The sequence below is a fragment of the Paraburkholderia xenovorans LB400 genome (genome assembly GCF_000013645.1).
GTDB lineage: Bacteria > Pseudomonadota > Gammaproteobacteria > Burkholderiales > Burkholderiaceae > Paraburkholderia > Paraburkholderia xenovorans.
Window position 1 is genome coordinate 3,330,347 of record NC_007951.1, and the last position, 57,290, is coordinate 3,387,636.

Consider the following 57,290-nt stretch of genomic DNA (forward strand, 5'->3'; position numbering starts at 1 on the left):
TAGGTCTGCTGCTGCGCGCTTCCGTCTGAAACACCCGAAGCACCGCTCAATTCCCCAGTAACTGACCCAGCCCCGGTTTCCGACCGGCGGCCCAGTTATGTCTTTTCGTCGTCCGGTCGACTCCCAGCTATCTGGTCTCACCCAAGGATGATGAAAATGTTGAAGAACCCCGCTACCAAATACCGCTCGTTCAAGCCTATCGACTTGACGGATCGCCAGTGGCCATCGCGCACCATCACGCGCCCGCCGATCTGGATGAGCACCGACCTGCGCGACGGCAACCAGTCGCTCTTCGAGCCGATGGACGCGCAGCGCAAGATGCGCATGTTCAAGACGCTGGTGCAGATCGGCTTCAAGGAAATCGAAGTCGCGTTTCCGTCCGCTTCGCAGACCGACTTCAATTTCGTGCGTGAACTGATCGAAGGCGGCCATATCCCCGACGACGTCACGATCGAAGTGCTGACCCAGGCGCGCGACGATCTGATCGAGCGCACCTTCGAATCGTTGCGTGGCGTGCCGCGCGCCATCGTCCATCTGTACAACGCAACCGCGCCGGAATTCCGCAAGATCGTCTTCAATCTGGAGAAGAGCGGCGTGAAGGAACTCGCGCAAAACGCCGCGCGCACGATGAAGCGTATTGCCGCCACCATGCCGGAAACGCAGTTCACGTTCCAGTACAGCCCGGAAGTGTTCAGCGGCACCGAAATCGAGTTCGCCAAGGAAGTCTGCGACGCCGTGTTCGACATCTGGGAACCGACACCGGAACACAAGGCGATCGTCAACCTGCCGGCCACCGTCGAAATGTCCACGCCGAACATCTACGCGGACCAGATCGAGTGGATGCACCGCAATCTCAAGCGCCGCGATTCGCTGGTTATCTCCGTGCATCCGCATAACGATCGCGGCACTGCGGTGGCCGCGGCCGAACTCGCGGTGATGGCCGGCGCGGATCGTATCGAAGGCTGTCTGTTCGGCAACGGCGAGCGCACCGGCAACGTCGATCTCGTCACGCTCGCATTGAACCTGTACACGCAGGGCGTGGATCCTGGCCTCGACTTCTCGAACATCAACGAAGTCGCGCGTACCGCGGAAGAATGCACGCAATTGCCGATCCATCCGCGTCATCCGTATGTCGGCGATCTGGTGTTCACCGCCTTTTCGGGTTCGCATCAGGACGCAATCAAGAAGGGCTTTGCGGTGCAGAAACCGGATGCAATGTGGGAAGTGCCCTATATGCCGATCGATCCGGCCGATCTGGGCCGCACCTACGATTCGGTGATTCGCGTGAACAGCCAGTCGGGCAAGGGCGGCATTGCCTATCTGCTCGAACAGGGTTACGGCGTGGTGTTGCCGCGCCGCCTGCAAGTGGATTTCAGCTCGGCCGTGCAGCGCTTCACCGACGATAGCGGCCAGGAAGTCACGTCCGCGCAGATCTGGGAATTGTTCCAGCAGGAATATGTGCAGAACGCCACGCCGGTTCATTACGTCGGCCATAGCCTGTCCGAGCGCGACGGACGTGAGCACATCAAGCTCACGGTCGACATCAACGGCACGCGGCGTGTGCTGAACGGCGCAGGTAACGGTCCGCTCGACGCGTTGATGCACGCGATCGGCGTACCGGTGCGCATTCAGCATTATGAAGAGCGCGCGTTGACCCAAGGTGCCGATGCGCGCGCGGTGGCGGTTGCCGAAATGGCCGGCGCCGATGTGACCGGCAGCGCGTTTGGCGTGGGTATCGATGCCAATCTGGTGACGGCTTCGATTCGCGCGGTGATCAGCGGTGTGAATCGCGCTTACGCACGTGTCAATGCGCAGGCGAAGGAACGCTTCTTCGAGGCCGCCATGAACGATGCCACGGAAAGCGTGGGCGTTTAAGCTTTGATGAGCGCGGCTGCGATTGCGTAGCGCGCATGTTCAAAAGGGGGCGTTTTTCAACGCCCCCTTTTTTTGACCTGCTGCGCTGCTGTATCGCTGAATTACTGCATGGTTACCGCTTTGGTGCTTCGCAGGTCAGTTCGACGCAGTCCACTCATCCGGCAGACTGTGTGTCAGCGTCGACACGAAACGCCCGGTTTCCTGCGCACGCGGCTGCATGAAAATCTGGCGCGACGGCCCCGCCTCCACCACCACGCCGTTATTCAGAAACACCACGTCGCGCGCGATCGTCGCGGCAAGCCGCAAGTCGTGCGTGGCCATCAGCATGGTCATGCCTTCGGTGGCGAGTTGCTTGAGCACCTCCACCACTTCCGCGGCAAGACCGGGATCGAGCGCCGAGGTCGGCTCGTCGCACAGCAACACTTCCGGCGACGGCGCCAACGCCCGCGCAATCGCCACACGCTGCTGCTGACCGCCGGACAGCGTGGAGGGCCACGCATCCGCCTTCTGCGCGATGCCGACCTTCTCCAGCAATTCGTCGGCACGAACCCGCGCCTTGTCCTTGTCCCACTTCAGCACGGTCAGCAAACCTTCCATCACGTTCTGCCGCACCGTCAGATGCGGAAACAGTTGGAAGTTCTGAAACACCATGCCCGTGCGGCGGCGAATCGTCAGTACCGTTTCGCGCGAGGGTTTGTGCTCGCGGCTGAATTCCAGCCGCTGGTCGCCGAGTTCGAGCGAACCGGACTCGGGAATCTCGAGCAGATTCACGCAACGCAGCAGCGTGCTTTTACCGCTGCCTGACGGACCGATCAAGGCGGTGACATTACCCGAGGCAAGTTGAAGATCGACCGAGTTCAGTACCCGTTGGCCGCCGAAGTACTTGTCGATTTTTTCCAGTCGGATCATCAGTTGCCTGCATGGAAAAGTGCGTGGCGGCCGAATTTGCGCTCGAGCCTGACCTGCGCCGACGACAACACCGAACTGAAGACCAGATAAACCAGGGCCGCCTCGGTGTACAGGATCAGCGGCTCGTAAGTCACCGACGCGATCCGCTGCGCCGCCTGAAACACTTCAGGCACGGTCAGCACCGCGGCGAGCGAGGTGTCTTTCACCAGAGCGATAAACGAATTCGACAACGGCGGCAGCGCAACGCGCGCCGCTTGCGGCAGGATCGCGCGACGCAAGGCCTGCTCGCGCGTCATACCCATCGAATACGCCGCTTCCCACTGTCCTTTCGGGATCGACTCGATCACACCGCGTATCACTTCGGAGTTATACGCGCCGACATTCAGCGAAAAGCCGATGATCGCCGCCGTCAACGGATCGAGCACGATGCCCACGTTCGGCAATCCGTAGAAGATCACGAATAGTTGCACGAGCAACGGTGAGCCGCGAAACAGCCACACGTAGAAGCGCACGATCGCGACGGCCCACTTCGGTCCGAACAGACGCACCAGCGCGACGAGGAACGCGAGCGCCAGCCCGATCGCAAACGATATCAGCGTGAGCGGCACGGTGAACACGAGCCCCGCATACAGCAGGGGCCACAGCGACTGCGCCATCAGATGCAACCATGCCGGCATGATTCAGACTCGCGGAAAGGCGTTTACTGGGAGACGTCCTTGCCGAAATACTTCTGCGAAATCTTCGCGTAGGTGCCGTCTTTCCTGATGTCGGCGAGCGCCTTGTTGATCGCCGCCTGCAAATCAGGGTTGCCCTTCCTGATCAGCACGGCGGATTTGTCGCTGCTGTCGCTCGACGTATCGAGCGCGGCGATCTTCACCTTTGCGTCCGGCTTGTGCTTCTTGAAGTCGAGGAACGACAGCGAGTCGTTGACGGTGGCATCCACGCGGCCCGAGGTCAGCAGGTCGATCGATTCATTGAAGCCCTGCACGGGAATCACTTCCGCGCCGTGCGCGGCCGCGATCTTGCCGAAGTTGCTGGTCAGCGTGTTGGCCGACTTCTTGCCCTTCAGGTCGTCGAAATTCCTGATCGTGGTGTTGTTCGACTGCACGATCAACGCGGCGTGCGAAGTGATGTACGGGTCGGAGAAATCGTATTTGACCTTGCGTGCGTCCGTGATGGCCACTTCGTTGATCACCGCGTCGTAACGGTTCACGTCGAGACCGGCGATCAGACCGTCCCATTTGCCTTCGACGAATTGCGGCTTGACGCCGAGACGCTGCGCGATCGCCGTGCCGATTTCCACGTCGAAGCCGGTCAGCTTGCCGGATTCGTCGTGATACGTGAACGGCGCATAGGTGCCTTCGGTGCCGATCCTGAACACGCCGGCGGATTTGATCTGCGCGAGTTCATCGGCGGCGAATGCGGAGCTCACGGCCACCGCCTGGAACAACGCGATCAGCAGAATGGAACGAATCGATTTCATCAGGCGGCTCCGTCAAATAGGCCACGTCGGTGGCTTGGTCTTGTGTTGGACAGTCCCCGCCGGCGTTTGAGCCCGGCTGAGTGGGCGGACTGTAGCAAATGGCCTGGGTTTTTACAAAGGATCAGGTTTTCGATCCATATGCGCTTGCGTGCTAAGCGAACAGCCATGACCTCTGACATGACGTGGATTTCAACTCTACAGCAGATAGAGCAGGCGCGGCATGCATCGCAACATGGAACGTGTGTTGCGCGCCATCGGGGAAAACGCGAGAGGAGTGCTGCCGGAGCGAACGCCCGGCATGGAAAAACGGGTGGCGCCGCATGCGATGGCGGCGCCACCCGTGGGACTGCCAGTAGCCTACCGCTCCACCGGATGCGGCTCCTTGCGCCTGTTGGCGACCCGGATCGCGTCGAAGTAAGCGCCGTTGGGCGGGCGCTTCAGATAACGGCCCGCACCTCGCACCGCGCGCAACTCGCCGTCGGTCCACGCGAGCGCGCCGCGCGTGAGCGTGTGCATCGCCACGCCTTGCACCGTCATGCCTTCGAACACGTTGAAGTCCACTTTCTGATGATGCGTCTTCACCGAAATCGTCCTGCTCGCGTTCGGGTCCCACACTACCAGGTCGGCATCCGCGCCAACCCGCACCGCGCCTTTGCGGGGATACAGGTTGAAAATCTGCGCGGCGTTCGTCGAAGTGATACGCACGAACTCGTTCGGCGTGAGACGCCCGGAATTCACGCCGTGATGCCAGAGCACCGCCATCCGGTCTTCCACGCCGCCGCAGCCGTTCGGGATCTTCGTGAAGTCCTCGCGGCCCATCGCCTTTTGCGACGCGCAGAAGACGCAGTGATCGGTCGCCGTGGTATGCAGCTGGCCGGCTTGCAAACCGCGCCACAACGCCTCGCGATGCTCGGCCGAGCGGAACGGCGGGCTCATTACGTGGGCCGCCGCGCGGGTCCAGTCGGGATCGCGATACACCGCTTCGTCGATCACCAGATGGCCCGGCAGCACCTCGCCGAATACGCGCAGACCTTCGCTGCGCGCGCGCGCAATGGCATCCACCGCGTCTTTTGCGGACACGTGCACGATATACACCGGCACGCCCAGCACCTGCGCGATCCGGATCGCGCGATTGGCCGCTTCGCCCTCCACTTCGGGCGGCCGCGACAGCGGATGCGCCTCCGGACCGGTAAAGCCTTTCGCCAGCAACTGACGCTGCAACTGGAACACCAGCTCACCGTTTTCCGCATGCACGGTGGGCAGCGCGCCGAGTTCGAGCGAACGGGAGAAGCTGTTCACCAGTACTTCGTCGTCGGCCATGATCGCGTTTTTATAGGCCATGAAGTGCTTGAAACTCGACACGCCGTGTTCGTGCACCAGCGTGCCCATGTCGCGATAGACCGAATCGTCCCACCACGTCACCGCGACATGAAAGCCGTAGTCCGAAGACGCTTTCCCGGCCCAGCCGCGCCATTCCTCGAAGGCCTCCATCAGCGGCTGCTTCGGGCTCGGAATCACGAAGTCGATGATGCTCGTGGTGCCGCCCGATAAACCCGCGGCCGTACCGGTGTAGAAATCGTCGCTCGCCGTGGTGCCCATGAACGGCAATTCCATATGCGTGTGCGGGTCGATGCCGCCGGGCATCACATACTGCCCGCCCGCGTCGACGATCGTGGCACCCGCCGGCGCCTCCAGATCCTCGCCGATCTGCAGGATCGTGCCGCCGTCCTGCGGGTCCGCACACAACACGTCCGCACGATAGGTGTTCTCCGCGTCGATAATCGTGCCGCCGCGAATCAGGGTCGTCATGTTGCCGCCTCCTTATGAACTGCTGGTTTCGGTACTACGTACTTCGTTCCTGCTCATGCACTCGCCACGCGCGCGCTGGGTCCCTTGCTCAGCTTCATCCACGCGCTGTATACGATCGACGCCAACGCCAATCCGACAAACCACGCATACGTATAGAGCGTATTGAAGATCGCCGGCACGTTCGGGAACGACGCCGGAAACGCCGTGTGCAAAAAGCCCGGCAGATTCGGCAGCACGCCGATCACGAGCGCGACCACCGCGCCGATATTCCAGCCGCCGGTATAGCTGTACTCGCCGTGTTCGTCGAACAGTTCACGCGTATCGAGGCGCGTGCCGCGAATCAGGAAATAGTCGACCATCAGAATACCGGCCACCGGCCCGAGCAAGGCCGAATAGCCGACCAGCCACGTAAAGATATAGCCTTGCGTGGTGGCGAGAATCTTCCACGGCATCATCACGATTGCGATGGTCGCGGTGATCATGCCGCCCACGCGATACGAAATACCTTTGGGCCACAGGCTCGAAAAATCATAGGCCGGGCCGACGAGATTTGCCGCGAGATTGCAGCACATGGTGTCGAGTGTGAGGATGATCAGCGCGACGCCCACGCCGATGCCGGTCATGCGGCTCGTCAGGTCGATCGGATCCCAGATCGCCTTGCCGTAAATCACCACGGTGGCCGACGTGACCACCACCGAGATCACCGAGAGCAACGCCATCGGCACCGGCAAGCCGACTGACTGGCCGATGATCTGATCACGCTGGGTTCTGGCAAAACGCGTGAAGTCGGGAATATTCAATGCGAGGGTGGCCCAGAATCCGACCATTGCGGTAAGGCCGGGCCAGAAGGTAATCCAGAACATGCCCTCTTTCTTGCCGCCCGGCACGAATTGCGACGGCGCCGACAGCATCGAGCCCAGACCGCCCGCTTTGGATGTCGCCCACCATACGAGCGCAATGCACATCACGATCTTGATCGGCGCGGACCAGCTTTCGAGCCAGCGGATCGAATCGGTGCCATGCACGATGAAGTAGATCTGCAGCGCCCAGAACACGAGGAAACAGGCCAGTTGCGCAAGCGAGATGTCGAGGAACGGCAAAGCCGCGCCGTGCAGCGCGTTGCCGGTGAGAATGTTCAGCAGCGTATAGATCGCGCTGCCGCCGAGCCACGTCTGAATCCCGTACCAGCCACAGGCGACGATCGCGCGCAGCATCGCCGGCAGTTTGGCGCCCTGCGTGCCGAACGAGGAGCGCACCAGCACCGCGTACGGAATGCCGTGCTTCGCGCCCGCATGGCCGATCAGCAGCATCGGCACCAGCACGATCAGGTTGCCGAGCAGCACGGTCATCACCGCTTGCCACGGCGACATGCCCTCTTCCGTCAAACCAGCGGCGAGCATGTAGGACGCGATGTTCATCACCATCCCTACCCAGAGCGCCGCGAAGTGATACCACTTCCATGTGCGCTGCGCGATACCGGTCGGCGCCAGGTCGTCGTTGTAAAGACTGCTGCCCTGCACGCCGGTTGCGAACTGCGGCTCGGCGGGTTGCGCTGTCTGCTTCATCTAGGGATCTCCACTCGATCGTTGCGGCCCGCGCGGCTCTCACGGCGCGTCGGGCCTTGGGGAATGACAGGTTCAGTACTAGCGCTGCGTTTGCTGCCAACAACCCATGTTTCAGGCGGCTTTGGCCGCGTGGGCATGCGCGGGCTCGGCGGTTTCAGCGGCGTCCGCCGTGGCGCTTTGTCCGGCCCCCACTCGCGCCGGGTTGTTCGGATGCGTGGTCCAGTTCGCGTACTCGCCGTTGTCCACGCGTTCCATCGTGATGCACTGCTCGACCGGACACACATGCATGCACAGATTGCAGCCGACACATTCGGAGTCCATCACTTCAAAATGCCGGACGCCATCTTTTTCTTTCATGATGGCCTGGTGAGCCGTGTCTTCGCAGGCGATATGGCACAGGCCGCACTGAATGCACTTGTCCTGGTCGATGCGCGCCTTGATGTCGTATTTGAGGTTCAGGTATTTCCAGTCGGTCACGTTCGGCACGGCGCGGCCGCGAATGTCGTCGAGCGTCGCGTAGCCTTTTTCGTCCATCCAGTTGGAGAGGCCGTCGGCGAGATCGGAAACGATACGGAATCCGTAGTGCATCGCCGCCGTGCAGACCTGCACGCTGCCCGCGCCGAGCACCATGAATTCGGCGGCGTCGCGCCATGAGGAGATTCCGCCGATGCCGGAAATCGGCAGGTTCGGCGTTTCCGCGTCGCGCGCGATTTCCGCGACCATGTTCAGCGCGATCGGCTTCACGGCCGGGCCGCAGTAGCCGCCGTGCGTGCCTTTGCCGTCGACCATCGGCAACGGCGACATTGCGTCGAGATCGACCGCCACGATCGAGTTGATCGTGTTGATCAGCGACACGCCGTCCGCGCCGCCTTTATAGGCCGCGCGCGAACCCAGACGAATGTCGCTGATGTTCGGCGTCAGTTTGACGAGGCACGGCAGTTTCGTGCCCTCCTTGACCCAGCGCGTGACCATCTCCACGTACTCGGGCACCTGGCCCACCGCCGCGCCCATGCCGCGTTCGCTCATGCCATGCGGGCAGCCGAAATTCAGTTCGACCGCATCCGCGCCGGTGTCTTCGACAAGCGGCAGAATCCATTTCCAGTCGCGTTCGTTGCACGGCACCATCAGCGAGACGATCATCGCGCGGTCTGGCCAGTCGCGTTTGACTTGCGCGATTTCCTTCAGATTGACGTCGAGCGGACGGTCGGTGATCAGCTCGATATTGTTCAGGCCCGCGATACGCTGGCCGTTCCATTGCACCGCGCCGTAGCGCGAGCTGACGTTCACCACGTGCGGGTCGAGGCCGAGCGTCTTCCACACCACGCCGCCCCAGCCCGCCTCGAAGGCGCGGTTCACGTTATAGGCTTTGTCGGTCGGCGGCGCGGAGGCGAGCCAGAAGGGATTCGGCGAAGTGATGCCGGCAATCGTACAGCGCAGATCGGCCATGTTCGGCTCCTTGGGGACTGCTGTTTTTTGTCTGTTTTCGTTACGTGATTTGGCTCGATTCGCTTTCGGCTCCTTGGGGACTGCTGTTTTTTGTCTGTTTTCGTTACGTGATTTGGCTCGATTCGCTTCAGGCGGCTTTCGCCGCCGTGCGGGCAAACTGCGCATCGATAGCGGCAGCGGCGACCTTGCCGTCCTGAACCGCCTGCACCGTGAGATCGATGCCACCAGTGGCCGCGCAATCGCCGCCGGCCCATACGTTTGCCAGCGAGGTCTGGCCGTTCGCGTCGACGGCGATACGGCTACCGTCCAAGGTCAGCAACTCGCGCCCGATGCCGACCGGCACCAGCGTTTGACCGATCGCCTTGAGCACCATGTCGGCTTCGACTACGAAGCGCTCCTCGCCGCCATCATTCGACGCACGTGCGAATTCGACACCCGTGACCACGCCGTTGTCGCCAATCAACCGCATCGGCGTGGCATGCGTGATGAGCGTCACGCCACTGGTCTGAGCGAAGTCGCGCTCGGCCCAGGTGGCGCTCATTGCTTCGACGCCGCGCCGGTACACCATCGTCACCGACGCCGCGCCGAGCTTGCGGCTTTGCACGGCAGCATCCACCGCCGTATTGCCGCCGCCGATCACGACGACGCGCCGGCCCACCGGCACCGTGCCGAGGTCGCTCGCGCTGCGCACCTGTTCGATGAAGTCCACCGCGTTCATCACACCGCCAAGGTCTTCGCCTTCCATCGCGAGCGCCCGCACGCCGCCGAGGCCGATAGCGAGGAACACCGCGTCGTGCTGCTTGCGCAGCGTGTCGAGCTCGATATCGCGACCAAGCGCCACGCCATGTTTGATTTCGATACCGCCAACGGAGCACAGCCACGCCACTTCACGCTGCGCAAAATCATCGACGGTTTTGTAGGCGGCAATGCCGTATTCGTTCAGGCCGCCGGCTTTTTCGTGAGCGTCGTAGATCGTCACGGTGTGGCCGGCAAGCGCAAGCCGATGCGCGCAGGCGAGTCCCGCCGGACCCGCGCCGACCACCGCGACGTGCCGTCCGGTTTCCGCCGCGCGCTTGAACAGCACTTCGCCGCGCGCCATCGCCCAGTCCGTCGCATGACGTTGCAGCGCGCCGATCGCCACTGGTTTCGCATCCTGATGGTTGCGCACGCAAGCGCCTTCACAAAGAATTTCCGTGGGGCAGACGCGTGCGCACATGCCGCCCATCGGGTTGGCCGACAGAATGTCCACGGCCGCGCCCTTCAGATTGCCGTTGCTGATCTTGCGGATGAAACTGGGAATGTCGATCTGCGTGGGGCACGCGTTCACGCACGGCGCGTCGTAACAGTAATGACAGCGGCTCGCCGCCGCGGCCGCGGCGCTCGCGTCGAGCAGCGGTGCGATGTCGGAGAACTCGCACGAGAGCTGCTCGGGCGACAGGCGCTGAGCGGCAATGTCGCCGGTTTGCTTGATGGCCATACTCGTTCCTTCTTCGATGTGAGGACGCAGCCGCTCCCGCCGGCCGCGCTTCGAGCGCAGCCGGGACGGCTTGTTTTATGGGCACTACGGTAAAGCGGGTGAAACGACCGCAACCGCCGGATCGCTACGACGTCGTCATGAAACCGGCTCGCATGCACGCTCCAGCATGGCGTGCAGCAGCACGTTGGCGCCCGCCTCGATCCACTCGAAGGTGGCGTCTTCGATCTCGTTGTGACTGATGCCGTCCACGCATGGCACGAACACCATCGAAGTCGGCGCGACCTGGGACAGATAACAGGCATCGTGACCCGCACCGGACACCATGTTGCGATGCGGATAACCGAAGCGTTCCGCAGCCGCGCGTACGGACTTAATGCAGGCTTCGTCGAACGCGACGGGCGCGTAATAAAAGATCTGCTCCAACTCGGTTTCAAGACCAATACCGTTTGCGATATCCGCGACGCCCTGGCGCAACGCGGCATCCATTTTCGCGAGCACCGCATCGTCCGGATGGCGGAAATCGACGGTGAAAAACACGCGGCCCGGAATCACGTTGCGCGAGTTCGGATAGACCTGCATCATGCCGACCGTCGCGCAACCGAACGGCGCGTTGTCCAGACCAATGCGATTGACCAGATCGACCACGCGCGCGGCGCCGAGCAAGGCGTCGCGGCGGCGCGGCATGGGCGTCGGCCCCGCGTGCGCCTCCTGTCCCGTCAGCGTGATTTCGTACCAGCGCTGGCCTTGCGCGTCGGTCACCACGCCGATGGTTTTCTGTTCGGCTTCGAGAATCGGTCCCTGTTCGATATGCAATTCGAACGCCGCGTGCAGCGGACGCCCGCCGCACGGCAGATCGCCTGCATAGCCGATACGCTTGAGTTCCTCGCCGATGGTCTTGCCATCCACGTCCTTGCGCGAAAGGCCGTAGTCGAGTGTGAACACGCCGGCGAACACGCCCGAGGCCACCATTGCCGGCGCGAAGCGCGAGCCTTCCTCGTTGGTCCAGATCACCACTTCGACGGGATGCTCCGTCTCGATGCCGTGATCGTTCAGACTTCGAATCACTTCGAGGCCGCCCAGCACACCGTAGATGCCGTCAAAGCGGCCGCCGGTCGGCTGCGAGTCAGCGTGCGAACCGGTCACGACCGGCAGCGCGGCGGGATTGCGCCCGGCGCGGCGCATGAACACGTTGCCCATCTGATCGACACTGACCGCGCAACCGGCTTGCTTCGCCCAACTGACTATCAGGTCGCGCCCTTCCTTGTCGAGGTCGGTCAGCGCGAGGCGGCAAACGCCGCCTTTGGGCGTTGCGCCGATCTTCGCCATCGTCATCAGGCTGTCCCATAACCGCTTGCCGTCGACCTTGATCGACGTAGCGGGTTCGGCGTGTTTCAGCGCTTCGGATACCGCGTTCATTCGTCTCGCTCCTTTCGGTGGACCGACATAAAACTGGTGCATCGGTGGCGGGTTTTGGGGCGTATCCGCACGGCGCCGGTGCACGCGTGATGCCTTTGATCCTCTCTTATACAGAGGGCAAACCCTGGGGTATCGGCCGCTCTTCCAATCCTGTCCAGTTGGACAGGTTGTAGACGATTAAACTCGCCAAATCAACACTTTTTGTTCGGTGAGAAACATAGCGAGAAGCGTGCCATTGCATTGCAGCATGTGTTTGCCGCAGGTGGCGAATGCGCGTGTGGGTACTGGCCCAAACGACTAGAATGAAGCGCGACGCGGCACATATGCCGTCAAGGGCGAACATGAGAGAAGACGACGTGGCAGCCGAGATCACCGAAAACGAAGAAACACGCGTACCTTTGCGGCGGCGCAAGGCACACATTCGCGAATCGAATGAAGCGCATCTTCTGGCGTGCGCCGAGGCGGTTTTCGCCGAGCGCGGACTCGACGGCACCAGCACGGCGATGATCGCGGAGCGCGCAGGCTTGCCGAAAGCCAACCTGCATTACTACTTCCCGACAAAGCTCGCGCTATATCGCCGCGTGCTGGAAGATCTGTTTGAAGACTGGTATCGCGCGGCCGACACGTTCGAGTGCAGCGACGATCCGGTCGAAGCGATTGGCGGCTATGTGCGCGCGAAAATGGAATTGTCGCGTCGCCGGCCGCTCGGCTCGAAAGTGTGGGCGAGCGAGATCATTCACGGCGCGGAACACATGGAGGACATTCTCACGGAGCGCGTGAAGCCGTGGCTGGATAGCCGCGTGAAAGTGATCGACGACTGGATTGCGCGCGGGTTGCTTGCGCCGTTGAATGCGCAAACGCTGATGTACATGATCTGGGCGACGACCCAGCACTATGCCGACTTCGACGCGCAGATCCGCGCGCTCAAAGGCAAGCGTGCGTTGACGCAGAAAGCGTTCGAGGCAACGACAGAGGAAGTCGTGCAGTTGGTGATTCGGGCGTGTGGTGCGGTGTCGCCGGAGAAGTCGGACCTGTTGGGGCAGAGCACCTGAGCGGCTTACCTAAGCGGCGCATCCAGGGGGCAGAATTACGGCTTTAAACAGATGACTATCGAGAAAATCATGCAACGGAATCTGGTATCGAAGTCCGGGTTCAAAACCAGAGCGCTCGAGTTCTTTCGGCAAGTGGAATTTTCCGGCGAAAGCCTGATCGTGACGGACCACGGCAAACCCGTGCTTGAAGTGCGGCCCTACCGTCGAGCGGAACGGTGCCCGCTCGACGCGCTGCGCGGCACGGTTGTTAAATACGACAATCTCACCGCGTCTGCCGGTGAAGACGATTGTGAGGCGGCACGGTGAGTTCCGGTGTCAATACGTCTCCAGATGCAGCCTCCCCTCCCGCTTGAGCCTCGCCCACAGCCCATCCCAATCCAGCTGATGCTGCTCGCCGATCTCCTTCAGCGCCTGTAGCACGCCGTCTTCCATACCCTTCAACCCGCACACGTAGATATGCGTATTCTCATCCCTGAGCATATGCGCCACGTCGACCGCGCGCTCGCGCATGGCGTCCTGAACATAGCGCTTTGGTTGGCCCGGCGTGCGCGAAAACGCCAGATTGGTATCGATGAAATCCTTCGGCAGATTCGTAAGGGGCCCGAAGTACGGCAACTCTTCTTTGGTCCGCGCGCCGAAGAACAACATCAGCTTGCCCGTTGCGCCCTTCAGACGGCGCCGGCGACGATACTCGGTCATCGCGCGCATCGGCGCTGAACCCGTACCCGTGCAGATCATCAGCAGATGCGAGTTCGGATGATTCGGCATCAGGAAGGTTCCGCCGAACGGGCCGATCACATTGACCACGTCGCCCTTCTTCAGATCGCACAGATAGTTCGAACATACGCCATCAGTCGAATCGCCGTGCTGCTGCGATACTCGTTTGACCGTCAGCGAGATGTTGTTATAACCGGGCCGCTCGCCGTCGCGCGGGCTCGCGATCGAATACTGGCGCGCGTGATGCGCGCGGCCGTCGGCAGTCGAGCCAGGCGGCAAAATGCCGATCGACTGTCCTTCCAGCACCGGAAACGGCATAGCGCCGAAATCCAGCACGATATGATGAATGTCGCTGTCGGTCGAACCATCGGTCAACCGGTAATTGCCGACCACCGTTGCGGTAGTCGGCGCCTTGTGCGTGTAGAGATTCACATAGGGCTTAGCGGCCGACCACGGCGGCACGACCGAACCCCGCACGGTATCCACTTCGATGCCGCTCGCGTCCGCTGGCGTATCGCCCGACGCGCCCGCGCCCGACAGTTCGTCCGCGGCGGCCACGGCCATCGTGTTCTGTTCCGGCAGCACGTCCCACGTGAACTGCTCGTCGATCGGGTACGCGTCGGCTTTCAGCACCGTGCGCCAGTTGTCGATCGCGCCGGTCGGACACGGCGGCACACACGCCATGCAGCCGTTGCAGATATCCGCCTTGACCACGTAGTTGTTGTCGTCGTGCGTGATCGCATCGACCGGGCAAGTCTCTTCGCACGTATTGCAGCGAATGCAGATTTCCGGATCGATCAGATGCTGCCTGAGAACTTCGATCGATACTGGGCCGTTCATGACTTCCTCCACCTGGATATGCAGCGCAAGCGTGCCGCGCGCCGCCCGCGCGTTCAGTTGAAGCGCACGTATTCGAAATCGACCGGCTGACGGTTCACACCCATTGCCGGCGGCGCGATCCAGTTGGCGAACTTGCCGGCTTCCGTGACGCGTCCCATCAACGACGCGACGTACGCGCGGTCTTCCGGCGTGGCGAGCCATTTCGCTTCGTTGGCGGCCCATTCGGTTTCGCTGACCACGCGACCGTCGGGCGATACGCGCGTGCCGGCGAACGTGCCGATCTGACGATTGAACGCCTTATGCGGCACCGTCATGCGGAAATCGATGCCGGCCTTTTCGAGCACCTTGTTCCAGCGCGCCACGCCCGCCACCGAATCCTTGATGTAATCGTCGCGCAGCACTTCGTTCATCGCATTGAGCATCGGCACTTCGCGCTCGACCAGCTTGCCGTCCTGCACGTCGAGCAGCTTGTAACTCTGGCCGTTCAGTTGATGATCGTCCTCGCGCCTGTTTTCTTCATAGCGCCCCTTCAGGCCCGAGCTATAGAACGTGGCCGCGTTGGAAGAATGATCCGCGCCGAACAGATCGATAGTGACCGAGTAGTGGAAGTTCAGATAACGCTGAATGGTCGGCAGATCGATCACGCCGGCCGCGCGAATCTTCGTGACGTCGTCCGTGCCCAGTTCGTTCATCACCTTGGCGGTGCGCTGGATGACCCGCGAAACACCCGACTCGCCGACGAACATGTGGTGCGCTTCTTCAGTGAGCATGAACTTCGTGGTGCGCGCGAGCGGATCGAAGCCCGACTCGGCCAGCGCCGACAACTGGAATTTGCCGTCGCGATCGGTAAAGTACGTGAACATGAAGAACGCGAGCCAGTCCGGCGTTTTCTCATTGAACGCGCCCAGAATGCGCGGGTTGTCGTCATCGCCTGAACGGCGGCCGAGCAATGCTTCGGCTTCCTCACGGCCGTCGCGGCCGAAATAGCGATGCAACAGATACACCATCGCCCACAGGTGGCGCCCCTCTTCCACATTCACCTGGAACAGGTTGCGCAAGTCGTAAATGGAGGGCGCCGTCAGACCAAGGTGGCGTTGCTGCTCGACCGACGCCGGTTCCGTATCGCCTTGCGTCACGATAATGCGCCGCAAATTGGCGCGATGCTCGCCGGGCACGTCCTGCCAGGCCGCTTCGCCCTTGTGTTCGCCGAAGTGAATCTTGCGGTCCTGCTCGCCGGGCGTCAGGAAAATGCCCCAGCGGTAGTCCGGCATCTTCACATGGTCGAAATGCGCCCAGCCGCCGGCGTCCACGCTCACTGCAGTGCGCAGATACACATCGTAGCCGTGCGAGCCTTCCGGGCCCATGTCGCCCCACCAGGCCAGAAAATTCGGCTGCCATTGTTCGAGCGCGCGTTGCAGCGTGCGGTCGTCGGCGAGGTTGACGTTGTTCGGAATCTTTTCGCTGTAGTTGATCGTGGACATAGTCGGTTCCTGGTTCGGAAACTGCAGTGACGATGAGAGGCGCGTGTCGGGCAAGTGGCGCTCCGGCTCGCGCTCGCTGCGTCGATGGCGTCGATGGCGTCGATGGCGTTGCAATGTGCATCAGGCGCGCATCAAATGTGAATCACACGCGCGAGACGTCGAATTGCGCCTTGCTGCCCTTGCCGTACACCTTGAGCGCGCCCTTCTCGCCCACTGCGTTCGGCCGGTTGAAGATCCAGTTCTGCCACGCGGTAAGACGGCCGAAAATGCGCGTCTCCATTGTTTCCGGACCGTTGAAGCGCAGATTCGCTTCGAGTCCGGTCAAGGCATCCGGCGACATGGCCGCGCGTTCTTCGAGCGCAATGCGGATTTCGTCGGCCCAGTCAATGTCGTCGGGGGACGCCGTGACGAGGCCGAGGCGTTCGGCTTCGACCGGCTTGATCGCCTGGCCGATCCGGGAGCGCACGGCATCGAGCGGTTCCGTTTCTTCATAGAAACGCCGGGCCAGACGTGATTGATGCGTAACCATCGGATAGAGGCCGAAGTTGACCTCCGAAAGCGTGATGGCCGGCTCTTCGTCTTCATTGGCCGGCAGCGCCGCCATATAAGTGCGGTCGGCGGCGAACGCGAGTTCCGCGAAGGTGCCGGCAAAGCACGAGCCTGGCTCGATCAGCGCGAACAGCGAACGCGACGAGACGTCGATACGCGCCAGCGTGCGGCGCAACAGGCCGATCGTCTCGCGCACGAACCAGTGGTCTTTGTGCTGCATCAGCGAGGCGTCCGCGGCGAGCAGATGGCGGGCGTCGCCTTCGGTCCTGAAGACCCACGTGCCGACCGCAAGCTCGTTGGTGCGCATGGACAGGATCGCGTCGTCGAATTCGCGGGCGAATTTCAACGGCCACCAGTTCGCGCCGGCTGCGACGATGGCGTCGATACTCGCGGGCGGTTCGGTTTGCGGAGCCTTGGCCGTGAACGTTGCAATGCGCTTCGCACGATCGATCGTCACGTCGAGCGTTTTATAAGTGAGGCCGTCTTCGCGATCGGTGCGTTCGATCCGCGTGAGCGGCACGCCTTGCGCGTGCGCGGGACGATCGCTCTGCGCGGCGAGTTCGAGCGCGCGCGCCTGGATCGCCTGGTCGAACTGGTTCGGCTTCACGACTTCATCCACGAGGCGCCATGCCTTTGCGCGCTCGCCGCGCACGCCTTCCACCACCGTGCAGAAGATGTCGGCGCGATCGTGACGCACCTTGCGCTTGTCGGTCACGCGCGTCAGGCCGCCGGTGCCCGGCAACACGCCGAGCAGCGGCACTTCCGGCAGCGATACCGACGACGAACGGTCATCCACCAGATAGATCTCGTCGCAGGCGAGCGCGAGTTCGTAGCCGCCGCCCGCGCAGGCGCCGTTGACCGCCGCGAGAAACTTCAGACCCGAATGGCGCGATGAATCTTCCAGGCCATTGCGCGTTTCGTTGGTGAACTTGCAGAAGTTGACCTTCCACGCATGGGTGGAAAGACCGAGCATGAAGATGTTCGCGCCCGAGCAGAACACGCGATCCTTCAGGCTCGTCAGCACCACGGTTCTGACTTCCGGATGCTCGAAGCGGATGCGCTGTATTGCGTCGTGCAGTTCGATGTCGACGCCGAGATCGTAGGAATTCAGCTTCAGCTTGTAGCCGTCACGGATACCGCCGTCCTCGGCGATATCGATGCCGAGTGTCGCGACGGGACCGTTGAAGCTCAGCTTCCAATGCTTGTACTGCGAGGGATCGGTGCGGTAGTCGACCGGCGCGACGGCGGTTTCTGCTGTGGACATGGGGGCGTCTCCTGACTGGACGATGCAAATTGTTTTTTGAACAATAGTGCATCGTTCAACCCATGTAAAGCACTTTAGTGCATGTTTGCTAGTAAACCCTGATGCAGGAATGCATGTCAGCCCACACGCGCTTCATCCGGCGATTCGGCGGCCAGCCTTGCGGCGAGACGGTCGCGCAGTTGCAGATAGGCGTCGGCCAGGGTTTTCTCGCTGGTGTCGAAGCTCATGTCGGCGCGGCCATACAGCTCGCTGCGTCCCGCCAGGATGCGCTTCAGGTCGTCCATCGCCTCCTTGTTGCCCGACATCGGCCGCAGGTCGCCCTGCGCGACGACGCGGCGCATATGTTCCTCCGGCGCTGCTTGCAGCCACACCGTGTAGCAGTGCGACAGCAGCGTATTGAACGTGCCCGACTCGGACACGAGGCCGCCCGGCGACGCAATCACCGCATGCTCGTGCTCCTGAATCACGGCCTCGAGCGCCCGGTGTTCATAACGCCGGTAAGCGGCCGCCCCGTACAGCGAGTGGATCTCCGACGGCGGGCAGCCGGCCAGTTGCTCGATCACGCGCGTGAGCTCGACGAACGGCACCTTGCGCTCCTGTGCCAGCATGCGCCCGAGCGTGGATTTGCCGGCGCCGCGCAGGCCGATCAACGCAATCCGGTCCTTGCGATGCGGGTCGCGCGGCGCCTGCGCGAACATTTCGGCAAGCGCCATGCGGGCGCGCTGCAACGCCGCCTGATCGCGTCCGTGCAGCAGTTCACGGATCAGCAGCCATTCGGCGGAAGCGGTGGTTTCGTCGCCGATCACCTCGGCGAGCGAACAGTTCAAAGTGGCCGCAATCTGCCGCAGCACCAGCACGGACGCATTGCCCACGCCCGACTCCAGATTCGCAAGATGCCGCTCCGACAACCCGGTTTCCGTGGCGAGCGTCTTGCGGGTCATGCCGCGGCGCGCACGCAGCAGGCGCACGCGTTCGCCCATCGCCGTCAGGAAGGGATCGCGTTCCTCGCGTTCGCCGCCGCGCTCCGTGGCCCGTTCCGCGCGGCCGGCATCCTCGTCGGCGGAATCGTCCAATGACGCAGGAGAGTAATTTTGGTTCATGTTTTGGCGCCCTTTAACTGCGATATATGTACTATAGTGCTTGACACACACGTGGTGAACGGTTAATTTTCGCCAAATATTGATCCAATAACAAACGCTGTCGAGATTTTCCGGCGGCGTCACGGAGAGTGCGCAACGGCTCGCATGCATTAACGTGCGTGCGCTGGCCGAACGCGCCGACCTGGAGGCTCGCATGTCCCCACATGAATTCCAGCGCCTGATTGCGGGCGTCACGGAGCAACTCGCCGGCCGGCCGCTGGACGGCAAGCTGGCGGTCTGGTTGAACGACACGTATCCCGCCGGCGGCGACACGTTCCGCGAGCTTGCCGCCGCGTGCCGGAGCGGCGTCGCCGAAGGCTGGCTATGCCAGCGCGAAGGCGGCGGCATCCGCTATGGCCGCGTCTTCAAGGCACTGCCCGACACCCACGGCTTTTCGGTCGACGTCGTCGATATGAAGGATATTGCCGGTCCGCACCATATTCATCCCAATGGCGAAATCGATCTGATCATGCCGCTGACCGAAGGCGCCACTTTCGACGGCCACCCGGCCGGCTGGTGCGTGTACGGCCCCGGCTCCGCGCATCGTCCGACGGTAGCGAACGGCGAGGCGCTGGTGCTATATCTGCTGCCGCAAGGCGCGATCGAATTCACTCCTGCCTGAGCGCCGCCATGACCGAACTATTGAAGAACCATGTAGCCGGCCAGTGGATCGCGGGCACGGGTGCAGGCATCACGCTCACCGATCCGGTAACGGGCGTGGCGCTCGTGCGCGTATCGAGCGAGGGCCTCGACCTCGCTCGCGCATTCAGCTTTGCCCGCGAAGACGGCGGCGCCGCATTGCGGGCGCTGACCTACGCGCAACGCGCCGCCCGCCTCGCCGATATCGTCAAGCTGCTGCAGGCGAAACGCGGCGATTACTACGCGATCGCCACCGCGAACTCCGGCACCACGCGCAACGACTCGGCGGTCGATATCGACGGCGGCATTTTCACGCTGTCCTACTACGCGAAACTCGGCGCATCGCTCGGTGAAGTGCATGCACTGCGCGACGGCAGCGCCGAGTCGCTGAGCAAGGATCGATCGTTCAGCGCGCAGCATGTGCTGAGCCCGACACGCGGCGTCGCGCTCTTTATCAACGCGTTCAATTTCCCTTCGTGGGGTTTGTGGGAAAAGGCCGCGCCCGCGTTGCTATCCGGCGTGCCCGTCATCGTGAAGCCCGCCACGGCGACGGCCTGGCTCACCCAACGCATGGTTGCCGATGTGGTCGACGCAGGCATCCTGCCGCCCGGCGCGCTCTCCATCATTTGCGGCAGTTCGGCGGGCCTGCTCGATCAGATCCGGTCGTTCGATGTGGTGTCGTTCACCGGCTCGGCCGACACCGCCGCGACGCTGCGCGCGCATCCGGCTTTCGTGCAGCGCGGCGCACGCCTGAACGTCGAAGCCGACAGTCTGAACAGCGCGATTCTATGCGCCGACGCTACGCCCGACACACCCGCCTTCGACCTGTTCATCAAGGAAGTGGTGCGCGAAATGACGGTGAAATCCGGCCAGAAATGCACGGCGATCCGTCGTGCTTTCGTACCGGAAGCAGCACTCGAACCCGTACTCGAAGCACTCAAGGCGAAGCTCGCGAAAATCACCGTCGGCAATCCGCGCAACGACGCGGTGCGCATGGGTTCACTCGTGAGCCGCGAGCAATACGAAAACGTGCTGGCCGGTATCGCGGCGCTGCGTGAGGAAGCGGTGCTCGCCTACGACAGCTCCGCTGTGCCGCTCATCGACGCCGACGCAAACATCGCGGCTTGCGTCGCGCCGCATCTGTTCGTGGTCAACGATCCGGATAACGCGACGCTGCTGCACGATGTCGAAGTATTCGGACCGGTGGCGAGCGTGGCGCCCTATCGCGTCACCACCGACACCAACGCACTGCCCGAAGCGCACGCGGTCGCTCTCGCGCGACGCGGCCAGGGATCGCTCGTCGCCTCGATCTATTCGAACGACGACGCGCATCTCGGCCGCCTCGCGCTGGAACTCGCGGATTCGCACGGCCGCGTGCATGCTATTTCGCCCTCGGTGCAGCACAGTCAAACCGGCCACGGCAACGTGATGCCGATGTCCCTGCACGGCGGCCCGGGCCGCGCGGGCGGCGGCGAAGAACTCGGCGGCTTGCGCGCGCTGGCTTTCTATCACCGGCGCTCGGCAATCCAGGCTGCGAGCGCGGCAATCGGGACGCTGACGCAAGCGACGCATTGGCCCGCGGCCTGACCCGCCGCGCACGAACCAGGCAATCAGGACCGGGCACGTCAACGAGCGTGCAGGCATCGAGCGGATCATGAGCACAGAACAGCCGGACCGCGCCCACCCGATGGAGGAGACATATGGAAGCTCTGCTGGAAAAAGCGGCGAATCCGCCCGCCGCGACGGTCGAAGCGCCGCCCGCGCTATTCAATTTCGCGGCCTATCTGTTTCGACTGAACGAAACGCGCGCCGGCAAGACCGCCTATATCGACGACACCGGCAGCACCACCTACGGCGAACTCGAAGAACGCGCGCGGCGTTTCGCCAGCGCGCTGCGTACGCTCGGCGTGCATCCCGAAGAGCGAATTCTGCTCGTGATGCTCGACACCGTTGCGCTGCCGGTCGCCTTTCTCGGCGCACTCTATGCGGGCGTCGTGCCGGTCGTCGCGAATACGCTGCTCACACCTGCCGACTACGTGTACATGCTCACGCACAGCCACGCGCGCGCCGTGATCGCCTCCGGTGCGCTAGTGCAGAACGTGACGCAGGCGCTGGAGTCAGCCGAACATGACGGCTGTCAGCTGATCGTCTCACAGCCCCGCGAAAGCGAGCCGCGCCTCGCGCCTTTGTTCGAAGAACTGATCGATGCCGCCGCACCCGCCGCCAAAGCCGCCGCAACCGGATGTGACGATATCGCCTTCTGGCTGTATTCGTCGGGTTCGACCGGCAAGCCGAAGGGCACCGTCCACACGCATGCGAATCTGTACTGGACCGCCGAACTGTATGCGAAGCCGATTCTCGGCATCGCCGAAAACGACGTGGTGTTCTCCGCGGCCAAGCTGTTCTTCGCGTACGGTCTCGGCAATGGACTGACGTTCCCGCTCTCGGTCGGCGCGACTGCGATCCTGATGGCCGAGCGCCCCACCGCCGACGCGATTTTCGCGCGCCTCGTCGAACATCGGCCCACTGTGTTCTACGGCGTGCCCACGCTCTACGCGAACATGCTCGTGTCGCCCAACCTGCCCGCGCGCGCCGATGTCGCGATACGCATCTGCACGTCGGCGGGAGAGGCGTTGCCGCGTGAAATCGGCGAGCGCTTCACCGCGCACTTCGGCTGCGAGATTCTCGACGGCATCGGCTCGACGGAAATGCTGCATATCTTCCTGTCGAATCGCGCGGGCGCGGTCGAATACGGCACCACCGGCCGACCGGTACCCGGCTACGAAATCGAATTGCGCGACGAAGCCGGCCATGCGGTGCCCGACGGCGAAGTCGGCGACCTGTATATCAAGGGACCCAGCGCCGCCGTGATGTACTGGAATAACCGTGAGAAGTCGCGCGCCACCTTTCTCGGCGAATGGATCCGCAGCGGCGACAAGTACTGCCGGCTGCCCAACGGCTGCTATGTCTATGCGGGCCGCAGCGACGACATGCTGAAAGTCAGCGGCCAGTATGTCTCGCCTGTCGAAGTGGAAATGGTGCTGGTGCAGCACGACGCGGTGCTCGAAGCGGCAGTGGTCGGCGTCGATCATGGCGGCCTCGTCAAGACGCGCGCGTTCGTGGTTTTGAAGCGTGAATTCGCGCCGTCTGAGATACTCGCGGAGGAGTTGAAGGCATTCGTGAAAGACCGCCTCGCGCCGCATAAATATCCGCGCGATATCGTATTCGTCGACGATCTGCCGAAAACCGCCACCGGCAAAATTCAACGCTTCAAACTGCGCGAACAGTCATAACAAGGTGATTTATGCAGAACCCTGCCATTGGCAACGTTGCCGACACGACCGCCAGCGATTTCGCCGAGTTGCCCGCTACCGCGTCGCATGGACCGTTGCGCATCGAGTATCGCTGGGTGAATGCAGCAGCAGGCAACGCGCCGATCGCCGTCTTCCTGCATGAAGGGCTCGGTTCGGTCACGATGTGGCGCGACTGGCCGCAGGCGTTGTGCGAACGGCTCGGCATGCGGGGGCTCGTCTATTCGCGGCCCGGCTACGGGCTTTCCACACCGCGTCCGCATGACGTGAAGTGGCCGGCTGATTTCATGACGGCCCAGGCGCGCGATATTCTGCCCGCCTTGCTCGATGCACTCTGTATCGATATGCGCGAACGCCGGCGCATGTGGGTGATCGGCCATAGCGACGGCGGCTCGATTACGCTGCTGTACGCGGCGCTCTATCCCGAAGAGCTGGCCGGCGCGGTGGCGATTGCGCCGCATGTCTTTGTCGAAGATATTTCGGTGGAAAGTATCGCGCAGACCCGCCAACTGTACGAAACCACCGACCTGCGCAGCAAACTCGGCCGCTATCATGCCGACGTCGATTCCGCCTTCTACGGCTGGAACGATATCTGGTTGAATCCGGCATTCAGGCAGTGGTCCATTGCCGGAGAGTTGACGTCTATCCGCAAGCCGTTGCTCGCCGTGCAAGGCCATGACGACAACTACGGCACGATGGCGCAGATCGATACGATCGCCGCGCACGTACCGCATGCGCAACTGGTCAAGCTCGACGCCTGCGGGCACTCGCCGCATCGCGACGCGCCGCAGCCTTTGAACAAAGCCATCGCGGCGTTCGTTTTGAAAGACGGCGTGGCTTAGGTATCGAGCACGGTAGCGCCGGGTACCTTCACAACGCCCCGCGCTACCGCGTGGAAACTACGCTCAGATCACCGTCGAAAGACCCAGCGTCAACAGCAACGCCGTTACCGAAATGATCGTTTCGCAAACCGTCCACGTCTTGAAGGTTTGCGGCACCGTCATGCCGAAGTACTCCTTCACCAGCCAGAAGCCGCCGTCGTTCACGTGCGAGAGAATCAGCGAACCGGCGCCGGCCGCCAGCACCAGCGAGATACCCGCGGTCGGCGTGGGCTCGCTGCCGGGCAATATTACCGTCGAGATCGAGGCGATCGCGATCCACGATTGACGGCACCTCAATTCTCAACAAATACTCATATTTCCACATCTTCACAAAAGTTACACAGGTAAGCGGCTATTCTTGCGCATCGCTGACCTGGGCACATCGATGCCCTGGCGCAACCTCCCCGTGCCGGAGACATTGCCATGTCCGTTGTGTCGAAGCCGTCTAAAACCTTGCATTGCAAACGTTTGGCGGGCGCACTGGCCGCCGTGTCGCTTTGTACGCTGATCGGTGCTTGCGGCAACGACGACGAAAAAACGCCGGACCCGAGCGCGGTTAGTTCTACCGAACGCCCCGCCGGCGACAGCAGCAGCGCCACGGTCCTCCCGGCGAATCCGTCTTCCGCTTCACCCGCACCCGCCGCACTGACGATTCAAACCCCTGCACTACCTGCATCAAGCGCCGATCCGGCATTGTCCGCTGCCGCTTCGACGCCGCTCGCCACACCCGTCATCCACACCGTGGACTGAGTTTCGCGCCCCCACGCGACGCGCGGGCGAGGCTCGCACGCCGCGTGCATCGTTCCTCCACCGAAGATCGAAAGCCAATACCATGACCTCAAGAAATCGCCGTGATTTTCTGCGCTCCGCCGCGCATGCAGCCGGTTCCGCCACCGCATTGAGCATGCTGCCTCTGGGCATTCGCAATGCGCTCGCCATTCCCGCCAACAACAAGACCGGCACGATTCGCGACGTCGAGCACATCGTCGTGCTGATGCAGGAAAACCGTTCGTTCGACCACTACTTCGGCACGCTCAAAGGCGTGCGCGGTTTTGGCGACACGCGCGCCATCAATCTGCCGAACGGCAAGCCCGTGTGGTATCAGCCGCTCGCGGCGGATATCGGCTACGTGCTGCCGTTCCGCCCCAGCGCGCCCAACCTGGGGCTGCAATTCCTGCAAGATCTCGCGCACGACTGGACCAGCACGCACGCGGCATGGAACGGCGGCCGCTACGATCAATGGGTGCCCGCGAAAAGCGCCACGACAATGGCCTACCTCACGCGCGAGGACATTCCGTTTCACTATCAACTCGCCGACGCCTTCACGATCTGCGACGCGTATCACTGCTCGCTGATGGGACCGACGGACCCGAATCGCTACTACATGTGGAGCGGCTGGGTAGGCAATGACGGCAGCGGCGGCGGTCCGGTGATCGACAACTCCGAACTCGGCTACGGCTGGTCCACGTATCCCGAAGTGCTACAGAGCGCGGGCATTTCGTGGAAGATCTATCAAGACATCGGCACGGGTCTCGACGCGAATGGTTCGTGGGGCTGGACGCAGAATCCGTATATCGGCAATTACGGCGATAACTCGCTGCTCTACTTCAACCAGTACCGCAACGCCCAGCCCGGCAACCCGCTCTACGACAACGCCCGCACCGGCACGAACGCGGCGAAAGGCGACGGCTACTTCGACATCCTCAAGCGCGACGTACAGAACAACGCGCTGCCGCAGGTGTCGTGGATCGTCGCGCCCGAAGCCTATTCCGAGCACCCGAACTGGCCGGCGAACTACGGCGCGTGGTACATCGACCAGGTCCTGCAGATTCTCACGTCCAATCCCGAGGTGTGGAGCAAGACGGTGCTTCTGGTGAACTACGACGAGAACGACGGCTTCTTCGACCACATGGCGCCGCCCTTCGCGCCGTCGTCGAGCGCGAACGGTCTGTCCACCGTCGACACCACCAACGAAATCTATACGGGCGACGCGAAGACTCCCTCCGGCCCGTATGGACTCGGACCGCGCGTGCCGATGCTGGTGGTTTCGCCGTGGTCGAAAGGCGGCTATGTGTGTTCGGAACTGTTCGACCATACGTCGGTGATCCGCTTTATCGAAAAGCGCTTCGGCCACGACCACAATCTCGGCGAATCGAACATCACGCCGTGGCGCCGTGCGGTGTGTGGCGATCTGATGTCCGCCTTCAACTTCAGCAATCCGAACGACGCCATCCCGGCGCTGCCGAGCACGAGCGGCTACGTTCCGGCGGATCAGAACCGCCACCCGGACTACGTGCCGCTGCCGCCGGCCTTGCAGGCCGTGCCGAAACAGGAGCCCGGCGTGCGCCCCGCCCGTGCGCTGCCCTATGAACTGTTCGTGCGCGTGCACGGCGAAGGCGCGGCCAACACACTCACCATGCGCTTCGTCAACACGGGCCGCGCCGGCGCGGTGTTTCTCGTCTACGCCGCTCACAGTCTCGACGCACCGCGCACCTATACGGTGGAAGCCGGCAAGCGGCTGCAGGACCCGCTGCCGTTGAATGCCGACGGCAGCTACGACTACACCGTGTACGGCCCGAACGGCTTTCTGCGCCGCTTCGCGGGCAAGCCGGTGTCGCGCAGCTGGTGGCATGGCTCGGACATCGCGCGCCCTGAAGTTGCAGAAGGCTACGACGTTTCGAACGGCAACCTGCAATTGCGGCTGGAGAACGTGGGCAGCGCGCGTTGCCAGTTCACGATCGTCAACGCATACGATCCGGGCAATGCGATCAAGCATTCGGTGCGCGGCGGCGATACCGAACAGCTCTATCTGGATCTGCGCAATGCACATGGCTGGTATGACCTGGCCATCACGGTCGATACCGATCCGCTGTTCGCGCGGCGCTTTGCCGGACACGTGGAAACCGGCAAGAGCAGCATGAGCGATCCTGCGCTGGGCGCCTGAACCCAAGCTTGGACTTAAGCTCGAGTTCAGCTTCGGCCAAACGTTCCGGCTGAATACAACGGCCGCTGCCATGAAAAACGCAGCGGCCGTTTTTTACGCGGCTACCCGAGCGCCTGGGTGCGGCTACGTCATGCAGCCACCGCAGCCGCCAACGACGCGCGCTCCCGCGCCTTCTCGCGAATCGCATCCACGATAAACTCCGCATCGCGCGCGATGCCGGAAAAACGCCCCGAGCCCCACGTATGCAGCCACGGCAAGCCGACGAAATACAAACCGTCGATCGGCGTAATGCCGCGCGTATGCGCCGGATAACCGCGACCGTTGAACACGGGCGCATCCAGCCAGCTGAAGTCCGGCGTAAAACCGATGCACCAGATGATCGCAGCAATGCCGCTCCCGTCCAGATCGAGCGTAGTGCGCTCCTGTTGCGGACGCCAGACCGGTTCGTACACGCCGCCCGCCGGCGCGTCGATGCCGTGCTTTGCGATGAAGCCGTCGATGCTCGCGTTGATCCGGTTATACGTATCGTCGGCGGCATCGAGATTTGCCGCCAGCGTGGGCGCAAAATGGAACTGCCCGTCGCGCAGATCGTCGAGCCGGCCATACAGCTCCATGCCCTCGGCGGCGAACTTGCGCAGGTCGATATCGCGTCCGCCGTCGCGGCCCGTCACATAGTGGTTGGTGTTGTCGCGCACCCCTTCGCGCAACGGATGCTTTTCGACCGGCATATCGTAGTACTGCATGTCGGCGAGCCAGTCGACCACGTCGCGGCCCCGATAGAAGCGCGCGCAACGCGGCGCCTCGCCCACGGCGAGCACCACCTTGCGGCCGGCCAGATGCAGATCTTCCGCGATCTGCGCGCCGGATTGCCCGGTGCCCACCACCATCACCGCGCCTTCAGGCAGCGCCTGCGGGTTCCGATATGCCGACGACTGCAGTTGCACGATCCGCGCGGGCAAGCGCTCCGCGAGGCGCGGCACGATCGGCGTGTGGTAGCCGCCCGAGGCCACCACCACCTGGTCCGCGGTGAAATCGCCCTGCGTCGTCGTGATGGCGTAGACGCCGTCGTCGCGCTGCTTCACGCGTTTGACTTCCGTGTGCTCCATCATCGGCGCATCGACCTGCGCGATGAAGCCGTCGAGGTACGCAATGATCTCGTCCTTCTTCATGAAGCCGTGCGGGTCGTCGCCGCGATACGGATAACCGGGCAGCGCGCATTGCCAGTTCGGCGTGACCAGACAGAACGCGTCCCAGCGCTGCTCGCGCCACGTATGCGTCACCGTGTTCTTCTCGACGACGAGATGGTCGATGCCTGCCTGCTTGAGGTAATAGCTGACCGACAGACCCGCCTGCCCGCCGCCGATGACGAGCACGCTGTAATGGCCCTCGGCGCGCGCGTGATGTGTTGGATTCGACATGATGCGTCCTCTGAAAGAATAAGCGCCTAGCTGAATTCGATAACCTTGACGGTCGCGTCGGGCCGGTCGCGAAAGCGCGCCGCGTCGCGCTCGATCTGCGCAAGCTGGTCCAGCGCCGCCGAGCACGCAAAGCCGTATTTCGCGCGCACCCGCTCGGACGCAATGCCGAGCGCCTGCCGCGAACGCTCGACGAAATCCTCCAGCGCGTAAGCGTGGCCCGGCGTGAAAAAATCGCCGATCACGAGCGAAGGCGAATAACAGTTCGCTTCGTCGCCATCGGGCCATTGAATGCGAAAGTGCATGACAGGCATCGTTGATCCTCAAATCAATGGGTAAGCAGAGCGCGCTTCGCGGCGAAACGGCGGTAGGCGTCCATATGACGCCGTGCGCTCGCCGCCCAGCTGAAGCGCGCGAGCAATGCGGGCACCGCATGCTCGAAGTCGATACCGCTCTCATTCAGCGCACGCACGAGGGCCGCGGCGATCGAATCCGCGTCGAGAGGATCGGCCCAGCAGCAGGTGGCGTCGTCGAGATACTCGGTGAACGGCGCAATCGAAGACACCACCACCGGCGTGCCGCTCGCGAGCGCCTCCAGCACGACGAGACCAAAGCCCTCGCGCAAGGACACCATCGACAGAACATCGGCGCTTCGAAACAGCGCGGGCATGACGGCGTCTTCGAGCGGGCCGGTCACCACCACGCTTTCATGCGGTCCGATGGAGAGGCCCAACTCGCTCGCCCGTTGCAGCAGCCGCCGGCTATAGGCGTCGTGGTCGAGCAGGCTCGCGCCGCCGGCAATGACGAGTTGTGCTTGCGGCAAACCACTGCGCACGACGGCAAACGCTTCGAGCAGCGCCAGCGTGTTCTTGCGCGCTTCGATTCCGCCCACCGCCAGCACGATCGGGCCGCCGTCCAGGCCGAAGCGCTGGCGAACCTGCGCGTCGTGTCGATCAGTCCGGGAAGAAAACCGCTGCACGTCCACGCCGTTCGGTACGGTGAACGCATCAATGCGGTACTCCGCCTGCATTTCACGTGTCCACCTATCGCTCACACACAGCACCTCGTCCGCGTCCTGATACGCGCGGCGCTGCCAGGCCATCAGCCTCGGATCGTCGAAATGATCCAGATGGTGCACCGTGCGCATGAAACCGTGAACGAGACCTTGCGCTTTCAACTCGGCGAGCGCGTTGCCGCTGATACTGTCCTGCGCGTGCAGCACGTCGAACGCGGCGGCGCCATGCCCGGTCAGCGCGCGCCGGAAGGCATCGATCCGCGCTTCGACCATTGCAACCGTGTCGCCCTGCGCGAGAACGACAGGCGCATACACCACACGGCAAGGCGGCAGACGAAACAACGTCTCGCCGCGCGCGGCCGGCACGAACACCGTCACGTCGTGGCCGAGCGCGGTCAACGCCGACGCCAGTTCGAGCGTGTGCACCACACCGCCGCGCGGATTGACCGAATGCGTGAGCAAGGCGATACGCAGCGTGCTCATTTCACCTCATCCTTTCCGATAATGAACGGCTCCCGCTGGAAATCCCATAACGTTGCGGCGTCATCCTGCCGATGCAGGACCACCTGGCTCGTTGCGTCGACGGAACCGATCACCGAGCACGCAAGCGAGCGGGCGCTGAACTTCGCCCGTACGGTCTCCACGTGCTCGGGCCGCACGGACAGCAGATAACCGAAACTCGGAAACGCGCTCACCCATCGTTCGAGCGGCACACCCTCAGGCTTCGGAATACACGCGAGATCGATCCGCGCCCCCACCTGCGAACATTCGAGCAGCATCAGCGCGGTGCCGAGTGTGCCCGCCATGCTGATATCCTTCGCGGCATCGCATAGACCGTTTTCGGCCAGTTGCGGCAGCAGTTCGAGGTCGGCGCGCAGACGCTCGGGCGGCGCATCCACCGAAGCATTCCAGAACGGATATGGCTCTTCGAAGCGGCCGCGCAGATCGACCGCCATCATCAGGCTGTCGCCCGGTTTCGCATTGAAGCTCGACAGCAGCGCCCTGGCGCGGCCGATAATCGACACCGCCAGTTGCGCCGCTTCGCTGCGCGTATTCGTGTGCCCGCCGACAATCGGCACGCCATACGCCACCGAAGCCGCCGCCATACCCGCCAGCACTTCCTCCGCAGCGCCAATGCCCTGGCTCCACAGCGCGTCCACCACCGCCAGCGGACGTCCGCCCATTGCATAGATATCGCTGACGTTCACCATCACGCTGCTATAGCCGGCGAACCACGGCATCGCGCTCACGAAGTCGCTGACCATGCCTTCGATCGCGAAGAGCAGATAGCCGTCGCCGTCGGCGAGCGCGGCGCAGTCGTCGCCAAGCGCGACGGCCTGCGCGAGATCGCGCTTGCCGCGCGGCAAGCGCTTCGCCAGCGAGCCGACGACATCCACGATATCGGTCTTGTGGCGGAACCCGCGGCTTTCGCGCAAGCCGGCGACCAGATCGGCGACCGTCATGCCGCACTCCGCTCACGCTCGCGACGGCGCGCGGACGGCTGCGACTGCGTGACAAAGCCGCCATAAGGCGTCGCGCACGGCGGATACCGGTCCAGCTGCGCCTGCATCAGATGATGCGGTCTGCCGAGCAGGGTTTCCTCCGCGAGCACGTCCCAATACATCGCGCGAAAGAGCGGCACGTTCTGACTCTGCACGTGAGCGAGGAACGTCTCGCAGCCGAGCGCATGCGCGCTGCTCACCGCGAGACGAATCAGCGTCGCGCCGATCTTTCCATGCCGGCGAAACGCCGCATGCACGGCGAGCCGCGAACCGAACCACACGTTGTCGTGATCGCGATGAATGCGCACGGTGCCCACCACCTGTTCCGGCATGCCGCCGAGGCAACTCACCGCCACCAGTTGCTGCGCGTGCTGATCGATCCCGTCGCGATCATCGCCGATGAAAATGCCCTGCTCGATGCAGAAAACCGCGCGCCGCAACCTGAACGCCTCTTCGGCTTCCCAATTCAACGTGGTCCACTTGATACGGAATTCACTCGGCGCATACGGCGCGAAACCCATGTCGCCGTCCAGCGCCTCGCCTGCGATCGCTTCACCGAACATGATCACGCCTCGTACGATGAGAGTGACGAACACGCGCCGCATTTGCCGCAGCCCGCCTTGATATCGCTCGAACGCATGGCCGCGGCATTGAGCATGCCGCCCAGCGGCTGTAAAACCGACTTCATGAATTCGGGTGTGGGCGCCGGATGATCTTCGAGCGGCGTGCCGCTGATCGGCACGAACGGCACGACGAACGGATAGACGCCGAGTTCGATCAACTCGCGCGACATCGTCAGAATCGCCTCGGCGCTGTCGCCCAGCCCCGCGAGAATATAGGTGCTGACCTGGCCGCGTCCGAACACGGCCACCGCGGACCTGAACGCTTCCATGTAGCGCGACAGCGGCACGCTCGCCTTGCCCGGCATGATGCGTTCGCGCAATTCAGGCGTCACGACTTCGAGATGCATGCCGAGTGTGTCGATGCCGCTCGCTTTCATGCGCGCGAACCAGCGGTCGTCGTCGGGCGGCTCGCATTGTGCCTGGATCGGCAGATCGACCGCGGCCTTGATTGCAAACGCACTCTCGCACAGAATCTGCGCGCCGCGATCCGGCGTGGGTGGCGTGCCGGTGGTCAGCACCATATGCTTCACGCCGTCGAGCAGCACGGCCGCGCGCGCCACTTCCGCGAGCTGCTCGGGCGTCTTGCGCGCAATCGTGCGGCCTGCCGCGAGCGACTGCCCGATCGCGCAGAACTTGCAGCTCTTGCGCCGGCTCTCATAGCGAATACAGGTTTGCAATACGGTAGTCGCCAGTACGTCCGCACCGTGCAACGTGGCGATATGCGAGTACGGTACGCCGTCGAGCGTCTGCATGCCGTAAAAACGCGGCGCCTTCGGAAAACTGATACTGGCAATCGGAATCGTGCCGCGCAGCAGCGCACTCGAACCACTGGCATCCGGTGTTTGCGCCACGAACGGCGAGTGCCATGCAGTGCTCGTATGCACGGGCACCATGATCGTCACGCCATCCACCGTCACCGCCTTGTGGTCCGACGGACCCGCGCCGCCGCGCCGGCTCGCCGCGCCCGAATCCGGCGAGACGAGCCGCAAACCGGCGGACTGCAATTCAGTCATCAATTGCCGGCTCTCTGCCGACAGCGGTTCGCTGGCGTTCATCGCATCCTCCTTCGGTTGAATTGAAATCGGCGCCCGGGACAGCCGGCCACGCCTGCATCGGCGCCACGGTTTCCGCGGGCCGCCGGTTGATGGCGAGGCTCAGCAGTTCGGGGCGCGCGTAATGGCCGACCGAATCCATCATGCGTTTGCGCTTGGTGATCAAGGCCATGTCGAGATCGGCGATCACCATGCCCTCGCCCTCGCGCAACGGTTCGGCAAGATGCTGGCCTTCCGGAGAGACGATCGCGGTATTGCAGCCGCCGCGCAGCGCCCTCTGCAGATTCGTATCCGGAGTCACGGACGCAATCTGCGCTTCGCTCAGCCATCCCGTTGCATTGACGACGAAACATCCCGATTCCAGCGCGTGATGGCGGATCGTCACCTCGATCTGATCGGCGAAGATCGGCCCCACCAGCGAGCCGGGAAACTGGCTGCAATGAATCTCTTCGTGCTGCGTCATCAACGCATAACGCGCGAGCGGGTTGTAATGCTCCCAGCAGGCGAGCGCGCCCACGCGTGCCACCGCGGTGCGCGCCACCGTCAGCCCGGCCGCGTCGCCTTGGCCCCAGATCATCCGTTCATGAAACGTCGGGGTGATCTTGCGGCGCTTGAGCACGATCTGGCCGTCCACGTCGAAGATCAGTTGCGTGTTGTAGAGGCTGCCGTGATCGCGCTCGTTGACGCCGAGCACCACCACCATCCGGTGCAAACGCGCCTGCTCGGCCACCGCCTGCGTCACGGGACCCGGCACCACCACGGCCTCTTCGTAGAGTTTCATGTGATCGGCGCCGGAGGCCACGGGCGGCCGCACGAAAGAGAAGTACGGGTAATACGGCACGAAGGTTTCGGGAAATACGATCAGTTGCACGCCTTCGCGCGCCGCCTGTTCGATGGCCTCGCAAACCTTTTCGAGCGTGCCGCCGCTGCGCTCGAAGTCCGGTGCGATCTGGACCGCCGCGGCGCGCACGATGCGCTTGCCGGTCGATTTGTCGGACATGGTGGTCACTCGCCTTTCGTCAAACCGTCCAGGTGTGGATGACCAGCGCGTTGTCCTTGCGGTGGAGCAACTGGATGTCGAGCACGTCGAGCGGGCTGATTGGACGAATCCCTTCGATCAGCGAGGCTTCGCCGTGTCCGTACAGCGCCTGCAATGCGAAGCGGCATGCGTAGACCTTGCCGCCTTCTTCCATGAACTTCGTCAGTTGCTTGTTGAAGTTCAGATGGCCGGGGAACGCTTCGTCGCCAAGCGTCGGAAAGCCGCGTTGCAGACCGAGCGTCACGCCCGGCCCGTAGAGCAATACCGATGTTTCGAAGCCCTTGCGTTGCAGGCGCGTGGCCTGCAGCAGATTGACGAAGCCGATCGAGCCTTCGAAGGCAACCGTATGGAACGTGACGAGCGCCTTCTCGCCCGGTTCGGCTTTCACGTCTTCAAAGACTTTCTCCTCATAGTCGACAAGGTAATCGCCTTTCTGATGCAGCGGTTTGTTGACGGCTGGCATGACACTCTCCGATCAGGTTTGCTAAGTAAAAGAAGGTGCGCGTTCAGGTACTGCGCGCTTCTTCCAATGCAACGGCCGTGCCATTGATCGGCCATGCCAATGCGATCAATCAGCAATCAATTCCGTCTCGATTCGAAATGCGACGTGAAAATTTTTTGGCGCGAAGGTTGCATACAGTCCGGTCATCCCGCGCAAACGCCTTTGGTGCGGCTTTACCGCACCAGCCATGTGCGATTTGCGCAGCCGAACGTGTCGGCGTGGTGCAGTCATTCACCACAGTCGATCAATCCGGTCATTGATCGCATTCCAATGCGATCAACTTTTTTTCAACACGAATAGAGACCCGAAGGCAATGAGCAGCCCGACACATCACTGGATCAAACGTCTTGCCGACATTCGCAAACCCGCCTACCTCGCGATTCCCGATCTGATCGAAGAAGATCTCGCCACCGGGCGGCTGCGTCCACGCGACCGCCTGCCGGGCCTGCGCGATCTCGCCGAAGAACTCGCGCTGAACTACACGACGGTGGCACGCGCCTACGCCGAAGCGCGCAAGCGCGGCCTGCTCGATTCACGCGCCGGCAGCGGCACTTTCGTGCGCGGACGTACGGCCACCTTGCCGCTCGCGGGCGGCAGCAGCATCGAAATGTCGATGAACACGCCGCCCGAGCCGCCCGATTACGCCATGCGTCTGCGCGATTCCGCCGCGCGCCGGATGGCCGAGAGCGATCCTTATCAGTTGCTGCGTTATCAGGACTTCGGCGGCTCGGCGGCCGACAAGGATGCGGGCGCCGAATGGCTGAGGCGCCGCGTGCCGCATTGCGACGCACAGAACGTGCTGGTGTGCCCCGGCATCCACAGCGCGCTGGTGGCGCTCGTCTCGCAGCTCGCGCGGCCCGGCGCCACCATCTGCCTCGATTCGCTCGCCTACCCCGGCATCAAGGCAATCGCCGCGCAACTCGGCGTGCGTCTGCAAGCGCTGCCGCGCGACGACGAAGGGCCGCTCGCTCACGCGTTCGAAGCGCTCTGCAAGACCGACAAGCCGAGCGCGTTCTATTGCAATCCGACGCTGCAGAATCCGAGCACGCTCACGCTCACGCACAAACGGCGCGAGGCGCTCGCCGACGTGGCGCTGCGCTACAGCGTGCCGATCATCGAAGACGACGCCTATGCAATGCTCCCGCAGAGCGCCCCCGACGCGCTCGCGAGCCTCGCACCCGAACTGACGTATTACGTGACGGGTCTGTCGAAATGCTTCGGCGCCGGTTTGCGCGTCGCCCATCTGCATGCGCCGACGCCGCGCCAGACACAGCGGCTGGCCGGCGCGTTGCGCGCGACCACGGTGATGGCGAGTTCGTACACGGTCATGCTCGCCACGCAATGGATCGCGGATGGCACTGCGGCGGACATGCTCACCGCGATCCGCAACGAGTCGCGCGCGCGCCAGGCCATTGCCGCGCGCATGCTCGAAGCGTGGCCTTACGAAGCGCATCAGGACGGTTTTCATTTGTGGCTGCCGGTGCCGGTGGAAAGCGGCTGGAGTGCATCGGAACTCGCCTTGCAACTGCGCAATCAGGGCATTGCCGCCGTGGCGGGCGCCGCGTTCTCCACCGACGGCAATCCGCCCAATGCCATGCGCGTATGCCTCGGCGGATCGAAGACGCGTGACGAATGCACCGAAGCGCTGCGCATCGTGGCGGAAACGCTGGACCATCCGCATCATCTGCATTCGCCGGTCATGTAAGGCGCAAGCCGCCGCCTGTATTCAGCGCGGCGTTATCGTCGTACGAATACAACGCCTCACGACCCATCTTGCCGCCCCGCGGCACTGCGCCACACGCTGCGCCCACGGCGTTTTGTCAGCAATTGAAAGAATTTGCCGCTCAAGTCTCGCCTGTTCAGGCCGTATACCGCAGGTGAGGCCCCCGCCTCACCGAATCCGGTTCACCGCTCACTCCGAAAGACTCCCGACATGTTCACCTCCATTCGCGCGCGCATCGTTGCCCTATGCGTCGCTATCGTCGTGGTGGCGCTTGCCGCCAACGCGGTTCTCAACTATGTCGTCGCCAACTCGTATAACGCCGATGCCATCAATAGCAGCCTGACCGCGGTCGAAAGCGGACACGCGGCCGGCATCAGCGATTGGGTCGCCAGCAACAGCCAGATGATCAACTCACTGCAGGACGCGGTGCTGCAACCCGATCCTTCCGCCGCGCTGAAGCAGATCGCCGCGGCCGGCAAGTTCACCAACGTGTATGTCGGCTACGCGGACAAGACGGCGAAGTTCTCCGACCCGACCGGCATTCCGGCCGACTATGATCCGACCGGCCGCCCCTGGTATAAGCAGGCCGCCACGGCGGGCAAGCCGGTGGTGACGCCGCCCTACGTGGACGTGGGCACGGGCAAACTGGTGGTGGCCTTCGCGGTGCCGGTGGTACGCGACGGCGCGGTGAAAGGCGTGGTGTCGGGCGACGTCGCGATGGACAGCGTGATCGCCAACGTCAAGGCGATCCATCCCACGCCCGCAAGCTTCGGCATGCTGATCGATGCGAGCGGCCACATCGTCGCGCATCCGGATCCGAAGCTGACCTTGAAGCCGGTCTCCGATGTCGCGGCCGGCCTGAGCGGCGACAAGCTCGCCGCTCTTTTTAGCGCAGACCGTCCGCTCGAAATGGACGTAAACGGCAGCACCAAGCTGATGCGCGCGCAAGCGATTCCGGGCACCGACTGGTACGCGGTCGTCGCACTCGACAAAGCCGAAGCGACTGCCGGCATGCGTTCGCTGCTGACCGCTTCGGTGATCGCGCTGATCGTGATCGCCGGCATCGCCGCCGCGGTCGTGGCTGCGGTCACCGCGGTGTCGTTCCAGCGTCTGTCGAAAGTGCGCGATGCGATGGACGCCATCGGTTCCGGCGAAGGCGATCTGACGCAACGCCTGCCGGCTGTGGGCAACGACGAAGTCGCGCAGATCGCGCGCTCGTTCAACACCTTCATCGACAAACTCAGCCGCGTGATGCGCCAGATTCGCGATGCCAGCGAATCGGTGCGCGTGGCCGCGAATGAAATCGCCGCGGGCAACGTCGATCTGTCGGGCCGCACGGAATCCGCTGCCGCGAGCCTGCAGCAGACCGCCGCGTCGATGGAAGAAATCACCTCGACGGTCACGCAATCGGCCAGCTCCGCCAAACAGGCCGACGATAGCGCCGTCTCCGCTTCGCAGGTCGCCTCGCGCGGCGGCGTGGTGATCTCCGAAGTGATTGCGACGATGGGCGAGATCCAGCACGCGTCGGTAAAAATCGCCGACATCATCGGCGTGATCGACGGCATTGCGTTCCAGACCAACATCCTCGCGCTGAACGCCGCGGTGGAAGCCGCCCGCGCGGGCGAACAGGGCCGCGGTTTCGCGGTGGTGGCCGGCGAAGTGCGCAGCCTCGCGCAACGCAGCGCGCAGGCGGCGAAGGAAATCAAGGCGCTGATCGAATCGACCGTGGCCAGCGTCTCATCCGGTTCGGGCCAGGTGCGCCAGGCCGGCGAGACGATGACGGAGATCGTCAGCAACGTCGCCAACGTGACGACCATCATTTCCGAAATCACGCAGGCCGCCAACGAACAGACGCGCGGCATTCAGGAAGTCAACCGCGCGGTCAGCCAGCTCGACGAGATGGTTCAGCAGAATGCCGCGCTGGTCGAAGAGTCGACGGCGGCGGCCGCCGCACTGCAAAGCCAGGCCGTGAGCCTTGCCGGCGCGGTGACGCAATTCAAACTCGATTAAACGCTACGGTTGGGACATTGCAGTGACGTTCTATAGAAATCTGAAGATCGCCGTCAAGTTGGCACTGCTCGGCGCGGTCTTGCTGGCCGCGACGATGATCGTAGGTCTGGAAGGCTGGCATGCATTGTCCCGCACGCATGCGCTGCAAATCGAGTCCGCCCGGTCGCTCAGCCAGTATGCGCAAGCCGCCGATACAGCGCGCGTCGCGCAGGTCGAGTTCAAGAAGCAGGTGCAGGAATGGAAGGATCTGCTGTTGCGCGGCGCCGATCCGGCCGCCTTCGCGAAATACCGTGATGCCTTCAACAAGGAAAGCGGCACGACGCACGCCGCCCTGCTGCGCCTGAAAGACCAGCTGAGCGCAGTGGGCGCGAACGTGGACGGTGTCGACAAGGCGCTCGCCACGCATGCCGCGTTGCAGGACAGCTACCTCGCCGCGCTCAGGCACTACGACGCCGCCGATCCGAACACCGCGCACGTGGTCGACGCTCTCGTGAAGGGCATCGACCGCGCGCCGACCGCCGCTATCGACGACATCGTCGCCGCCGTGATGCAGCAGGCGCACGACTCCAGCGTGCGCACGAGCGAAGCGGCCGAACATGCGTACACGATCGCGACCGTGCTGCTGCTGTCGGTCGTCATTGGGTCGCTCGGCGTCGGTGCTTTCGCGGTCTGGTTCCTGAGCCGCAGTATCACGGTGCCGGTCAGACAGGCGGTAGGCGTCGCGCAGGCGGTCGCAGCGGGCGATCTGCGCGCGGACGTGCCCGTGGTGAGCCGCGACGAAACCGGCCAGTTGCTCGTTGCGCTCAACGACATGAATCAGCGCTTGCGGCATATCGTCAGCGAGATTCGTGAAGGCGCGCATACGATTTCATCGGCCACGCAGGAGATCGCCGCCGGCAACCTCGACCTCTCCGCACGCACCGAACAGCAGGCGGCCTCGCTCGAAGAAACCGCCGCGTCGATGCAGCATTTCACCGATTCGGTCCAACGCAACGCCGCCAACGCACGCGAAGCCACGGCGCTTGCGCAAACCGCCGCGCATGCCGCGCGTGAAGGCGGCGCCGTGATGACCGACGCGGTGCGCACAATGGGCCAGATCGACGCGGCGTCCAGGCGCATTGTCGACATCATCGCGGTGGTGGAAGCCATCGCGGCGCAGACCAATATCCTCGCGCTCAATGCCGCGGTCGAAGCAGCGCGCGCCGGCACGCAAGGGCGCGGTTTCGCGGTGGTCGCGAGCGAAGTGCGCAGTCTCGCGCAACGTTCCGCCGACGCCGCGCGCGAGATCAAGACGCTGATTCGCGAATCGGTGGCCACGATCGAAGCGGGCACGCAACTGATCGATCGCGCGAGCAACACGATGGACGGCGTGGTGGAAAGCGCCGGCAGCGTGACGCGCATCGTCGAATCGATCGCGACGGCGAGCGCCGATCAGGCAACGGGTATCGCGGAAGTCAACGACGCCGTCACGCAGATGGACCAGGTGACGCAAAGCAATGCGGCGCTCGTCGAGCAGGCGGCAGCCGCGGCCGACGCCGTGCAAAGCAAGGCATCGGGGCTCGTGCAAAGCGTGAGTTTCTTCAGACTGGGCGCCACGGCTTGACGCATCGGCGCCGTGCCCGTCGCGCGGCGCCCGCGATGTGTGGATGAAGCAACGCGCCGCTTACGACTCGAAGTCGAGTCCGCCGATCAGGGCGACCGGTTCGGCCTGCGTATGCGAGACAAAGTCCAGTTCGCGCGCACGGTTCCAGGCCGCGAGCTTGCGCGGCAGCGCGGCCAGATAGCCCGCGAAACGCGCCGGGCCTTCGGCGCCCATCAGTCTCTCGATTTCGTCGCTGTCCCAGGTCAGATACAGATTCAGCGGATGCGGGTACAGCCCCAAGTCTTCGATCGGCGCGGCATGAATCCGCACGCGGGTGGGATGCCCGTGGCCGCCGTAGGGCAGTACTTCGGTATGCACGGTGGTGGCGAAACACGCGGCAAGAGCCTCGGCGATGCGAGGCGCGAACTGCTGATCGAAACGGGCGGCACTCTCCGGGCGCATCCATGTCTCCAACTTCTGCGTGATGTGCCGAATATCCTAGCACGCCGCCCGGCGCGCTCTCCTCGTGTATCCGCCGCGGCTTCGCGTCGCATGGTTGCGTCAGACTGTCTTCAGCATCCGCGGCCGCGCTTCGCCCGATCCGGCCGCGGGCTCGGGGATCGTGTCGGGCACATCGGCGCCCTTCTCCGTGCGCATGGACAGATAGCGCAGACAGCACACCCGCAGGAATGACGCGAAGTTGGTCGGCAGCTCGCCGCGCAGCGCGATCAGTTCGTCATAGAGTTGCACGGCGAACTGACTGGTGGTCATGTTCTCGCGCGCGGCGATTTCGTGCAGCACGTCCCAGAACAGATTCTCCAACCGGACCGTGGTGATCACGCCGTGAATGCGCAATGAGCGCGTGCGCGATTCGTACAGGATCGGATCGGCGTTGATGTATATGCCACACATGGCGTTACTCCCGGTTTTGCGGCAGGCGTGCCGTGGCGCTCTTCATGCAGCCACGGCATTGCGCCCGCCTTCGTCAACATACGCCGGCATCCGCGGCCCGACAATCGCATCGAACCCGAACGCCGCCCTGCCCCGTCGAACCGCTTTACACCGCGCGTTTATTCATCTGCGCCGCAATGTGATCGGCCTGCCGGATCGCCAGCGTGACGATCGTCATGGTCGGATTTTCCGCCGCGCCGGTGGTGAACTGGCTGCCGTCCGAAATGAACAGATTCGACACTTCGTGCGTCTGGCCGAAACTGTTGCATACGCCGTCTTCGGCACGCGCGCTCATGCGGGCCGTACCGAGGTTGTGCGTGGACGGATACGGCGGCACGCGATACACCGTCTTTGCGCCCGCCGCCTCGTATACCGCGGAGCCCTGCCGGAATGCATGCTCGCGCATCGCTTCGTCGTTCGGATGATCGTCGAAATGAACGTTGGCGACCGGTTGGCCGTACTGGTCCTTCACGTCGGTATTCAGGGTCACACGGTTAGTCTCGCGCGGCATATCCTCACCGACGATCCACATGCCCGCCGTGTACGCGTATTGATCCATTGCCTGGGTGAATGTCGGTCCCCATGCGCCCGGATCGAGAAAGGCCGCGTAGAACGGCAGGCCGAGCGATATGGTTTCCATGTGATAGCCGCCCGCGAAGCCGCGCTGCGGATTGAATACCGCTTCGTCTTCGATGATCCCGGCCATCGTGGTGCCCTTGAACATGTCCACCTTGTCGTTGAACGCGGCGTACACCGAGCCCGTGGTGTGGCGCATATAGTTGCGCCCCACCTGTCCCGAGCCGTTTGCGAGCCCTTGCGGGAATCGGCTCGAATGCGAGTTCAACAGCAGACGCGGCGTCTCGATCGAGTTGCCGGCTACCGCGACGATGCGCGCCTTTTGCCGCTGCAATTTGCCGTTGCCGTCGTAGTACAGCACCTCCTTTGCCTTACCGCGTGCATCGGTTTCGATACGCACTACGTGCGCCTGCGTGCGCAACTCCATATGGCCGGTCGCCTGGGCGCGCGGCAACTCAGTGTAGAGCGTCGACCACTTGGCGCCCGTGCGGCATCCCTGAAAACAGAAGCCGCGCTGGAAGCAATGCGCGCGGTCGTCGCGCACCACGCTATTGATCGCCATGTGTCCGGTATTGCAGTCCTTGTAGCCCACCTTCATCGCGCCGGCCGACATCACCTTGAAGTTGTTGTTGCCCGGCAAGCCCGGCAAACCGTTGGTGCGCGTCACGCCCATTTTCAGTTGCGCGCGGTCGTAGTACGGATCGAGTTCTTCGCGCGTGAGTGGCCAGTCGAGCAGATTGGCGTCCTTGATATCGCCGTACGTGGTCTTCGCCTTGAACTCGTGCGGCTTGATTCGCAGACTCGCGCCGGCCCAGTGCGTGGTGGTGCCGCCCACCGTCTTGCAGATCCATGCGGGGAGATTCGGGAAGTCTTTGGCGACGCGCCAGGTGCCCGACGTGGTGCGTTTGTCGAGCCATGACAGCATCTGGAACGCGCCCCATTCGTCGGTGGTGAAATCGGCTTGCGTATGCAGTCTGCCCGCTTCCAGCACGACGACGTCGATACCCTTCTGCGCCAGTTCGTTGGCGAGCGTCCCGCCGCCCGCGCCCGAACCGATGATCACGACGACCTTGTCGTCGTTGTGTGAAAAACGCACTTTGTTGTTGTCCTGATTCATGTCTTGTCTCCAGTCTTCTGTCGACCAGAGTTAGCGCTTCAGCGCTTACTCTGGTCCCATGCACCGCTGTCGACCAGAGTTAGCGCTTTAGCGCTTACTCTGGTCCCATGCAAAGCAGTCGTATCGATCAGCTATCCGTCGGAATCGGGCCACTGGCACTGGCCGGCGGATTGGGCAGCCAGGAGAGACTGTTGAAACCCTTGTTCAGGTAGCCGCCGTCTCCCTCCGAAGCGCCGTAGCCGAAGTGCGCATACGCCATCGTGTTGGCGTACAGTGAGACCACCGCGGTGCTGCGTATCGTGTTGAAGAAAGGTGTCCCCGCGAGCGCCGCGACATCTCGCGCCTGATCCGAAGGCGCACGCTTGAGCCAGTCCGAGCCCGCTTGCGCGTCGAGCTGTTTCACGCCGTCCGCCAGTTGCTGGCGCACCGCCGGATCGGCTTTCGCTTTCGCGTCGAGGTCCTTGACGACCAGCGCATAGACCGCGTTGTCGAGCGTGGGGTGCGGATAGAGTTGCCGCGTGAAGGCGAGAATCACTTCGCCCTGATGCGTGTCCAGTCCTTGCAGTTCGAGCGCCCACGCGCGGCTCGGCGCGAAGCTCGACAACACCGACGACACCGCCAGCGTGCCCATCAGCACACCCGTGCCTCTCAACAGCTCGCGCCGCGTAAGCGGAATCCGCAACGCGGCCGTGGCCGCCTTCGCCGCGCGCTGCCCGCCGCCGTGCTCGTCAGAATGCTCGTCAGAATGCTCGTGGGGATGCTCGTGGGGATGCTCGTGCTCGTGATGATGCGCATGATGTGCGTGACCGGACGCGACGATCGGAATGATCGTTGTCTTCATGTCTGTCTCCTTTGTAGACCGGGGTCAGCGCCTCAGCGCCGGCTCCGGTCCCATGCAATCTGGTTGTTGTGGGGTATTGCAACTACGCGCGGCGGCCGCCTGGATTACTTTTACTATTGATAGTGGCCGTAGCGTTCCAGCACTTCGATCTTGTAGCCGTCAGGGTCCTGAATGAAAAAGTAACGCGCCAGCAACTCGCCGTCGTCGTTGTGAAACTCGCGCAGATCATTGGGCGTCATGCCGAGATCGAGCAGACGCTGCCGCTCGCGCTTTGCATCGTCGACGCAAAACGCCACGTGGCCGTAGCCGTCGCCGTGCGAATACGGCTCCGTGCGGCCTTTGTTCCAGGTGAGTTCTATTTCGGCGTCGGCTTCGCCGTTGCGCAAATACACGAGCGTGAAATCCGGAAAGTCGAGCCGGTGCGATACGTCCAGATTGAAAGCCTTCTGATAGAACTGCAGCGAACGCGGCAGATCGTGCACGCGGATCATCGTGTGGATGAGTTTGGCCATCTGTGTCCCCTCCTGTTTGAATCCAGTTTAGGAGGCCGGCCACGCGAGTGGTAATGCACGGCTAAATCGCGCCAGGGACTTGCCCTATGTTGCAGACACATCGATTGCATGGTTTTCGCACGCGCCACTGCGAGGCGAATGGCAATGGACCTCATGCGCCGGCAAGTTGCACTGCAGCATGCAAAGCTATTCGAGCGGGTGTTTGCCGAATGGCATCAGGCAAAACCCGACATGGCCGGTAGGCAAGCACGCATCCGCCGAAGCCCATTCGTTTTTTCATTGGAGTCGTGCACACGCGCCGCGAGTTTCCATAAGATCGGCCTGTAGACACCTTCTTGAATGACGGGCGATGCGACACCGATGCATCGCCCAGGCTGTGGAGCATTGTGCGTTATGGAATTCGATACGAAAGTTGCGATCATCGTGCTGGATGATCTCGCTGTCTGGCAAAAACTCAATGTCACCGCGTTTCTCGCAACAGGGATCGCGGGCGCGGCGCCCGAGGCAATGGGCGAACCGTACGAGGACGCGGCGGGCCGCCGCCATGCGCGGCTGTTCGGCCAGCCGATGATGGTCTATCAGGCGGACAACGCGGGTTTGCTGCGCGCGTTTCGCCAGGGCATTGAGCGCGAATTGACGCGCGCCGTGTATGTGCGCGCGATGTTTTCGACCGGCCACGATCAGGCGAACCGCGACGTGTTCCGCGCCGAGCCGGCCGACGCCCCCGACCTGGTCGGGCTCGCCGTGCGCGGGCCGAAAAAAGCCGTCGACAAAGCCGTGAAAGGCCTTTCGCTGCACGCCTGAGGCGTAATGAGTCCTCATCACGCTCAGAGGTCCGGACTCGGGCCGCGCTCCAGATAAGTGGTCAGCGCGATATAGCTGCGCGTGCCGGTGAAGCCTTCAATCGCGTGAATGCGCGCGAGCAGTTGTTCGAGCGATTGCGTGTCGCGCGTGCGGACTTTGAGCAGCATGGCGCTCTCGCCCGTCACGGTGTGAATCTCCTCCACGTCCGATAGCTCCTGTAGCGCGAGCAGTTGCCGGGTCACCGCCCAGCTCGTCGTATCCACATGCACGAACGCGAGTAGCGGACGGTTCAGTTTCGCGGCGTCGAGCGCGGCCACGGTGGCCTTGATCACGCCTTCCTTCTTCAGCCGCCGCGCGCGCTCGTGGACAGCGGGCGCCGACAGAAACAGCAGCTTGCCGAGTTCCGCGTAAGTGCGGGTGGCGTCTTCGGCGAGCAGCGCGAGCAGCTTGCGGTCGGTGTCGTCGAGCGAGGCCGCGCCCGGTTGCGCGCCCGGTGCTCTCAGCGCCCTGCCGCTGCGGGTGGTGAGCGAACGTCGGATCGTGCTCATCGGCGCTCGGGTTTTGACGCGGGATTGTCCGCGTCCTGTTCCAGTCCCTCGCGCAAGGCTTTGCGGATCACCTTGCCGGTCGCCGTCAACGGCAGGCTGTCGACAAAGCGAATCTCGCGCGGATACTCGTGCGCCGCGAGACGCGTTTTGACATGCTGCTGGATCTCGCGCACCAGCGCCGCGTCGCCGGCAAAGCCGGGGTTCAGCACCACGAACGCCATCACGATCTCGGTGCGCTCGCGATCCGGCGCGCCGATCACGACCGCCATCGAAACAGCCGGATGACGCAGCAGCGAGTCTTCGATCGAAGCCGGCCCGATGCGGTAGCCGGCGCTCGTGATCACGTCGTCGCCACGGCCGACAAAACGGATGAAGCCGTCCGCGTCGCATGTGCCGAGGTCGCCGGTCACCAGAAACTTGCCGCGGAATTTCTCGCGCGTCGCCGCCTCGTTGCCCCAGTAGCCGAGAAACATGACCGGATCGGGCGCGGCCACCGCGATATCGCCGATCGCGCCCGGCGGCAATTCGTTGCCGTCCATATCGACAATCGCGACATGATGCCCCGGCACCGCGCGGCCAATCGCGCCGAAGCGCGGTTCGAAGAGCGCCGCGCACGATGACACCACGACGTTGCACTCCGTCTGCCCATAGAACTCGTTGATCGTGACGCCCAGCGCTTTGCGGCCCCAGCCGATCAATTCCTCGCCGAGCGATTCACCGCCGCTCGCCACCGAACGCAACGCGAGGCTCCAGCGTTCGGGACGTTCGACGCCGCGCATCATCTTCAATGCGGTGGGCGGCAGAAACGTATGCGAGACCGCGTGACGCGCCATCAGATCGAACGCGGCCTCGCCGTCGAATTTCGCAAAGCGGCGCGCGAGTACCGGCACGCCGTGATGCCAGGAGGGCAAGAGCACGTCGAACAGGCCGCCGATCCATGCCCAGTCGGCGGGCGTCCAGATCAGCGTGGCGTGCGCGGGAAAGCCCTGTTGCGACATCTCGACGCCCGGCAGGTGGCCTGGCAACACGCGGTGCCCATGCAGCGCGCCCTTCGGTTTGCCGGTCGTGCCCGACGTATAGATGATCACCGCGGGATCGTCCGCGCCGGTATCGACGGGTGTGAAACCCGCGGGCGCGCTCTTCAGCGCGTGCCAGAACGAACGCACCGGCGCATGCGGATCGCCGTTGTCCCGATCGATATCCACGCTGAAAACATTGCGCAGCGACGGCAACGCCGCGCGGATTTCGTCGACCTTCTGCACGCCGCCGTGATCGGTAATCAGCGCCACGGCGCCACTATCGCCGAGCCGATGTTCGATCGCATCGACGCCGAACAGCGCGAACAGCGGCACGGCCACCATGCCGGCCTTGTAGGCGGCGAGATGCGCGATAGCCGTTTCGACGGATTGCGACAGGAAGATGCCGATCCGGTCGCCGCGTTGCGCACCCGCTGCGAGCAGCGCGTTGGCGAAGCGGTCGGACAGCGCTTTCAACTCGTCGAACGTATAGCGGGTCGCAGTGCCCTCGGGATCTTCGTAGATCAGCGCGAGACGGCCCGAACCGTCGGCCCATTTATCGCACACGTCCACGCCGATGTTGTAGCGCGCCGGGATCTGCCACGCGAAGTTTGCCGTCAGCGATTCGTAGGTCTGGCCGTCGAGGTTCATGGTGTCTGCTCCTGCAAGCCCGTCGGCGGTTGATAACGCGGGAAGCCGTTATATTCGATCGTACGCTCCGCCGGCGGAAGCGGCCACGAGTGGCGCGCGTTCGGCACGCCGCCGTCGACGCGGATCACCGTGCCGTTGATGAACGCCGACGCCTCCGACAACAGAAACACCGCCGCGCCGGCCAGTTCGGATTCGGTGCCGAAGCGCTGCAGCGGGACCTTATGCCTGAGCGTGCGCAACAGCGCCTGGTAGTCTTCGTTGTAGCTGTCCATACCCGCGGACGCTATCCAGCCCGGCGCGACCGCGTTGACTCTCACCCCCGCGTGGCCCCATTCGCATGCGGCGGTTTCCGTGAAGTTCCACACGCCCGCCCGCGCCGCGCCCGAGTGACCCATGCCGGGCATGCCGCCCCAGATATCCGCCAGCATGTTCACGATCGTTCCGCCGTGATGTTCCATCCATTGCGTATAGCATTCGCGGGACATCAGAAACGTGCCGTGCAGATTGTTGCGCACTACCGCGTCCCAGCCATTCAGGGAAATCTTTTCGAGCTTCGCGGGGAACTGGCCGCCCGCGCAATTGAAGAGGCCGTCTACGCGGCCCAGATCCGCAATGATCGAAGCGATCGTTTCGCGGACCTGTTGCTCGTTGCGGATGTCGCAGGAATAGGTCTTGTGTCCGGCGGAGGTGCGTTGATGATCTTCGGCCAGTTCGGCTTGCACCGCTTTCAGTTTGTCCTCGCTTCGGCCGACCAGCGCCAGGGTTGCGCCTAAGGATGCGAGTTCGTGCGCGGTGCATCGGCCTAAACCGCTACCCGCGCCGGTGACGATAATGACTTTGCCGGCGAAGAGGCCTTCGCGGAAAACCGAACGATAGCCGTTTGACGGCGGCGAGGTGCTCGACGAAGCTGCGGGCATGCGGGTGTCTCCTTCATGTGCTGCGCTTTCGGTGTTTGTTGAGTTTAGCTCATGTTTTATTCCTGTGTTGTGCATGACCGTAACTTTATTTCACACTGATTTCGCAATGGCACTTCCCCATTCCTTGAGCTAGACTCAACTGATGCCGACTCAACTTCCCTTGTATTCCAATCGATGACCGCATCCGCTATCTCCCGCCGCGTGCCTGTGCAGGCGCGCTCCGAACAACGACTCAAGGCGATTCTGGAGGCGGCCCGGCTCGTGTTTTCCGAAGTCGGCTACGCGTCGGCCACCATGACGGAGATCGCCGGGCGCGTCGGCGTGTCCGAGGCGACGATCTTCACGTACTTCGCCAGCAAGCGCGATCTCTGCGTTCGCGTGCTCGGCAACTGGTATGACGAGATCATCACCCAGGTCGAAAACGAATTGCCGTTGATCGCGGGCACCCGCAACAAGTTCGCCTACCTCGTGCGCACGCACCTCTACCGGCTGACCGTCGACGGCACGGGTCTGTGCGCGCTCATTCTTTCCGAAGGGCGCGAGAAGGACGACAAGTTCGGCGACGTGATCGTCGAACTTCAGCGCCGCTATACGGCGCCGATGATGAACGTGCTCGCCGAAGGCGTGGCGAGCGGCGACGTTCGCGGCGACATGCCGCTCGGTCTGCTGCGCTCCGCCGTGTACGGGCCGATGGAACACGTGCTGTGGGACGCGGTGCGCAAACAGAAAGCAGTGGATATCGAAGCGACCGCCGCTTCGCTGAGCGATCTGCTGTGGCAGGGACTCGTGCCGCCCGATGCGCAGGAAGCCGCATTGCGGCAGCTGCGCAGCGATGTCATCGGCGCGGTGAAGCGATTCGAGGCGGCAGGATCGAAGTGACGGGGCGGCGCGTGTCATGGGCCTCAAGTACTGTTCAGCAAAGCTCTTTCCCGCAACCGATCACGCCGGCACGCCTCTGCCCGTGCCATGCGCCTGCTGCAAAATGAAATCGATGAAGGTCGCCGCCGCGCGCGTGTGATGCCGGTTCGGCATATACAGCATGTACATATGCGTGCCGAAGATGCTCAAGCGCCATTCGTCGAGCGCGGTCACCGCATCGCCACGGCGCAGGTCGTCCTGCACCACGTAGTCCGGCACGAGGCCCACGCCCAGCCCGGCGAGCACCGCCTGGCGTAAAAAAAGAAAGTTCTCGGAGATGAGCGTCGGCTCCAGCAGCACTTCGTGCCGCTCGTCGCGCAAGTAAGCGGCCACGCGCAACTGCCTGCCGACCACGGCCGAGGTAATCAGCGGCGCCGTGCGCAGATCGTCGAGTTGCCGCGGCATGCCGTGCGTTTGCGCGAAAGCCGGCGACGCACACGCCACGTACCTGACCGGCCCCATGTCGCGCGCCACCAGGTTTTGCGGCGGTTCGGACATCACGCGCACGGCGATATCGACTTCGTCGCGCATCAGGTCTTCAACGCGGTTCTCGAACATCACGTCCAGCACGATGCCGGGATAAAGCCGCTTGAACGCGATCAGCCAGTCCGACATGACAAGCTGCCCATAACCGCTCGGCACGCTCAGCCGCACGCGGCCCTGCAGGCTTTGCCCGAGCGTGGTGACGGATTCGCGCGCGGCGAGCAGCGCATTCTGGATCGCGCGGCCGTGCTCGTACAGCTGCAGGCCGATCTCGGTCGGCTCGACCCGGCGCGTGGTGCGCCTAACCAGTTGCAGGCCGATAGAGCGCTCCAGCTGGTTCAGGTGATAGCTCACGTTCGCGCGGCTCATTTTCAGCCGGCGCGCGGCTTCGCTGAGATTGCCCGCGTCCAGAATCTCCACCAGCAAGGTCAGGGAATTGACGTCCACGGCGGCGCCTTTGTCAAAATAACCTTGACAGTCTGTCAACCGTCCATGTGATTGTCAATAAACCTTGACCGCCTCACAATCGGAGAATTCGCCAGACCCGGCATGCCTTTCCGCCTGCAACCGATAACAGCCAGGAGACGACTTCATGACCCTCAATCCATCAGCCGACGTTGTGACGCGCGAATTGCGCGGCAAGGTGCTGCTCGTGACGATCGACCACGCACCGGTCAACGCCCTCTCCGCCGACGTGCGGCGCGGTCTGCTCGCCGCCGTCGAAGCCGCGGACGCCGATAGCGCCGTGCAAGCCGTGCTGATCGTCGGTGCGGGGCGCAATTTCATCGCCGGCGCGGACATTCGCGAGTTCGGCAAGCCGCCGCTGCCGCCCGCGCTCCCGGACGTATGCAACCGCATCGAAGCGTGCACGAAACCGGTGGTGGCCGCGATTCACGGCGCGGCGCTCGGCGGCGGTCTGGAAGTGGCGCTCGCGGCGCACTACCGGATTGCCGTGGAAGGCGCGAAACTCGGCCTGCCCGAAGTGCAGCTCGGCCTGTTGCCGGGCGCGGGCGGCACGCAGCGCACGCCGCGCCTGATCGGCGCGCAGGCCGCGCTCGATCTGATCCTGAGCGGCCGCCATGCGAGCGCGAAGGAAGCGCTGGCGCTCGGCCTGATCGACCGCCTGGGCAGCAGCGGCGACATCCTCGCCGAAGGACTCGCGTATGTACACGAGTTGCTGGCCGCCCACGCGCCGGTGCGCCGCACGCGCGACGCCGTAGCGCCCGGCGACCGCGCCGCGAGCCTCGCTGCCGTAACCGCAGCGCGCGCGGAAACCGCGAAGAAATCGCGCGGCCTGTTCTCGCCGCTGAAAATCGTCGACGCCGTCGAGGCCGCCATCGAACAGCCCTTCGACGAAGGTCTGCGACTCGAACGCAAACTGTTCCTCGAATGCCTCGACAGCCCGCAGCGCGCCGGACTGATTCACGCGTTCTTTGCCGAGCGCGAAGTGCTCAAGGCGCCCGAAACGCGCGACGCCAAACCGCGCGCGCTGAACGCGATCGGCGTGGTGGGCGGCGGCACGATGGGCGCGGGCATCGCTGTCGCGGTGCTCGACGCGGGCCTGCCGGTGACCATGATCGAGCGCGACGACGCCTCGCTTGCGCGTGGCCTCGCGCACATCGAAAAAGTCTACGATGGCCTGATCGCCAGGGGCCGCATGAGCGCGGAGAAGAAAGCGGCGGTCATGACGCGCTGGAACGGCAGTACCTCTTACGATGCACTCACCGATGCCGATCTCGTGATCGAAGCCGTGTTCGAAGACCTCGCCGTCAAACAGGCCGTATTCGCCGAACTCGATCGCGTCTGCAAAGCAGGCGCCGTGCTCGCGACCAACACGTCGTATCTCGACATCGACGCCATTGCCGCGAGCATTTCGCGCCCCGCCGACGTGATCGGCCTGCACTTCTTCTCGCCCGCCAACATCATGAAGCTGCTGGAAGTGGTCGTGCCGAAACGGGTCAGCGCGGACGTAGTCGCCACCGCGTTCGAGCTCGCGAAAAAATTGCGCAAAACGCCGGTGCGCGCGGGCGTGTGCGACGGCTTCATCGGCAACCGGGTGCTGGCCGTGTACCGCGCCGCCGCGGACGCCATGATGGAAGACGGCGCCTCGCCCTATCAGATCGACGCCGCCGTGCGTGCGTTCGGCTTTCCGATGGGACCGTTCCAGGTGGTGGATCTGGCGGGCGGCGACATCGGCTGGGCGGCACGCAAGCGGCGCGCGGCCACCCGCAATCCCGCAGCACGGTACGTGCAGATCGCCGATCGCCTGTGCGAGCGCGGCTGGTTCGGCCAGAAAACCGGCCGCGGCTTTTATCTGTACCCCGAAGGATCGCGCAGCGGCACGCCCGACCCCGAAGTGGAAGCGATCATCGACGCCGAGCGCGCACGCGCCGGCATCACGCCGCGCAGCTTTACCGATGACGAGATCATCCGCCGCTATATGGCCGCGATGATCAACGAAGGCGCCAACGTCGTGCACGAGCGTATCGCGCTGCGGCCGCTGGACGTCGACGTGACGCTCCTGTACGGCTATGGCTTTCCGCGCTATCGCGGCGGTCCGATGAAATACGCGGACATGGTCGGCCTGCCCAAGATTCTTGCCGACATCCGCGAATTCGCCAAAGAGGATCCGCTCTTCTGGAAGGCCTCGCCGCTGCTCGTGGAACTGGTGGAACGGGGCGCCGATTTCGCGAGCCTGAACCAGACGGCCTGAAACGGCGCATCATCGATATGCATTACGGGCGGCCGCGACTTGCGCGCGCCGCCCGCCTCACTCTATCCGGAACAACCCGTCATGGATCTGAACTTCACTCCCGAGGAAGAGGCTTTCCGCGCCGACGTGCAGGCCTTCTTGCGTGACAGGCTCCCGCCGCGACTCGCCGACAAGGTGCACGGCGGCCGCCGTCTGACGCGCGACGACATGGCCGGCTGGCACGCGATTCTCAACGCGCAAGGCTGGCTTGCGAACCACTGGCCGAAAGAATACGGCGGCCCGGGTTGGAACCCGGTGCAGAAATTCATCTTCGAAAACGAATGTGCGCTGGCCGGCGCGCCGCGCGTGGTGCCGTTCGGCGTCAACATGCTCGGCCCCGTGCTGATCAAATACGGCAGCGAAGCGCAAAAACGCCATTGGCTGCCGCGTATTCTCGACGGCTCGGACTGGTGGTGCCAGGGCTATTCGGAACCGGGCGCCGGCTCCGATCTCGCCTCGGTCAAAACTTCCGCGGTGCGCGGCACGGATGCACAGGGCGAGCACTACATCGTCAACGGCCAGAAGACGTGGACCACGCTCGGCCACTACGCGAACATGATTTTCTGCCTCGTACGCAGCGCCACCGACGTGCGCAAACAGGAAGGCATCAGCTTTCTGCTGATCGACATGAAGACGCCGGGCGTCGAAGTGTGCCCGATCATCACGCTCGACGGCGAGCACGAAGTCAACGAGGTGTTCTTTACCGACGTGCGCGTGCCGGTCGAGAACCTGGTCGGCGAAGAGAATAAAGGCTGGACGTACGCCAAGTACCTGCTCACGTATGAGCGCACCAATATCGCGGGCGTTGGTTTTTCCGTGGCCGCGTTCAATCGTCTGCGCAAGATTGCCGCGAAACAGCGGCGCAATGGCCGGCCGCTCGCGGAGGATCCTGCGTTCGCGGCGCGCATGGCGCGTGTCGAAATCGATCTGGAGAACATGAAGACCACCAACCTGCGCGTGATCGCGGCGGTGGCCGGCGGCGGCGTGCCGGGAGCCGAGAGTTCGATGCTGAAGATTCGCGGCACCGAGATCCGTCAGGAAATCTCGTCGCTCACGCGCCGCGCAATGGGTCCGTACGCGCAACCGTTCGTCGAGGAAGCGTTGCAAGACGGCTTCGAAGGCACGCCGGTCGGCCCCGACGAAGCCGCGAGCGCCGCTTCGCTTTACTTCAATAATCGCAAGCTGTCGATCTTCGGCGGCTCGAACGAAATCCAGAAGAACATCATTTCCAAAATGATCCTGGGACTGTAAGAGGCGCACGTCATGAATTTCCAGCACACCGAAGACCGCCGCATGCTGGCGGATACGCTCAATCGTTTTGTCAGCGAGCAATACGGCTTCGAGACGCGCGACCGGATCGCGCGTTCGGCAGAAGGCTATAGCCGCGACCTGTGGACCCGTTTTGCCGAACTCGGCATGATCGGCGCACTGTTCGATGAAGCGGACGGCGGTTTCGGCGGCGGCGGCTTCGATATCGCCGTGGTGTTCGAGAGCCTCGGACGCGGCCTCGTGGTCGAACCGTTTCTGGACACGCTGATAGTCGGCCGCGCGATTGCGCGGAGCGGCAACGAGGCGCAAAAAGCCATGCTTGGCGAATTGATCGACGGCTCGCGAGTCGTTGCGCTCGCACACAACGAACCGGACGGCCACTACGAACTGGCCCGCGTGACAACCCGCGCGCAGCGCAACGGCGAGACATGGCGGCTGACCGGCGCGAAGGCCGTGGTTCAGCACGGCGAACACGCTTCGCTCTTTCTGGTCTCGGCGCGCACGCACGGCAATGACGATGAAGAAGCGGGCGTGACGCTCTTTCTCGTGCCACGCGATACGGCAGGCGTGAACGTGCGCGGTTATCGCAAGATCGACGGCGGCCGCGCGGCCGAAGTAACGTTCGACAACGTCGCGCTCAATGACAACGCATTGCTCGGCGCAGCAGGCGCGGGCTTCGCGACGCTCGAGTATGCCGTTGGCTGCGGCGTGCTGGCGTTGTGCGCCGAAGCCGTCGGCACGATGGATGTCGCGAAAGACCATACGCTGGAGTATCTGCGCACGCGCAAACAATTCGGCGTGCCGATAGGCAGCTTTCAGGCGCTGCAGCACCGCATGGCCGATCTGCTGCTCGAAATAGAACAGGCCCGCTCGGCGGTGATCAATGCGGCAGCGGCGCTTGGTGCCGAACGCAGGCTGCGGGAGCGCGCGGTGTCGGCGGCTAAATACAGTATCGGCAGGATCGGCGCGCGGGTCGCGGAGGAATGCATTCAGTTGCACGGCGGAATCGGCATGACATGGGAACTGCCGCTCGCTCACTATGCAAAGCGCCTCGTGATGATCGATCATCAACTCGGCGACGAAGACCATCATCTCGAACGGTTTATTGCGCTGGGGCGCGGATAAGCGCGACGCGCGGTTGCGTCTCCACCGTCCGCCGTCCACTGCCGGCTCCGGCTCCTTTCCGGCGAATGGAAAATTTTTTCAGCCAGCCACAATATTCGCGCGCCTGAAACGTCTTCAGACGCATGGAACCACCACCCACCCCGGGCACGATGACCGAACGAGACAGCGACATCACCGCGACCGTGGTGCGCGAGCGGACGAGGCTCGTCAATTTCATCCGGCGTCGCATACGGGATCCCAACGACGCCGAGGACATCCTGCAGGATGTCTTCCACGAATTCGTGCAGGCCTACCGGCTTCCGGCGCCGATCGAACAGGCTAGCGCATGGCTTTTTCGCGCGGCGCGCAATCGTATCGTCGACCGTTTTCGCAAGAAGAAAGAAGAACCGTTGACGGATCTGCCCGACCACGACGATGAAGCCGGCAGCGAGTATCGCCTCGACCTGAACCTGCCCGCGCACGACGCGGGTCCCGAGGCGCAATACGCTCGCGCTGTCCTGCTCAAAGCCCTGCAGGATGCACTCGACGAGTTGCCGCCGAATCAGCGCGACGTGTTTATCGCGCACGAACTCGAAGGGCTGTCGTTCAAGGACATCGCCGCTGAAAGCGGTGTCGCGCTCAATACGCTGCTCGCACGCAAACGCTACGCGGTTCTGCATCTGCGCGCCCGACTGCAGGCCATTTATGACGAACTGGATATTTAGAGGAGTTGAAGCATGAAATTTCGATTCAGATGCGCAGGTAAAGCGCTGCTCGTGATCGTCGGCATAGGCGTGCTCGGATGGGCGGTCATGATGCTATGGAACTGGGTGATCCCGGCGCTATTCGTCGATGCCCGGTCGATCGACTTCGCGCATGCACTCGGCTTACTGGTTCTGAGCCGCATTCTGTTCGGCGGATTCCGCGGGCACGGCGGCTGCCGCGAGCGGCGCCTATGGCGCAAATGGGATGCGATGACGCCAGAAGAACGCGAACGCCTGCAGGCAGGCTGGCGCTCGCGGCCGGGCAAACGGGCGGAAGACTGATACGACGCGATATCGGCCGGGTTTCGATTACTTCGTCGAACCCGGTTATTCCCGGGAAAACCTATGACATCGACCACCACGACGCTTCTCCAGCGGCTCCACGAACAGAGCCGCACAGAAATGATGATTCGCGCGCAGGCCCAGTTTTCAGGGTCGAGCGATGAGTTTCTGACACTCGCGGAAGAGTACGACACGCTCGCCCCGCATCTGCGCGGGCGTTTTCTCGAAACGCTCGGCCTTTCTACCGAAGATTTCGAATCCGCGCAGGGTACGGCTCTATCGCTGGCGGTGTCGGCGGAAATGGGACGGTTTCTGCGCAACATGGTGCTTGCGCATAAGCCACGTCGAATTCTCGAACTCGGCAGTTCCTACGGCGTATCCACGCTGTATTTCGCCGAGGCGCTTCGCACCTTGGGGGGCGGCGTGGTCGTGGCGACCGAACTGGACCCCGCGAAGTGCGCCCACCTCCGGGAGCACGTCGCAACCGCGGGCGTAGACGCCTATGTCGATCTGCGTGAAGGCGACGTCTTCCAGACCGTTTCCTCGCTGCACGGCGCGTTCGACATGGTGTTCATCGACGTATGGGCGAACACGTATCTCGATCTGTTCAGGCGAACGGAACATCTTCTGCGCCCCGGCTCGATCGTTCTCGCCGACAACATGTACACCGCCGAGGACGCCGTCCGGCCCTACAAGCAGTACCTCGACGACAACCCGCGCTTTTCGACAACGACGCTGGACTTTGAATCGGGGGTTGAGTTTACGGTCGTGGTTTCCTGACTCGGCGCTGAGTTTGCGCTGAATTGGCGTTTACAAAAAAACCGTCCGACAGGGTCGGACGGTTCTTCGCCATACTCATGCCGCGAAGCAGCGCGAATTTACTGCCCAGGCGAGCCAATCGAAGCGGGTTTGAGCGGTTCGGCTATACCGCCGTGCACGCCAACCACTGCCTCGACATAGTTTGGCGTTGTTGTCGAAACCGTATCCCACACCGCGGAAACCTTCGCACTGCCGCCAACGAACACAGCACCAGCATGATTTCCGGCGGCAACCAGACTCGCATCCGCACCCAATGCCGTTGGAATCGCTTTCGTCGTGCCGTCTCCCTGCGCTGCGGCGATCGGTGTTCCATAGTTCATTGCGGCCGCAACATTACCGTTCGCATCGTAGACGATCACCGCATCGCCTTTACCCAGACCGATCGGATTCGCGGCATCGTTATTGACGTTCAACATCGCGACGACCGGAACCGTGCCGGCAAGACCCCACGTTGTGCGGAACGTATTTTCGTCCGTTCCGGGCACGCCCGGGACAACCACCAGATGTTCACCCGGCGCAAGCATCGTACCGGCCACGAATGCCGCGCTATTGTTGGCATCGTTGACGTCAGCATGATTGTCGCCCCACTTCCAGCCGGTCAGATCAATTGCCGTGCCGCCGTAGTTGTAGATTTCAAAGAAATCCTGGCCCCCGTCTGCGTTCGAGTTCACCTCGGAGATCAGCACGGTCGGCGCCGGCGCACCTGCTGCCGCAGTCGTGAAGCTCTGTGTCGTGCCCGCATATGCGTTGCCATACAGGTCGGTGATAACGCCACTGGCCAATTTCACGGTGTAGCGAGAACTATCCTGCAACGGTGTCGCCAACGTGACGCTCACCCGAGCGCCGTTGAATTTGACCTGGGTCGTGTCGTCTACGGAAACATTGCGCGTATCGGAGCCGTTACTGATAACGATGTTGCCCGTGCCCGCCTGCACGACTTCGCTGAACGACAGCGTCATGTGGTTGCCGACGATACCTGTCGCGCCATCCACCGGCGCGGTGCTGGTCAATGTCGGGGCGGTGTGGTCGACGGTGCCGACCGCCTTGAACGAGAATGTCGATAAGTCGGACACGGCAGAAATATCATTCCCCGCTGTCGTCTTGATCGCCCCCACCGGATACGTGATGTGGTAAGTGGTGCCGGCAACCATGTAGAACTTCGGATGAATCTTCATCACATTGCCGCTGAACGTCACTTGCGATGCATCGGTCACAGGAATTGACCGCGTGTCGTCGGCGCCGTTGCTGAGAACGATATTACCCGCGCCCGCCTTCACCGGTTGATCGAACGTCAGGTAGAGGTTGCTGCCCATGCCGACATTGCTCGCGCTGGTGGTCGGCTTGAAGAGGGTCAGGCCTGGCAGGCTCGGTCCCGCAGCCTGTTCACCGACCACATAAATGGTGCCGTCCGGACCCATCGTCACGCCCTCGTTCTGGGCGGTGGCGCTCATATACAAACTGCCCAGCAGTTTGCCGGTACGATCCATCTTGACGATCTTGCCGTCCGGCGCGCCGATGATGATCACGTTGCCGTAATCCGGCGCGTTGCCCGGTACGATATTCGACAACGAGAAAACGTCATTGAAAGCGGAAAGACCTGTCGTGGCCGCATCGAACAGCACCGGCGGATTGTCTGTCGTCGGCAGGATCGGCGTGCCGTTCGATGCTGTCGCCGAGCCGGCCGCAAAATTGATTGCGGCCTGAAA

Annotated in this window: 50 protein-coding genes and 1 pseudogene (1 of these 51 cut by a window edge); 20 read left to right on the forward strand and 31 right to left on the reverse strand. The window is 63.2% G+C overall.

Features of this window, described 5'->3' with window-relative positions; all coding sequences use genetic code 11:
- The first annotated feature begins 156 nt into the window (after window positions 1–156).
- Entirely contained in the window at window positions 157–1,875 is a 1,719-nt protein-coding gene (gene leuA, locus BXE_RS14785; protein WP_011489091.1) for a 2-isopropylmalate synthase, read from the forward strand.
- Between the two features lie 135 nt (window positions 1,876–2,010).
- On the opposite strand, the gene BXE_RS14790 is transcribed toward leuA, so the two are convergent.
- The 8 genes from BXE_RS14790 to BXE_RS14825 form a co-directional block, all read right to left on the reverse strand.
- Complete coding sequence (locus BXE_RS14790) at window positions 2,011–2,784, reverse strand: amino acid ABC transporter ATP-binding protein (RefSeq protein ID WP_011489092.1); 774 nt, start codon at window positions 2,782–2,784, stop codon at window positions 2,011–2,013.
- Window positions 2,784–3,461, reverse strand: a complete 678-nt coding sequence (locus BXE_RS14795; RefSeq protein WP_007181165.1) for an amino acid ABC transporter permease — start codon at window positions 3,459–3,461, stop codon at window positions 2,784–2,786. Before BXE_RS14795 ends, BXE_RS14790 begins: the two co-directional genes overlap by 1 nt.
- 23 nt (window positions 3,462–3,484) lie before the next feature.
- Window positions 3,485–4,267, reverse strand: coding sequence for an amino acid ABC transporter substrate-binding protein (locus BXE_RS14800; RefSeq protein ID WP_011489093.1), 783 nt, complete (start codon window positions 4,265–4,267; stop codon window positions 3,485–3,487).
- A gap of 357 nt (window positions 4,268–4,624) precedes the next feature.
- Window positions 4,625–6,076, reverse strand: a complete 1,452-nt coding sequence (hydA, locus tag BXE_RS14805) for a dihydropyrimidinase (protein ID WP_011489094.1) — start codon at window positions 6,074–6,076, stop codon at window positions 4,625–4,627.
- Between the two features lie 53 nt (window positions 6,077–6,129).
- On the reverse strand, window positions 6,130–7,641 hold the full coding sequence (locus tag BXE_RS14810) for an NCS1 family nucleobase:cation symporter-1 (protein WP_011489095.1): 1,512 nt from the start codon (window positions 7,639–7,641) through the stop codon (window positions 6,130–6,132).
- Window positions 7,642–7,752: 111 nt separating this feature from the next.
- The gene (gene preA / locus BXE_RS14815) at window positions 7,753–9,087 is read right to left on the reverse strand and encodes an NAD-dependent dihydropyrimidine dehydrogenase subunit PreA (protein WP_011489096.1); all 1,335 of its coding nucleotides are present in this window, start codon (window positions 9,085–9,087) and stop codon (window positions 7,753–7,755) included.
- A 127-nt stretch (window positions 9,088–9,214) separates the two neighbouring features.
- Entirely contained in the window at window positions 9,215–10,564 is a 1,350-nt protein-coding gene (locus BXE_RS14820; RefSeq protein ID WP_011489097.1) for an NAD(P)-dependent oxidoreductase, read from the reverse strand.
- Window positions 10,565–10,699: 135 nt separating this feature from the next.
- A complete protein-coding gene (locus BXE_RS14825) occupies window positions 10,700–11,980 on the reverse strand; it encodes a Zn-dependent hydrolase (RefSeq protein ID WP_011489098.1) in 1,281 nt (426 codons plus the stop codon).
- A 302-nt stretch (window positions 11,981–12,282) separates the two neighbouring features.
- Between BXE_RS14825 and BXE_RS14830 the strand changes: the two genes are divergently transcribed.
- Both BXE_RS14830 and BXE_RS14835 read left to right on the forward strand, forming a co-directional pair.
- Complete coding sequence (locus tag BXE_RS14830; protein WP_193352950.1) at window positions 12,283–13,032, forward strand: TetR/AcrR family transcriptional regulator; 750 nt, start codon at window positions 12,283–12,285, stop codon at window positions 13,030–13,032.
- A gap of 69 nt (window positions 13,033–13,101) precedes the next feature.
- A complete protein-coding gene (locus BXE_RS14835; RefSeq protein ID WP_038457655.1) occupies window positions 13,102–13,338 on the forward strand; it encodes a type II toxin-antitoxin system Phd/YefM family antitoxin in 237 nt (78 codons plus the stop codon).
- A 9-nt stretch (window positions 13,339–13,347) separates the two neighbouring features.
- Here the strand turns inward: BXE_RS14835 and boxA are convergent, their stop codons facing one another.
- The 4 genes from boxA to BXE_RS14855 form a co-directional block, all read right to left on the reverse strand.
- Entirely contained in the window at window positions 13,348–14,589 is a 1,242-nt protein-coding gene (gene boxA / locus BXE_RS14840) for a benzoyl-CoA 2,3-epoxidase subunit BoxA (protein ID WP_011489101.1), read from the reverse strand.
- Between the two features lie 53 nt (window positions 14,590–14,642).
- Entirely contained in the window at window positions 14,643–16,070 is a 1,428-nt protein-coding gene (boxB, locus tag BXE_RS14845; protein WP_011489102.1) for a benzoyl-CoA 2,3-epoxidase subunit BoxB, read from the reverse strand.
- Window positions 16,071–16,212: 142 nt separating this feature from the next.
- Window positions 16,213–17,883, reverse strand: a complete 1,671-nt coding sequence (gene boxC, locus BXE_RS14850) for a 2,3-epoxybenzoyl-CoA dihydrolase (protein WP_011489103.1) — start codon at window positions 17,881–17,883, stop codon at window positions 16,213–16,215.
- A gap of 116 nt (window positions 17,884–17,999) precedes the next feature.
- Complete coding sequence (locus BXE_RS14855; RefSeq protein ID WP_011489104.1) at window positions 18,000–18,983, reverse strand: helix-turn-helix transcriptional regulator; 984 nt, start codon at window positions 18,981–18,983, stop codon at window positions 18,000–18,002.
- 193 nt (window positions 18,984–19,176) lie between these two features.
- On the opposite strand from BXE_RS14855, the gene BXE_RS14860 reads away from it, so the two are divergent.
- The 4 genes from BXE_RS14860 (at window position 19,177) to BXE_RS14875 (ending at window position 23,814) form a co-directional block, all read left to right on the forward strand.
- On the forward strand, window positions 19,177–19,644 hold the full coding sequence (locus tag BXE_RS14860; RefSeq protein ID WP_011489105.1) for a DUF4863 family protein: 468 nt from the start codon (window positions 19,177–19,179) through the stop codon (window positions 19,642–19,644).
- 8 nt (window positions 19,645–19,652) lie between these two features.
- A complete protein-coding gene (locus tag BXE_RS14865; RefSeq protein WP_011489106.1) occupies window positions 19,653–21,248 on the forward strand; it encodes a 3,4-dehydroadipyl-CoA semialdehyde dehydrogenase in 1,596 nt (531 codons plus the stop codon).
- Window positions 21,249–21,361: 113 nt separating this feature from the next.
- Window positions 21,362–22,954, forward strand: coding sequence for a benzoate-CoA ligase family protein (locus tag BXE_RS14870; protein ID WP_011489107.1), 1,593 nt, complete (start codon window positions 21,362–21,364; stop codon window positions 22,952–22,954).
- 11 nt (window positions 22,955–22,965) lie between these two features.
- Window positions 22,966–23,814 (forward strand): alpha/beta fold hydrolase, encoded by an 849-nt coding sequence (locus tag BXE_RS14875; protein WP_011489108.1) that lies wholly within the window; start codon window positions 22,966–22,968, stop codon window positions 23,812–23,814.
- Between the two features lie 63 nt (window positions 23,815–23,877).
- Here the strand turns inward: BXE_RS14875 and BXE_RS14880 are convergent.
- Window positions 23,878–24,066, reverse strand: a pseudogene (locus BXE_RS14880) (permease DsdX); the annotation flags it as partial.
- 210 nt (window positions 24,067–24,276) lie between these two features.
- On the opposite strand from BXE_RS14880, the gene BXE_RS14885 reads away from it, so the two are divergent.
- Window positions 24,277–24,603 (forward strand): hypothetical protein, encoded by a 327-nt coding sequence (locus tag BXE_RS14885; RefSeq protein ID WP_038457650.1) that lies wholly within the window; start codon window positions 24,277–24,279, stop codon window positions 24,601–24,603.
- Window positions 24,604–24,685: 82 nt separating this feature from the next.
- Window positions 24,686–26,797 carry a phosphocholine-specific phospholipase C gene (locus tag BXE_RS14890; protein ID WP_011489110.1) on the forward strand — a complete coding sequence of 704 codons (2,112 nt, stop codon included), beginning with the start codon at window positions 24,686–24,688 and terminating at the stop codon, window positions 26,795–26,797.
- Window positions 26,798–26,925: 128 nt separating this feature from the next.
- Here the strand turns inward: BXE_RS14890 and BXE_RS14895 are convergent, their stop codons facing one another.
- From BXE_RS14895 to BXE_RS14930, 8 genes are read right to left on the reverse strand one after another with little or no spacing between them, the layout of a single operon-like run.
- Entirely contained in the window at window positions 26,926–28,215 is a 1,290-nt protein-coding gene (locus tag BXE_RS14895; protein ID WP_011489111.1) for an MSMEG_0569 family flavin-dependent oxidoreductase, read from the reverse strand.
- A gap of 26 nt (window positions 28,216–28,241) precedes the next feature.
- The gene (locus BXE_RS14900; protein ID WP_011489112.1) at window positions 28,242–28,526 is read right to left on the reverse strand and encodes an MSMEG_0570 family nitrogen starvation response protein; all 285 of its coding nucleotides are present in this window, start codon (window positions 28,524–28,526) and stop codon (window positions 28,242–28,244) included.
- 14 nt (window positions 28,527–28,540) lie between these two features.
- Complete coding sequence (locus tag BXE_RS14905) at window positions 28,541–29,710, reverse strand: MSMEG_0565 family glycosyltransferase (protein ID WP_011489113.1); 1,170 nt, start codon at window positions 29,708–29,710, stop codon at window positions 28,541–28,543.
- Window positions 29,707–30,690 carry a sll0787 family AIR synthase-like protein gene (locus BXE_RS14910; protein WP_011489114.1) on the reverse strand — a complete coding sequence of 328 codons (984 nt, stop codon included), beginning with the start codon at window positions 30,688–30,690 and terminating at the stop codon, window positions 29,707–29,709. The genes BXE_RS14905 and BXE_RS14910 overlap by 4 nt, the downstream gene beginning before the upstream one ends.
- Window positions 30,687–31,292: an MSMEG_0567/Sll0786 family nitrogen starvation N-acetyltransferase gene (locus BXE_RS14915; RefSeq protein ID WP_011489115.1), complete on the reverse strand. Its 606-nt coding sequence runs from the start codon at window positions 31,290–31,292 to the stop codon at window positions 30,687–30,689. Before BXE_RS14915 ends, BXE_RS14910 begins: the two co-directional genes overlap by 4 nt.
- Before the next feature lie 2 nt (window positions 31,293–31,294).
- Complete coding sequence (locus BXE_RS14920) at window positions 31,295–32,407, reverse strand: MSMEG_0568 family radical SAM protein (RefSeq protein WP_171912445.1); 1,113 nt, start codon at window positions 32,405–32,407, stop codon at window positions 31,295–31,297.
- Window positions 32,358–33,404, reverse strand: a complete 1,047-nt coding sequence (locus BXE_RS14925) for a Nit6803 family nitrilase (RefSeq protein WP_011489117.1) — start codon at window positions 33,402–33,404, stop codon at window positions 32,358–32,360. Before BXE_RS14925 ends, BXE_RS14920 begins: the two co-directional genes overlap by 50 nt.
- Window positions 33,405–33,423: 19 nt before the next feature.
- The gene (locus tag BXE_RS14930; RefSeq protein WP_007181138.1) at window positions 33,424–33,906 is read right to left on the reverse strand and encodes an MSMEG_0572/Sll0783 family nitrogen starvation response protein; all 483 of its coding nucleotides are present in this window, start codon (window positions 33,904–33,906) and stop codon (window positions 33,424–33,426) included.
- A gap of 352 nt (window positions 33,907–34,258) precedes the next feature.
- Between BXE_RS14930 and BXE_RS14940 the strand changes: the two genes are divergently transcribed.
- From BXE_RS14940 to BXE_RS14950, 3 genes are all read left to right on the forward strand, one after another.
- Window positions 34,259–35,650: a PLP-dependent aminotransferase family protein gene (locus BXE_RS14940; RefSeq protein ID WP_011489118.1), complete on the forward strand. Its 1,392-nt coding sequence runs from the start codon at window positions 34,259–34,261 to the stop codon at window positions 35,648–35,650.
- Window positions 35,651–35,878: 228 nt separating this feature from the next.
- Window positions 35,879–37,678: a methyl-accepting chemotaxis protein gene (locus BXE_RS14945; protein ID WP_011489119.1), complete on the forward strand. Its 1,800-nt coding sequence runs from the start codon at window positions 35,879–35,881 to the stop codon at window positions 37,676–37,678.
- A gap of 22 nt (window positions 37,679–37,700) precedes the next feature.
- Window positions 37,701–39,281: a methyl-accepting chemotaxis protein gene (locus BXE_RS14950; RefSeq protein ID WP_011489120.1), complete on the forward strand. Its 1,581-nt coding sequence runs from the start codon at window positions 37,701–37,703 to the stop codon at window positions 39,279–39,281.
- 60 nt (window positions 39,282–39,341) lie between these two features.
- Here BXE_RS14950 and BXE_RS14955 read toward each other — a convergent pair whose 3' ends face one another.
- The 5 genes from BXE_RS14955 to BXE_RS14975 all read right to left on the reverse strand — a co-directional run bounded on the left by BXE_RS14955 (window position 39,342) and on the right by BXE_RS14975 (window position 43,257).
- Window positions 39,342–39,722 carry a DUF5594 family protein gene (locus BXE_RS14955; RefSeq protein WP_011489121.1) on the reverse strand — a complete coding sequence of 127 codons (381 nt, stop codon included), beginning with the start codon at window positions 39,720–39,722 and terminating at the stop codon, window positions 39,342–39,344.
- A 99-nt stretch (window positions 39,723–39,821) separates the two neighbouring features.
- The gene (locus BXE_RS14960; protein WP_011489122.1) at window positions 39,822–40,172 is read right to left on the reverse strand and encodes a ribbon-helix-helix domain-containing protein; all 351 of its coding nucleotides are present in this window, start codon (window positions 40,170–40,172) and stop codon (window positions 39,822–39,824) included.
- Between the two features lie 145 nt (window positions 40,173–40,317).
- Window positions 40,318–41,904, reverse strand: coding sequence for a GMC family oxidoreductase (locus BXE_RS14965; protein WP_011489123.1), 1,587 nt, complete (start codon window positions 41,902–41,904; stop codon window positions 40,318–40,320).
- A gap of 127 nt (window positions 41,905–42,031) precedes the next feature.
- The gene (locus BXE_RS14970) at window positions 42,032–42,745 is read right to left on the reverse strand and encodes a hypothetical protein (protein ID WP_011489124.1); all 714 of its coding nucleotides are present in this window, start codon (window positions 42,743–42,745) and stop codon (window positions 42,032–42,034) included.
- A gap of 113 nt (window positions 42,746–42,858) precedes the next feature.
- Window positions 42,859–43,257 carry a VOC family protein gene (locus BXE_RS14975; RefSeq protein ID WP_011489125.1) on the reverse strand — a complete coding sequence of 133 codons (399 nt, stop codon included), beginning with the start codon at window positions 43,255–43,257 and terminating at the stop codon, window positions 42,859–42,861.
- 393 nt (window positions 43,258–43,650) lie between these two features.
- Between BXE_RS14975 and BXE_RS14985 the strand changes: the two genes are divergently transcribed.
- Window positions 43,651–44,061 carry a DUF2000 domain-containing protein gene (locus BXE_RS14985; RefSeq protein ID WP_011489127.1) on the forward strand — a complete coding sequence of 137 codons (411 nt, stop codon included), beginning with the start codon at window positions 43,651–43,653 and terminating at the stop codon, window positions 44,059–44,061.
- Window positions 44,062–44,084: 23 nt separating this feature from the next.
- Here BXE_RS14985 and BXE_RS14990 read toward each other — a convergent pair whose 3' ends face one another.
- Genes BXE_RS14990 through BXE_RS15000 form a run of 3 tightly spaced genes read right to left on the reverse strand, consistent with a single transcriptional unit; the run spans window position 44,085 to window position 47,193 of the window.
- A complete protein-coding gene (locus BXE_RS14990; protein ID WP_011489128.1) occupies window positions 44,085–44,609 on the reverse strand; it encodes an Lrp/AsnC family transcriptional regulator in 525 nt (174 codons plus the stop codon).
- Window positions 44,606–46,276, reverse strand: a complete 1,671-nt coding sequence (locus BXE_RS14995) for an acyl-CoA synthetase (protein ID WP_011489129.1) — start codon at window positions 46,274–46,276, stop codon at window positions 44,606–44,608. The genes BXE_RS14990 and BXE_RS14995 overlap by 4 nt, the downstream gene beginning before the upstream one ends.
- Window positions 46,273–47,193, reverse strand: a complete 921-nt coding sequence (locus BXE_RS15000) for an SDR family oxidoreductase (RefSeq protein ID WP_011489130.1) — start codon at window positions 47,191–47,193, stop codon at window positions 46,273–46,275. Before BXE_RS15000 ends, BXE_RS14995 begins: the two co-directional genes overlap by 4 nt.
- 174 nt (window positions 47,194–47,367) lie before the next feature.
- Between BXE_RS15000 and BXE_RS15005 the strand changes: the two genes are divergently transcribed.
- Window positions 47,368–48,072: a TetR/AcrR family transcriptional regulator gene (locus tag BXE_RS15005; protein ID WP_011489131.1), complete on the forward strand. Its 705-nt coding sequence runs from the start codon at window positions 47,368–47,370 to the stop codon at window positions 48,070–48,072.
- Between the two features lie 60 nt (window positions 48,073–48,132).
- Here the strand turns inward: BXE_RS15005 and BXE_RS15010 are convergent, their stop codons facing one another.
- Complete coding sequence (locus BXE_RS15010; protein ID WP_038457639.1) at window positions 48,133–49,041, reverse strand: LysR family transcriptional regulator; 909 nt, start codon at window positions 49,039–49,041, stop codon at window positions 48,133–48,135.
- 145 nt (window positions 49,042–49,186) lie between these two features.
- On the opposite strand from BXE_RS15010, the gene BXE_RS15015 reads away from it, so the two are divergent.
- The 6 genes from BXE_RS15015 to BXE_RS15040 all read left to right on the forward strand — a co-directional run bounded on the left by BXE_RS15015 (window position 49,187) and on the right by BXE_RS15040 (window position 55,545).
- Window positions 49,187–51,307 (forward strand): 3-hydroxyacyl-CoA dehydrogenase NAD-binding domain-containing protein, encoded by a 2,121-nt coding sequence (locus BXE_RS15015; protein WP_011489133.1) that lies wholly within the window; start codon window positions 49,187–49,189, stop codon window positions 51,305–51,307.
- Between the two features lie 81 nt (window positions 51,308–51,388).
- Window positions 51,389–52,597 carry an acyl-CoA dehydrogenase family protein gene (locus BXE_RS15020; protein WP_038457636.1) on the forward strand — a complete coding sequence of 403 codons (1,209 nt, stop codon included), beginning with the start codon at window positions 51,389–51,391 and terminating at the stop codon, window positions 52,595–52,597.
- 12 nt (window positions 52,598–52,609) lie between these two features.
- The gene (locus BXE_RS15025; protein ID WP_011489135.1) at window positions 52,610–53,740 is read left to right on the forward strand and encodes an acyl-CoA dehydrogenase family protein; all 1,131 of its coding nucleotides are present in this window, start codon (window positions 52,610–52,612) and stop codon (window positions 53,738–53,740) included.
- Between the two features lie 122 nt (window positions 53,741–53,862).
- On the forward strand, window positions 53,863–54,444 hold the full coding sequence (locus BXE_RS15030; protein ID WP_011489136.1) for an RNA polymerase sigma factor: 582 nt from the start codon (window positions 53,863–53,865) through the stop codon (window positions 54,442–54,444).
- A 12-nt stretch (window positions 54,445–54,456) separates the two neighbouring features.
- Complete coding sequence (locus BXE_RS15035) at window positions 54,457–54,765, forward strand: hypothetical protein (protein ID WP_038457631.1); 309 nt, start codon at window positions 54,457–54,459, stop codon at window positions 54,763–54,765.
- A gap of 63 nt (window positions 54,766–54,828) precedes the next feature.
- Window positions 54,829–55,545 (forward strand): O-methyltransferase, encoded by a 717-nt coding sequence (locus BXE_RS15040; protein WP_011489137.1) that lies wholly within the window; start codon window positions 54,829–54,831, stop codon window positions 55,543–55,545.
- A gap of 98 nt (window positions 55,546–55,643) precedes the next feature.
- On the opposite strand, the gene BXE_RS15045 is transcribed toward BXE_RS15040, so the two are convergent.
- Window positions 55,644–57,290 carry the 3' portion of an SdiA-regulated domain-containing protein gene (locus tag BXE_RS15045; protein WP_011489138.1) on the reverse strand. It continues 609 nt past the right edge of the window, so the window shows 1,647 of its 2,256 coding nt (coding positions 610–2,256); its start codon lies off the right edge, out of view — the gene reads right to left on this strand; it ends in the stop codon at window positions 55,644–55,646.

Excerpts from the sequence above, each read along its gene's own strand:
- leuA (WP_011489091.1), top strand. The coding sequence starts at position 157 with ATGTTGAAGAACCCCGCTACCAAATACCGCTCGTTCAAGCCTATCGAC.
- BXE_RS14790 (WP_011489092.1), bottom strand. The coding sequence starts at position 2,784 with ATGATCCGACTGGAAAAAATCGACAAGTACTTCGGCGGCCAACGGGTA.
- BXE_RS14795 (WP_007181165.1), bottom strand. The coding sequence starts at position 3,461 with ATGCCGGCATGGTTGCATCTGATGGCGCAGTCGCTGTGGCCCCTGCTG.
- BXE_RS14800 (WP_011489093.1), bottom strand. The coding sequence starts at position 4,267 with ATGAAATCGATTCGTTCCATTCTGCTGATCGCGTTGTTCCAGGCGGTG.
- hydA (WP_011489094.1), bottom strand. The coding sequence starts at position 6,076 with ATGACGACCCTGATTCGCGGCGGCACGATTATCGACGCGGAGAACACC.
- BXE_RS14810 (WP_011489095.1), bottom strand. The coding sequence starts at position 7,641 with ATGAAGCAGACAGCGCAACCCGCCGAGCCGCAGTTCGCAACCGGCGTG.
- preA (WP_011489096.1), bottom strand. The coding sequence starts at position 9,087 with ATGGCCGATCTGCGCTGTACGATTGCCGGCATCACTTCGCCGAATCCC.
- BXE_RS14820 (WP_011489097.1), bottom strand. The coding sequence starts at position 10,564 with ATGGCCATCAAGCAAACCGGCGACATTGCCGCTCAGCGCCTGTCGCCC.
- BXE_RS14825 (WP_011489098.1), bottom strand. The coding sequence starts at position 11,980 with ATGAACGCGGTATCCGAAGCGCTGAAACACGCCGAACCCGCTACGTCG.
- BXE_RS14830 (WP_193352950.1), top strand. The coding sequence starts at position 12,283 with ATGAAGCGCGACGCGGCACATATGCCGTCAAGGGCGAACATGAGAGAA.
- BXE_RS14835 (WP_038457655.1), top strand. The coding sequence starts at position 13,102 with ATGCAACGGAATCTGGTATCGAAGTCCGGGTTCAAAACCAGAGCGCTC.
- boxA (WP_011489101.1), bottom strand. The coding sequence starts at position 14,589 with ATGAACGGCCCAGTATCGATCGAAGTTCTCAGGCAGCATCTGATCGAT.
- boxB (WP_011489102.1), bottom strand. The coding sequence starts at position 16,070 with ATGTCCACGATCAACTACAGCGAAAAGATTCCGAACAACGTCAACCTC.
- boxC (WP_011489103.1), bottom strand. The coding sequence starts at position 17,883 with ATGTCCACAGCAGAAACCGCCGTCGCGCCGGTCGACTACCGCACCGAT.
- BXE_RS14855 (WP_011489104.1), bottom strand. The coding sequence starts at position 18,983 with ATGAACCAAAATTACTCTCCTGCGTCATTGGACGATTCCGCCGACGAG.
- BXE_RS14860 (WP_011489105.1), top strand. The coding sequence starts at position 19,177 with ATGTCCCCACATGAATTCCAGCGCCTGATTGCGGGCGTCACGGAGCAA.
- BXE_RS14865 (WP_011489106.1), top strand. The coding sequence starts at position 19,653 with ATGACCGAACTATTGAAGAACCATGTAGCCGGCCAGTGGATCGCGGGC.
- BXE_RS14870 (WP_011489107.1), top strand. The coding sequence starts at position 21,362 with ATGGAAGCTCTGCTGGAAAAAGCGGCGAATCCGCCCGCCGCGACGGTC.
- BXE_RS14875 (WP_011489108.1), top strand. The coding sequence starts at position 22,966 with ATGCAGAACCCTGCCATTGGCAACGTTGCCGACACGACCGCCAGCGAT.
- BXE_RS14885 (WP_038457650.1), top strand. The coding sequence starts at position 24,277 with ATGTCCGTTGTGTCGAAGCCGTCTAAAACCTTGCATTGCAAACGTTTG.
- BXE_RS14890 (WP_011489110.1), top strand. The coding sequence starts at position 24,686 with ATGACCTCAAGAAATCGCCGTGATTTTCTGCGCTCCGCCGCGCATGCA.
- BXE_RS14895 (WP_011489111.1), bottom strand. The coding sequence starts at position 28,215 with ATGTCGAATCCAACACATCACGCGCGCGCCGAGGGCCATTACAGCGTG.
- BXE_RS14900 (WP_011489112.1), bottom strand. The coding sequence starts at position 28,526 with ATGCCTGTCATGCACTTTCGCATTCAATGGCCCGATGGCGACGAAGCG.
- BXE_RS14905 (WP_011489113.1), bottom strand. The coding sequence starts at position 29,710 with ATGAGCACGCTGCGTATCGCCTTGCTCACGCATTCGGTCAATCCGCGC.
- BXE_RS14910 (WP_011489114.1), bottom strand. The coding sequence starts at position 30,690 with ATGACGGTCGCCGATCTGGTCGCCGGCTTGCGCGAAAGCCGCGGGTTC.
- BXE_RS14915 (WP_011489115.1), bottom strand. The coding sequence starts at position 31,292 with ATGTTCGGTGAAGCGATCGCAGGCGAGGCGCTGGACGGCGACATGGGT.
- BXE_RS14920 (WP_171912445.1), bottom strand. The coding sequence starts at position 32,407 with ATGAACGCCAGCGAACCGCTGTCGGCAGAGAGCCGGCAATTGATGACT.
- BXE_RS14925 (WP_011489117.1), bottom strand. The coding sequence starts at position 33,404 with ATGTCCGACAAATCGACCGGCAAGCGCATCGTGCGCGCCGCGGCGGTC.
- BXE_RS14930 (WP_007181138.1), bottom strand. The coding sequence starts at position 33,906 with ATGCCAGCCGTCAACAAACCGCTGCATCAGAAAGGCGATTACCTTGTC.
- BXE_RS14940 (WP_011489118.1), top strand. The coding sequence starts at position 34,259 with ATGAGCAGCCCGACACATCACTGGATCAAACGTCTTGCCGACATTCGC.
- BXE_RS14945 (WP_011489119.1), top strand. The coding sequence starts at position 35,879 with ATGTTCACCTCCATTCGCGCGCGCATCGTTGCCCTATGCGTCGCTATC.
- BXE_RS14955 (WP_011489121.1), bottom strand. The coding sequence starts at position 39,722 with ATGCGCCCGGAGAGTGCCGCCCGTTTCGATCAGCAGTTCGCGCCTCGC.
- BXE_RS14960 (WP_011489122.1), bottom strand. The coding sequence starts at position 40,172 with ATGTGTGGCATATACATCAACGCCGATCCGATCCTGTACGAATCGCGC.
- BXE_RS14965 (WP_011489123.1), bottom strand. The coding sequence starts at position 41,904 with ATGAATCAGGACAACAACAAAGTGCGTTTTTCACACAACGACGACAAG.
- BXE_RS14970 (WP_011489124.1), bottom strand. The coding sequence starts at position 42,745 with ATGAAGACAACGATCATTCCGATCGTCGCGTCCGGTCACGCACATCAT.
- BXE_RS14975 (WP_011489125.1), bottom strand. The coding sequence starts at position 43,257 with ATGGCCAAACTCATCCACACGATGATCCGCGTGCACGATCTGCCGCGT.
- BXE_RS14985 (WP_011489127.1), top strand. The coding sequence starts at position 43,651 with ATGGAATTCGATACGAAAGTTGCGATCATCGTGCTGGATGATCTCGCT.
- BXE_RS14990 (WP_011489128.1), bottom strand. The coding sequence starts at position 44,609 with ATGAGCACGATCCGACGTTCGCTCACCACCCGCAGCGGCAGGGCGCTG.
- BXE_RS14995 (WP_011489129.1), bottom strand. The coding sequence starts at position 46,276 with ATGAACCTCGACGGCCAGACCTACGAATCGCTGACGGCAAACTTCGCG.
- BXE_RS15000 (WP_011489130.1), bottom strand. The coding sequence starts at position 47,193 with ATGCCCGCAGCTTCGTCGAGCACCTCGCCGCCGTCAAACGGCTATCGT.
- BXE_RS15005 (WP_011489131.1), top strand. The coding sequence starts at position 47,368 with ATGACCGCATCCGCTATCTCCCGCCGCGTGCCTGTGCAGGCGCGCTCC.
- BXE_RS15015 (WP_011489133.1), top strand. The coding sequence starts at position 49,187 with ATGACCCTCAATCCATCAGCCGACGTTGTGACGCGCGAATTGCGCGGC.
- BXE_RS15020 (WP_038457636.1), top strand. The coding sequence starts at position 51,389 with ATGGATCTGAACTTCACTCCCGAGGAAGAGGCTTTCCGCGCCGACGTG.
- BXE_RS15025 (WP_011489135.1), top strand. The coding sequence starts at position 52,610 with ATGAATTTCCAGCACACCGAAGACCGCCGCATGCTGGCGGATACGCTC.
- BXE_RS15030 (WP_011489136.1), top strand. The coding sequence starts at position 53,863 with ATGGAACCACCACCCACCCCGGGCACGATGACCGAACGAGACAGCGAC.
- BXE_RS15035 (WP_038457631.1), top strand. The coding sequence starts at position 54,457 with ATGAAATTTCGATTCAGATGCGCAGGTAAAGCGCTGCTCGTGATCGTC.
- BXE_RS15040 (WP_011489137.1), top strand. The coding sequence starts at position 54,829 with ATGACATCGACCACCACGACGCTTCTCCAGCGGCTCCACGAACAGAGC.